At 55.4% G+C, this 56,603-nt stretch carries 52 protein-coding genes and 2 pseudogenes (1 of these 54 only partly in view); 29 read left to right on the forward strand and 25 right to left on the reverse strand.

Annotated features, from left to right (window positions below; all coding sequences use genetic code 11):
• The 3 genes in view from dinG to ybiB are tightly spaced (at most 2 nt apart) and all read left to right on the forward strand, a layout consistent with a single transcriptional unit that may run on beyond the window.
• Positions 1-479 carry the final stretch of an ATP-dependent DNA helicase DinG gene (dinG, locus tag AC6I8W_RS06805; RefSeq protein WP_497837497.1) on the forward strand. The gene continues 1,672 nt to the left of window position 1, outside the view, so 479 of the gene's 2,151 nt are visible here — the last part of the coding sequence; its start codon lies beyond the left edge, outside the window; its stop codon occupies positions 477-479.
• A gap of 2 nt (positions 480-481) precedes the next feature.
• Positions 482-1,135 (forward strand): FMN-binding negative transcriptional regulator, encoded by a 654-nt coding sequence (locus AC6I8W_RS06810; protein WP_497837498.1) that lies wholly within the window; start codon positions 482-484, stop codon positions 1,133-1,135.
• Positions 1,122-2,090, forward strand: coding sequence for a DNA-binding protein YbiB (gene ybiB, locus AC6I8W_RS06815; RefSeq protein WP_497837499.1), 969 nt, complete (start codon positions 1,122-1,124; stop codon positions 2,088-2,090). Before AC6I8W_RS06810 ends, ybiB begins: the two co-directional genes overlap by 14 nt.
• A gap of 3 nt (positions 2,091-2,093) precedes the next feature.
• Here the strand turns inward: ybiB and AC6I8W_RS06820 are convergent, their stop codons facing one another.
• The 3 genes from AC6I8W_RS06820 to hutH all read right to left on the reverse strand — a co-directional run bounded on the left by AC6I8W_RS06820 (position 2,094) and on the right by hutH (position 6,748).
• Positions 2,094-3,251 carry a M20 aminoacylase family protein gene (locus AC6I8W_RS06820; protein WP_497837500.1) on the reverse strand — a complete coding sequence of 386 codons (1,158 nt, stop codon included), beginning with the start codon at positions 3,249-3,251 and terminating at the stop codon, positions 2,094-2,096.
• Between the two features lie 243 nt (positions 3,252-3,494).
• Positions 3,495-5,180 carry a urocanate hydratase gene (gene hutU / locus AC6I8W_RS06825; protein WP_497838122.1) on the reverse strand — a complete coding sequence of 562 codons (1,686 nt, stop codon included), beginning with the start codon at positions 5,178-5,180 and terminating at the stop codon, positions 3,495-3,497.
• A gap of 11 nt (positions 5,181-5,191) precedes the next feature.
• A complete protein-coding gene (gene hutH / locus AC6I8W_RS06830) occupies positions 5,192-6,748 on the reverse strand; it encodes a histidine ammonia-lyase (RefSeq protein WP_497837501.1) in 1,557 nt (518 codons plus the stop codon).
• 317 nt (positions 6,749-7,065) lie between these two features.
• Here hutH and hutC point away from each other — a divergent pair, with 317 nt between their 5' ends.
• Positions 7,066-7,821, forward strand: coding sequence for a histidine utilization transcriptional repressor HutC (gene hutC / locus AC6I8W_RS06835; protein ID WP_013508421.1), 756 nt, complete (start codon positions 7,066-7,068; stop codon positions 7,819-7,821).
• On the opposite strand, the gene AC6I8W_RS06840 is transcribed toward hutC, so the two are convergent.
• Positions 7,805-8,347, reverse strand: a complete 543-nt coding sequence (locus AC6I8W_RS06840) for a HutD/Ves family protein (RefSeq protein WP_497837502.1) — start codon at positions 8,345-8,347, stop codon at positions 7,805-7,807. The two genes, hutC and AC6I8W_RS06840, sit on opposite strands and share 17 nt — an antisense overlap.
• The gene (locus tag AC6I8W_RS06845; protein WP_497837503.1) at positions 8,344-9,699 is read right to left on the reverse strand and encodes a formimidoylglutamate deiminase; all 1,356 of its coding nucleotides are present in this window, start codon (positions 9,697-9,699) and stop codon (positions 8,344-8,346) included. The genes AC6I8W_RS06840 and AC6I8W_RS06845 overlap by 4 nt, the downstream gene beginning before the upstream one ends.
• 88 nt (positions 9,700-9,787) lie before the next feature.
• On the opposite strand from AC6I8W_RS06845, the gene hutI reads away from it, so the two are divergent.
• Both hutI and hutG read left to right on the forward strand, forming a co-directional pair.
• Positions 9,788-11,005, forward strand: a complete 1,218-nt coding sequence (hutI, locus tag AC6I8W_RS06850; protein WP_497837504.1) for an imidazolonepropionase — start codon at positions 9,788-9,790, stop codon at positions 11,003-11,005.
• Complete coding sequence (hutG, locus tag AC6I8W_RS06855) at positions 11,002-11,790, forward strand: N-formylglutamate deformylase (protein WP_497837505.1); 789 nt, start codon at positions 11,002-11,004, stop codon at positions 11,788-11,790. The genes hutI and hutG overlap by 4 nt, the downstream gene beginning before the upstream one ends.
• A 146-nt stretch (positions 11,791-11,936) precedes the next feature.
• Here the strand turns inward: hutG and AC6I8W_RS06860 are convergent, their stop codons facing one another.
• The gene (locus AC6I8W_RS06860) at positions 11,937-12,569 is read right to left on the reverse strand and encodes a flavin reductase family protein (RefSeq protein ID WP_497837506.1); all 633 of its coding nucleotides are present in this window, start codon (positions 12,567-12,569) and stop codon (positions 11,937-11,939) included.
• A 180-nt stretch (positions 12,570-12,749) separates the two neighbouring features.
• Between AC6I8W_RS06860 and rlmF the strand changes: the two genes are divergently transcribed.
• Positions 12,750-13,676 (forward strand): 23S rRNA (adenine(1618)-N(6))-methyltransferase RlmF, encoded by a 927-nt coding sequence (rlmF, locus tag AC6I8W_RS06865; protein WP_497837508.1) that lies wholly within the window; start codon positions 12,750-12,752, stop codon positions 13,674-13,676.
• 2 nt (positions 13,677-13,678) lie between these two features.
• Here the strand turns inward: rlmF and ybiO are convergent, their stop codons facing one another.
• From ybiO to rhtA, 6 genes are all read right to left on the reverse strand, one after another.
• A complete protein-coding gene (ybiO, locus tag AC6I8W_RS06870) occupies positions 13,679-15,952 on the reverse strand; it encodes a mechanosensitive channel protein (protein WP_497837509.1) in 2,274 nt (757 codons plus the stop codon).
• Positions 15,953-16,107: 155 nt separating this feature from the next.
• Complete coding sequence (glnQ, locus tag AC6I8W_RS06875; protein ID WP_497837510.1) at positions 16,108-16,830, reverse strand: glutamine ABC transporter ATP-binding protein GlnQ; 723 nt, start codon at positions 16,828-16,830, stop codon at positions 16,108-16,110.
• On the reverse strand, positions 16,827-17,486 hold the full coding sequence (gene glnP, locus AC6I8W_RS06880) for a glutamine ABC transporter permease GlnP (RefSeq protein ID WP_013508435.1): 660 nt from the start codon (positions 17,484-17,486) through the stop codon (positions 16,827-16,829). Before glnP ends, glnQ begins: the two co-directional genes overlap by 4 nt.
• A gap of 84 nt (positions 17,487-17,570) precedes the next feature.
• On the reverse strand, positions 17,571-18,317 hold the full coding sequence (glnH, locus tag AC6I8W_RS06885) for a glutamine ABC transporter substrate-binding protein GlnH (protein ID WP_497838123.1): 747 nt from the start codon (positions 18,315-18,317) through the stop codon (positions 17,571-17,573).
• Between the two features lie 322 nt (positions 18,318-18,639).
• Positions 18,640-19,143 (reverse strand): DNA starvation/stationary phase protection protein Dps, encoded by a 504-nt coding sequence (dps, locus tag AC6I8W_RS06890; RefSeq protein ID WP_497838124.1) that lies wholly within the window; start codon positions 19,141-19,143, stop codon positions 18,640-18,642.
• 446 nt (positions 19,144-19,589) lie between these two features.
• Positions 19,590-20,498: a threonine/homoserine exporter RhtA gene (gene rhtA / locus AC6I8W_RS06895; RefSeq protein ID WP_497837511.1), complete on the reverse strand. Its 909-nt coding sequence runs from the start codon at positions 20,496-20,498 to the stop codon at positions 19,590-19,592.
• Between the two features lie 380 nt (positions 20,499-20,878).
• Between rhtA and ompX the strand changes: the two genes are divergently transcribed.
• Positions 20,879-21,388 (forward strand): outer membrane protein OmpX, encoded by a 510-nt coding sequence (ompX, locus tag AC6I8W_RS06900; RefSeq protein WP_480369815.1) that lies wholly within the window; start codon positions 20,879-20,881, stop codon positions 21,386-21,388.
• Positions 21,389-21,523: 135 nt separating this feature from the next.
• Here ompX and AC6I8W_RS06905 read toward each other — a convergent pair whose 3' ends face one another.
• Positions 21,524-21,718 (reverse strand): hypothetical protein, encoded by a 195-nt coding sequence (locus AC6I8W_RS06905; protein ID WP_497837512.1) that lies wholly within the window; start codon positions 21,716-21,718, stop codon positions 21,524-21,526.
• Between the two features lie 265 nt (positions 21,719-21,983).
• Between AC6I8W_RS06905 and mntR the strand changes: the two genes are divergently transcribed.
• The 7 genes from mntR (at position 21,984) to AC6I8W_RS06940 (ending at position 30,732) form a co-directional block, all read left to right on the forward strand.
• Positions 21,984-22,442, forward strand: a complete 459-nt coding sequence (gene mntR, locus AC6I8W_RS06910) for a manganese-binding transcriptional regulator MntR (protein ID WP_480369817.1) — start codon at positions 21,984-21,986, stop codon at positions 22,440-22,442.
• 21 nt (positions 22,443-22,463) lie between these two features.
• Entirely contained in the window at positions 22,464-23,573 is a 1,110-nt protein-coding gene (locus tag AC6I8W_RS06915) for an SLC13 family permease (RefSeq protein ID WP_497837513.1), read from the forward strand.
• A gap of 185 nt (positions 23,574-23,758) precedes the next feature.
• On the forward strand, positions 23,759-24,898 hold the full coding sequence (locus AC6I8W_RS06920) for an HlyD family secretion protein (protein ID WP_497837514.1): 1,140 nt from the start codon (positions 23,759-23,761) through the stop codon (positions 24,896-24,898).
• Positions 24,895-26,463, forward strand: a complete 1,569-nt coding sequence (locus AC6I8W_RS06925; RefSeq protein ID WP_497837515.1) for a DHA2 family efflux MFS transporter permease subunit — start codon at positions 24,895-24,897, stop codon at positions 26,461-26,463. The genes AC6I8W_RS06920 and AC6I8W_RS06925 overlap by 4 nt, the downstream gene beginning before the upstream one ends.
• A gap of 1 nt (position 26,464) precedes the next feature.
• Positions 26,465-27,988: an efflux transporter outer membrane subunit gene (locus AC6I8W_RS06930; protein WP_497837516.1), complete on the forward strand. Its 1,524-nt coding sequence runs from the start codon at positions 26,465-26,467 to the stop codon at positions 27,986-27,988.
• Positions 27,989-28,565: 577 nt separating this feature from the next.
• A complete protein-coding gene (locus AC6I8W_RS06935) occupies positions 28,566-28,967 on the forward strand; it encodes an H-NS family histone-like protein (RefSeq protein ID WP_480369831.1) in 402 nt (133 codons plus the stop codon).
• A 172-nt stretch (positions 28,968-29,139) separates the two neighbouring features.
• Positions 29,140-30,732 (forward strand): ABC-F family ATPase, encoded by a 1,593-nt coding sequence (locus AC6I8W_RS06940; RefSeq protein ID WP_497837517.1) that lies wholly within the window; start codon positions 29,140-29,142, stop codon positions 30,730-30,732.
• Positions 30,733-30,853: 121 nt separating this feature from the next.
• Here the strand turns inward: AC6I8W_RS06940 and moeB are convergent, their stop codons facing one another.
• Together moeB and moeA are read right to left on the reverse strand one after the other, a co-directional pair.
• The gene (gene moeB, locus AC6I8W_RS06945; RefSeq protein WP_497837518.1) at positions 30,854-31,609 is read right to left on the reverse strand and encodes a molybdopterin-synthase adenylyltransferase MoeB; all 756 of its coding nucleotides are present in this window, start codon (positions 31,607-31,609) and stop codon (positions 30,854-30,856) included.
• Positions 31,610-32,845 carry a molybdopterin molybdotransferase MoeA gene (moeA, locus tag AC6I8W_RS06950; protein WP_497837519.1) on the reverse strand — a complete coding sequence of 412 codons (1,236 nt, stop codon included), beginning with the start codon at positions 32,843-32,845 and terminating at the stop codon, positions 31,610-31,612.
• 227 nt (positions 32,846-33,072) lie between these two features.
• Here moeA and AC6I8W_RS06955 point away from each other — a divergent pair, with 227 nt between their 5' ends.
• From AC6I8W_RS06955 to gsiD, 5 genes are all read left to right on the forward strand, one after another.
• The gene (locus AC6I8W_RS06955; protein WP_497837520.1) at positions 33,073-34,038 is read left to right on the forward strand and encodes an isoaspartyl peptidase/L-asparaginase family protein; all 966 of its coding nucleotides are present in this window, start codon (positions 33,073-33,075) and stop codon (positions 34,036-34,038) included.
• Positions 34,039-34,047: 9 nt separating this feature from the next.
• Entirely contained in the window at positions 34,048-35,904 is a 1,857-nt protein-coding gene (gene gsiA, locus AC6I8W_RS06960; RefSeq protein ID WP_497837521.1) for a glutathione ABC transporter ATP-binding protein GsiA, read from the forward strand.
• 68 nt (positions 35,905-35,972) lie between these two features.
• On the forward strand, positions 35,973-37,508 hold the full coding sequence (gene gsiB / locus AC6I8W_RS06965; RefSeq protein ID WP_497837522.1) for a glutathione ABC transporter substrate-binding protein GsiB: 1,536 nt from the start codon (positions 35,973-35,975) through the stop codon (positions 37,506-37,508).
• A 49-nt stretch (positions 37,509-37,557) separates the two neighbouring features.
• A complete protein-coding gene (gsiC, locus tag AC6I8W_RS06970; protein WP_497837523.1) occupies positions 37,558-38,478 on the forward strand; it encodes a glutathione ABC transporter permease GsiC in 921 nt (306 codons plus the stop codon).
• 9 nt (positions 38,479-38,487) lie between these two features.
• On the forward strand, positions 38,488-39,393 hold the full coding sequence (gsiD, locus tag AC6I8W_RS06975) for a glutathione ABC transporter permease GsiD (protein WP_497837524.1): 906 nt from the start codon (positions 38,488-38,490) through the stop codon (positions 39,391-39,393).
• Positions 39,394-39,503: 110 nt separating this feature from the next.
• Here the strand turns inward: gsiD and AC6I8W_RS06980 are convergent, their stop codons facing one another.
• Entirely contained in the window at positions 39,504-41,165 is a 1,662-nt protein-coding gene (locus AC6I8W_RS06980) for a methyl-accepting chemotaxis protein (protein ID WP_497837525.1), read from the reverse strand.
• A 129-nt stretch (positions 41,166-41,294) separates the two neighbouring features.
• Entirely contained in the window at positions 41,295-42,620 is a 1,326-nt protein-coding gene (rimO, locus tag AC6I8W_RS06985) for a 30S ribosomal protein S12 methylthiotransferase RimO (RefSeq protein WP_497837526.1), read from the reverse strand.
• A 239-nt stretch (positions 42,621-42,859) separates the two neighbouring features.
• On the opposite strand from rimO, the gene AC6I8W_RS06990 reads away from it, so the two are divergent.
• The 3 genes from AC6I8W_RS06990 to AC6I8W_RS07000 all read left to right on the forward strand — a co-directional run bounded on the left by AC6I8W_RS06990 (position 42,860) and on the right by AC6I8W_RS07000 (position 45,521).
• Positions 42,860-43,495 (forward strand): carbonic anhydrase, encoded by a 636-nt coding sequence (locus AC6I8W_RS06990; protein WP_480369864.1) that lies wholly within the window; start codon positions 42,860-42,862, stop codon positions 43,493-43,495.
• A gap of 128 nt (positions 43,496-43,623) precedes the next feature.
• Positions 43,624-44,280, forward strand: coding sequence for a DUF3313 domain-containing protein (locus AC6I8W_RS06995; protein WP_497837527.1), 657 nt, complete (start codon positions 43,624-43,626; stop codon positions 44,278-44,280).
• A gap of 104 nt (positions 44,281-44,384) precedes the next feature.
• A complete protein-coding gene (locus AC6I8W_RS07000) occupies positions 44,385-45,521 on the forward strand; it encodes a PQQ-dependent sugar dehydrogenase (RefSeq protein WP_497837528.1) in 1,137 nt (378 codons plus the stop codon).
• Here the strand turns inward: AC6I8W_RS07000 and AC6I8W_RS07005 are convergent, their stop codons facing one another.
• Positions 45,522-46,178 carry an HAD family hydrolase gene (locus tag AC6I8W_RS07005; RefSeq protein ID WP_497838125.1) on the reverse strand — a complete coding sequence of 219 codons (657 nt, stop codon included), beginning with the start codon at positions 46,176-46,178 and terminating at the stop codon, positions 45,522-45,524.
• 338 nt (positions 46,179-46,516) lie between these two features.
• On the opposite strand from AC6I8W_RS07005, the gene AC6I8W_RS07010 reads away from it, so the two are divergent.
• Positions 46,517-47,662 carry a serine hydrolase gene (locus AC6I8W_RS07010; protein WP_497838126.1) on the forward strand — a complete coding sequence of 382 codons (1,146 nt, stop codon included), beginning with the start codon at positions 46,517-46,519 and terminating at the stop codon, positions 47,660-47,662.
• Positions 47,663-47,685: 23 nt separating this feature from the next.
• Here AC6I8W_RS07010 and AC6I8W_RS07015 read toward each other — a convergent pair whose 3' ends face one another.
• The 4 genes from AC6I8W_RS07015 to AC6I8W_RS07030 all read right to left on the reverse strand — a co-directional run bounded on the left by AC6I8W_RS07015 (position 47,686) and on the right by AC6I8W_RS07030 (position 52,248).
• A complete protein-coding gene (locus AC6I8W_RS07015) occupies positions 47,686-48,687 on the reverse strand; it encodes an IS110 family RNA-guided transposase (protein WP_497835483.1) in 1,002 nt (333 codons plus the stop codon).
• Between the two features lie 323 nt (positions 48,688-49,010).
• Positions 49,011-49,616 (reverse strand): undecaprenyl-diphosphate phosphatase, encoded by a 606-nt coding sequence (gene ybjG, locus AC6I8W_RS07020; RefSeq protein ID WP_497837530.1) that lies wholly within the window; start codon positions 49,614-49,616, stop codon positions 49,011-49,013.
• Complete coding sequence (locus AC6I8W_RS07025; protein WP_497837531.1) at positions 49,616-50,359, reverse strand: phosphatase PAP2 family protein; 744 nt, start codon at positions 50,357-50,359, stop codon at positions 49,616-49,618. The genes ybjG and AC6I8W_RS07025 overlap by 1 nt, the downstream gene beginning before the upstream one ends.
• Before the next feature lie 200 nt (positions 50,360-50,559).
• Positions 50,560-52,248 carry an aspartate:alanine antiporter gene (locus AC6I8W_RS07030; protein WP_480369880.1) on the reverse strand — a complete coding sequence of 563 codons (1,689 nt, stop codon included), beginning with the start codon at positions 52,246-52,248 and terminating at the stop codon, positions 50,560-50,562.
• Between the two features lie 254 nt (positions 52,249-52,502).
• Here AC6I8W_RS07030 and ybjM point away from each other — a divergent pair, with 254 nt between their 5' ends.
• Positions 52,503-52,868, forward strand: coding sequence for an inner membrane protein YbjM (gene ybjM, locus AC6I8W_RS07035; RefSeq protein ID WP_497837533.1), 366 nt, complete (start codon positions 52,503-52,505; stop codon positions 52,866-52,868).
• Between the two features lie 60 nt (positions 52,869-52,928).
• Here ybjM and AC6I8W_RS07040 read toward each other — a convergent pair whose 3' ends face one another.
• The 3 genes and pseudogenes from AC6I8W_RS07040 to AC6I8W_RS07050 form a co-directional block, all read right to left on the reverse strand.
• Positions 52,929-53,192, reverse strand: a complete 264-nt coding sequence (locus tag AC6I8W_RS07040; RefSeq protein ID WP_013508468.1) for a GrxA family glutaredoxin — start codon at positions 53,190-53,192, stop codon at positions 52,929-52,931.
• A 128-nt stretch (positions 53,193-53,320) separates the two neighbouring features.
• Positions 53,321-53,590: pseudogene (locus AC6I8W_RS07045) on the reverse strand (helix-turn-helix domain-containing protein); the annotation flags it as partial.
• Positions 53,590-53,667: pseudogene (locus AC6I8W_RS07050) on the reverse strand (MBL fold metallo-hydrolase); the annotation flags it as partial. The pseudogenes AC6I8W_RS07045 and AC6I8W_RS07050, both read right to left, overlap by 1 nt.
• A 175-nt stretch (positions 53,668-53,842) precedes the next feature.
• On the opposite strand from AC6I8W_RS07050, the gene AC6I8W_RS07055 reads away from it, so the two are divergent.
• The 4 genes from AC6I8W_RS07055 to AC6I8W_RS07070 all read left to right on the forward strand — a co-directional run bounded on the left by AC6I8W_RS07055 (position 53,843) and on the right by AC6I8W_RS07070 (position 56,316).
• On the forward strand, positions 53,843-54,094 hold the full coding sequence (locus tag AC6I8W_RS07055) for a DUF1418 family protein (protein WP_497837534.1): 252 nt from the start codon (positions 53,843-53,845) through the stop codon (positions 54,092-54,094).
• A gap of 12 nt (positions 54,095-54,106) precedes the next feature.
• Complete coding sequence (gene nfsA, locus AC6I8W_RS07060; protein ID WP_497837535.1) at positions 54,107-54,829, forward strand: oxygen-insensitive NADPH nitroreductase; 723 nt, start codon at positions 54,107-54,109, stop codon at positions 54,827-54,829.
• A gap of 17 nt (positions 54,830-54,846) precedes the next feature.
• Positions 54,847-55,749 carry a 30S ribosomal protein S6--L-glutamate ligase gene (rimK, locus tag AC6I8W_RS07065; RefSeq protein WP_497837536.1) on the forward strand — a complete coding sequence of 301 codons (903 nt, stop codon included), beginning with the start codon at positions 54,847-54,849 and terminating at the stop codon, positions 55,747-55,749.
• An 87-nt stretch (positions 55,750-55,836) separates the two neighbouring features.
• Positions 55,837-56,316, forward strand: coding sequence for a YbjN domain-containing protein (locus AC6I8W_RS07070; protein WP_013508474.1), 480 nt, complete (start codon positions 55,837-55,839; stop codon positions 56,314-56,316).
• The last annotated feature ends 287 nt before the right edge of the window (positions 56,317-56,603 follow it).

Below are 56,603 nucleotides of genomic sequence, written 5' to 3' on the forward strand. Positions count from 1 at the left end.
TGCGCCTGTCGATGCTGGTGCAGGGAGACCAGCCACGTTATCGGCTGGTGGAGCTGCATCGTCAACGGGTGGAGCAGGGGAAAACCAGCATTCTGGTCGGCCTGCAATCCTTTGCCGAGGGGCTGGATCTGAAAGGCGATCTATTGACGCAGGTGCATATTCATAAAATCGCTTTTCCCCCGGTGGACAGTCCGGTAATTTTGACTGAAGGGGAGTGGCTGAAGAGCCTCAGACGCTACCCGTTTGAAGTACAAAGTTTACCCAGCGCCTCATTTACCCTGATCCAGCAGGTAGGCCGCCTGATTCGCAGTCATCAATGCTTCGGTGAAATCGTCATTTACGATCGACGCTTAATCAGCAAGCCCTATGGCAGCCGTCTGCTGGCTGCATTGCCGGTGTTCCCGATTGAACAGCCGCCAATGCCTGAGGCGACATCCGAGGCAGCGCCACGCAGAAGGCGCGCAAGCAGAAGGAGTTGAGCATGTTGTACACGCCACGGGCGTTTAACCAGCCAGATGCCGAAGCGCAGCGTCAACTGGTACTACGCCATCCGCTGGGTTTGTTGCTATCTAACGGAACTGATGGTCCGCTGGCGACGCCGTTGCCGTTTTTATTACAGGTCGACGCGCAGGGCGAGTGGGTGTTACAGGGACATTTATCGCGTGCTAACCCGCATCTGAAAGCGCTGGAAGATGGCGCAACAGTACTGGTGGTGTTCCAGGGCGAACAGGGCTATATCACCCCAGCCTGGTATGAAGAAAAGGCACGCAGCGGCAAAGCGGTACCGACCTGGAACTACCTGACGCTGCACTGCCGTGGTTCGCTTATCCGCCATGACAATGCGGATTGGCTACGGGCGCAGGTATCGGCGTTGACCGGGCAGCAGGAGCAGGGCATGCCACAGCCGTGGGCGGTGAGCGATGCGCCCGCAGCGTACCTCGACAGCATGATCAAAGCGATTGTCGGGGTGGAAATTCGCGTGACCCAACGTGAAGGTAAGTGGAAACTCAATCAAAACCGCAGCCTGACGGATCGCCAGCAGGTGGCAGACGGTTTAGCACAACAAAACAACACCCCTTTGGCCACCGAGATGCGGCGTAACCTGGCAGCGGAAACCCCTGATGGAACTGAATAAAATTATTAAAGAAATCGGGCGCGGGAAAAATCACGCGCGCGATATCGATTTTGACACCGCCGTGGCGCTGTACAGCGCGATACTGGCGGGAGAGGTGCCGGATCTCGAGCTGGGTGGTGTGCTGATTGCGCTACGTATCAAGGGGGAAGGCGAGGCAGAGATGCGCGGCTTTTATCAGGCGATGCAGCAACAGATGATGCGCCTGCATGCGCCTGCTGGTCGTCCGATGCCGATCGTCATTCCCAGCTATAACGGCGCACGCCGCCAGGGCAACCTGACACCGTTGCTGGCGTTGCTGCTGGTCAAACTCGGCTTTCCGGTGTTGATGCATGGCATCAGTGATGACCCGACGCGCGTCACCAGTGAAGCGGTGCTGGCGGCGCTGGATATCAACCCGGTGACCAGCGTACAACAGGCGCAGGCACAGTTGGATAACGGCGAGCTGGCGTTTATCACTATCGATCATCTGTGCCCGCCGATGGCGAAACAGCTGTCGCTACGCTGGCGCATGGGGGTGCGGAATAGCGCACATACGCTGGCGAAACTGGCGACGCCGTTTGCTGAGCGGGCGGCGCTGCGGATTGCCAGCGTATCCCACCCGGAATATGTGCCGCGTGTCGGCAAATTCTTTCAGGATATCGATGCGCCCGGATTGCTGCTGAACGGCACTGAAGGGGAGGTCTACGCTAACCCGCAACGCTGCCCGGCAATCAGCTACATTCAGGGTGCCAATGCGGAGGCGGAAGAGTGGGTTGCGCGTCAACCGGAGTGGGAGGTTGAACTGCCAGTGTCTAAAAGCGCGCTGGATACCGCAAGCTGGATCCGAGCAGTGCTGGCAGGGGAACGTGTGGTGCCACAGGCGTTGCGTTTGCAGCTGGCCTGCTGCCTGGTCGCCAGCGGTGAAAGCGCCAGCCTGGCTGATGCGGAACAGCGTCTTAACCAGGCGGGAATTTGAGAATCAGGCTTTTTTCAGCGTACTCTCCACCAACTGCTGCCAGAAGGTGATGCCGATGGGCAGCAGTTCATCATTGAAGTCGTAGCTGGCGTTGTGCAGTGGTGCCGACGGTGTGGCACCATCGGCACCCAGCCAGAAGTAGGCACCCGGACAGGCTTCCAGCATACAGGCGAAATCCTCAGACGCCATCGACGGATTCACCTGCCAGTGTACCAGTTGCTCGCCAAGTAAGTTTACCGCTGCCTGACGCACCTGTTCAGCCGGTTGTGGATGGTTGGCGGTGACCGGATAGCCCGGATACCAGTGAATCTCACCGCTGACGCCAAACGGGCGCGGCAGCGTGCTGACAAAATCCTCGATCAGGCCCCGTACCTTGTTACGCACGTCGGTTTGCAAGCAGCGCACCGTGCCGCGTAACACGATTTGTTCAGGGATGACGTTAATCGCCTCACCGCCATGAATTTGCGTTACGCTCACCACCGCCGATGCCAGCGGCGACAGACGGCGTGATGGAATGGTTTGCAGCGCCATAATCAGCTCAGCCGCCACCACCATCGGGTCAGCACCGCTTTCTGGCATCGCCGCATGGCAACTCTTGCCGTGCAGGGTGATTTCAAACGAATCAAGCGAGGCCATCATCGCCCCGGCATTCACCGCCAGCGATCCAACCGGCAGGCCGGGCCAGTTATGCATGGCGTAGACCGCATCCATCGGGAAGCGCTGGAACAGACCTTCTTCCACCATCTTGCGTGCGCCGCCCAGGTTCTCCTCGGCGGGCTGGAAGATAAAATGCACCGTGCCGCTGAACTGGCGCGTCGCCGCCAGATGACAGGCAGTCGCCAGCAGTACCGCCGTGTGACCATCATGACCACAGGCGTGCATCACGCCCTGGCGGGTCGATTTCCACTGTGGATCGCCTTTTTCCGTGATCGGCAGCGCATCCATATCCGCACGCAGGCCAATCACCGGTCCCGGGCCATTTTCCAGCGTGCCAATCACCCCGGTGCCCGCCAGCCCACGAAATACCTGCAAACCGGCATCGTTCAACACCTGCGCCACCAGTTCGCTGGTACGTTGTTCCTGGTAACCCAGTTCAGGATGTTGATGGAGCTGGCGACGCCAACGCAGGGCGTTTTCCAGCAGAGTGGCAGGCAGGGTCATAGGGCAGGATTCTCCATTATCAGCAGTACGTCCATGAGTAGGTACTGCAAAAAATTATCTTCTCACTGTAGTGGCAAGCGCGGGGCGGCGTCTATCGCGAAACGGGATAATTTGGCTATAGGCTATAGCCAAATGGAATAAAAAGTGACGTGAAAAGATAAAAGAACGCATGTAATCGTTGCGGCGCGATTTATCGCGCAAAGACAGGCAAAAAAATGGCGGGCCTGACGCCCGCCCTATAGGTTATTTCAGCATCGGCAGGTTCAGCCCATGCTCCTTCGCACAAGCCTGCGCCTGCTCGTATCCCGCATCCGCATGACGCATCACGCCGGTGGCCGGATCGTTCCACAACACACGTGCCAGGCGCACATCAGCTTCGGCACTGCCGTCGCAGACAATCACCACGCCAGCATGTTGCGAGAAGCCCATGCCCACGCCGCCGCCATGATGCAGGCTGACCCAGGTCGCACCGCCTGCGGTGTTCAGCAGGGCGTTGAGCAGCGGCCAGTCGGATACCGCATCCGAGCCATCTTTCATCGCTTCGGTTTCACGGTTCGGTGAGGCGACCGAGCCGCAGTCAAGGTGGTCACGACCAATCACAATCGGTGCTTTCAGCTCGCCATTGCGCACCATCTCGTTGAATGCCAGCGCCGCTTTATGACGCTCACCCAGCCCCAGCCAGCAGATACGAGCCGGTAAGCCCTGGAACGCGATACGCTCCTGCGCCATATCCAGCCAGCGATGCAGGGTCTTATGTTCCGGGAACAGTTCTTTCAGTTTGGCGTCGGTTTTATAGATATCTTCCGGATCTCCCGACAGCGCTACCCAACGGAACGGGCCTTTGCCTTCACAGAACAGCGGACGGATGTAGGCCGGTACAAAGCCCGGAAAATCAAAGGCGTTTTCCACCCCTTCATCCAGCGCCACCTGACGAATATTATTGCCGTAATCGACGGTCGGCACGCCCATATGACAGAAGTCGAGCATCGCCTGGACATGAGTCGCCATTGAGGCACGCGCCGCTTTTTCTACCACTTTCGGGTTGCTGGCACGCTCGGCCTGCCAGCGATCCACATCCCAGCCAATTGGCAAGTAACCGTTCACCGGATCGTGCGCGGAGGTCTGGTCGGTAACGATATCCGGTTTCATGCCGCCTGCTTTGGCACGTTTCACCAGTTCCGGCAGGATTTCCGCCGCATTGCCCAGCAGGCCAACCGAAATGGCTTTCTTCGCTTTGGTGGCGTCGTCGATCAGCTGCAACGCTTCGTCGAGGGTATAGGCTTTGTGGTCGACATAACGGGTGCGCAGACGGAAATCGATACGGGATTCCTGGCACTCGATCGCCAGCACGCAGGCACCGGCCAGTACGCCAGCCAGTGGTTGTGCGCCGCCCATGCCACCCAGACCGGCGGTCAGGATCCAGCGCCCGCTCAGATCGTTGTCGTAATGCTGGCGACCGGCTTCAACGAAGGTCTCGTAGGTTCCCTGCACGATGCCCTGGGCACCAATGTAGATCCAGGATCCGGCGGTCATCTGGCCGTACATCATCAGGCCAGCTTTATCCAGCTCGTGAAAATGATCCCAGGTCGCCCAGTGTGGCACCAGGTTGGAGTTGGCCAGCAGTACACGCGGCGCGTCGGCATGGGTACGGAATACGCCGACCGGTTTGCCCGACTGGATCAGCAAGGTCTCTTCCGGCTGCAATGCGCGCAATGAACGCAGAATCTGCTCGAAGCATTCCCAGTTACGCGCTGCTTTACCGATGCCGCCGTACACCACCAGATCTTCCGGGCGTTCGGCCACGTCGGGATCGAGGTTGTTCTGGATCATGCGGTAAGCCGCTTCAATCAGCCAGTTGGCGCAGTGCAGTTCACTCCCCTGCGGGGCACGGATTTCACGGGCAACTGCCTGGGTCAGAGTTTCGCTCATCATCAGTTCCTTTATTCAACATTGGTGGTGCGCATGCTCGGCAGCAGCGCAGAAAGTGCTTCCGGCCAGGCATTGCTGCTGGCCCACAGGCGCATGGTGTCAATATCCGGCGCCAGTAAACGGTCCTGATCGAGGAAGGCGACTTGTGCGCGGATGCGGCTCATCTCCTGCTCGATAGTATTGGAACTTTGCAGTGGGCGATGGAAATCAATGCCCTGCGCGGCAGCCATCGCTTCAATCCCTACTACGGCGGCGGTGTTGAAACACATGCTGCCGAGACGGCGCGCAGCATAGGTTGCCATCGAAACATGGTCTTCCTGGTTGGCGGAGGTCGGCAGGCTGTCGACGCTGCCTGGATGGGCCAGCGATTTGTTTTCCGACGCCAGTGCAGCTGCGGTCACCTGGGCAATCATAAAGCCCGAGTTCACGCCGCCATCATGCACCAGGAACGGTGGCAGACCGGATAAACCGGTATCCAGCAGCAGCGCCAGGCGACGTTCGGAAATCGCACCCACTTCGGCTACCGCCAGCGCGATAATATCGGCGGCAAATGCCACCGGTTCGGCGTGGAAGTTACCGCCGGAAATCACATCGCCGCTGTCGCTGAATACCAGCGGGTTATCTGAAGCGGCGTTGGCTTCAATCTGCAACACGCGCGCAGCGTGGCTCAGGTTATCCAGGCAAGCCCCCATCACCTGCGGAACGCAGCGGATTGAGTAGGGGTCTTGTACGCGGCCACAGTTGGCGTGTGAACTGAGAATTTCACTGCCTTCGAGCAGCGCGCTGACCGCAGCGGCGACACTGATTTGTCCCTGCTGCCCACGCGCCTGGTGGATACGTGCATCGAAAGGTTTAATCGAGCCTTTGATGGCTTCCAGCGACAGCGCACCGGCCATCAGTCCGGCGGCGAACAGGTTTTCCCCTTCAAACAGGCCACGTAACGCCAGCGCGGTGGAGACCTGGGTGCCGTTCAGCAGTGCCAGACCCTCCTTCGGGCCGAGCACAAATGGGGTCAGGCCGACGCGCGCCAGACCTTCGGTTGCCGGAATCAGTGCACCATCAACCCTGACCTGGCCTTCACCCAGCAGCATCAGCGACAGATGCGCCAGCGGAGCGAGGTCGCCGGAGGCGCCGACGGAACCTTTTTCCGGGATGCATGGCATCACACCGGCATTAAATAACGCCAGCAGCGCTTCGATCAGAGCGATGCGTACGCCGGAGTGGCCACGCGCCAGGCTGATGATCTTGGTGGCAACCACCAGACGGGTGACATTGTCAGGCAGCAGTTCGCCCAGGCCGACACTGTGTGACAGCACCAGATTACGTTGCAGCTCGGCAAGCCGACTCGCCGGGATTTGCGTCTGCGCCAGTTTGCCGAAGCCAGTGTTGATGCCGTACACCACGTTGCCTGAGGCGACGATGGCATCCACCGTGGCACTGGCGCGATCGATCGCGCCACGCGCTTCATCGGCCAGCGTTAATGCGACGCCACCCTGGTAAATCGCGCGCAGTGTGGCGAGGTCCACTTCACCGGGAACGAGGCGAATATTCTGAACCGAACCTGACATAGTCTACTCCTGTCTATACAAGTAAAGCGGCAATCACTGACAATGTTGGCTTGTGGAAGTTTTGTCGGCGATGCCATGAATAATGCGAGTGAAGCATAAGTGTCTATTCTTGTCTATACAAGTAGCAAGCGCTGTGCCAGATTGATCACATTCTGTGAACAGCGCGGTGATGCGGATGGATATCCAGGGCGCATGGCGCTTTGCACTGTAATAAGGCAAACGCTGCACAAGCAATGGGCCGGCTGCACTGTGGGATGTATATACATTTACCGCCTGAGACAGTAAACTCTGGGCATTATCAGGAAAAGGAACAGGATATGGTTGAGCAAACGGCAATAGCACAATTGGCCGCGGCCATGGGTGATGAGCCTGCGCCGATTTACCAGCGCGTTAAACAGGCAATCATCAGCCAGATCCGTGAAGGTCACTGGAAGGCCAATCAACGTGTACCCTCGGAAAGCGAGCTGGTTAATGAGCTGGGCGTCAGTCGCATGACCATCAACCGTGCGCTGCGCGAATTGACCAGCGAAGGTTTTCTGGTGCGTATGCAAGGCGTGGGCACCTTTGTCGCTGAGATGAAGGGTTACACCGCGATGCTGGAAGTGCACAACATCGCCGATGAAATCGCCCAGCGCGGTCATCGCCACAGCTGCAAAATTTTGTCGCTCGGGCAGATGAAGGCCGACCCCGAGCAGGCAGCAGTTCTCGGTTTATCCACCGGGCAGACCTTGTACCACTCACTGATTGTGCATTACGAAAACGATATGCCGGTGCAGTTGGAAGATCGTCTGGTGAATCCGCTGGTGGCACCGGATTATCTCAGCCAGGATTACCACCAGTTGACACCCTACACCTATTTGATGCGCGTCGCGCCGTTAACCGCAGGCGAACATATCGTTGAGGCGGTGTTGCCGGATTTGCGCCAGCGTAAGCATCTGGCGCTGGACGAGCACGAACCCTGTTTGCTGATCCGCCGTCAGACCTGGAGCGACACCAAAATCGTCACCTACGCGCGCCTGCTTTACCCTGGCTCGCGCTACAAGCTATTGGGCCGCTTCAGAGGACACGGCTGAGTGCGGTAAACAGCAGGCTGGCATCGGCAGAATGCGGTGCCAGCTGCGTCTCGTCGTCCAGCCACCACATCCCCTGATTGACCTCCAGCAACTCGCCTGCAGTGGTTTGCCAGACACCGGACAGCACCCAGGCGACGCCGTGTATGGCCTGCACCGCTTGCTGTTGCACCGTCACCTGTGCCTGCCAACTGTCACGCCGCGTCATGATATTGAAATCCTGACAGGCGCTCGCGCCGATACGGGCATCGATCGCCCATTCGCCCGGAAACGCCCATGGTTGATGTGGCTGAAGTTGTTGTTCGCCCTGCGCGCTGGTCAGTAACACGCTGTCACCGTGCAGCAGGGTGATCACCCGGTCGATGCCGGGGAAGGGGGAAAAGGGGCCGTCAGCGGCGATAGTAGCGATACTGGCGCGCCAGGCAAAATCCGCCGTGCCGGGCGGATAGCTGATGATCTCACGGGTCTCACCACCGCCGTTGCGCCAGCGGCTGACCGGTAAGGTGTCATAGGCGAAACGGGTTTTCATCGCAACGCCCTCATGGCTGCAGCAAAGCGTGCCGCACAGGCTTCTTCTGCCGGGTGCTGGCCTTGTTCAATCACCGCCTTGCCAGCAACAAACACATCGCGAATCTGCTCGCGTTGCCCGGCAAACAGCCAGCGGTTGAGCAGTGAGGCACTCTCCACGCTACTTAGCCAGGCATCTGCTTTCAGTACCAGCCAGTCGGCGCGCTTACCAACCGCCAGCTCACCGCTATTGATGCCACAGGCTTGCGCGCCACCCTGTGCCGCCTGTTGCCACAGCAGGTCGCCCACTGAAGCCTGGTCGGGAGTGGTGATGCGATTACGACGGCGATCGCGCAGCCGTTGGCCGTACTCCAGCCAGCGCAACTCCTCCAGCGTGCTGAGCGACACATGGCTGTCGGAGCCAATGCCCCAGCGTCCACCACGTGCAATGTACTCCACCGCCGGGAAGATACCGTCACCGAGGTTGGCTTCAGTGGTCGGACACAAACCGGCCACCGCGCCGCTGGCTGCCAGACGGGCGATTTCGTCATCATCGAGATGGGTGGCGTGGATCAGGCACCAACGTTGATCGACCGCAAAGCGATTCAGCAACCACGCCACCGGACGCTCGCCACTCCATGCCAGGCTGTCGTTCACTTCTTTCTCCTGCTCGGCCACATGGATATGCACCGGCAGATGATTCGGGCTGGCAGCCAGCACGTCACGCATCTGTGCTTCGTTCACGGCGCGCAGCGAGTGGAAGCACAGGCCATGATTAAACAGCGGTTTGTCGGCGACCCAAGATGCCAGCCGCTGCTGCTGTTGCAGATAGCTTTCGGTCTGTTGGATAAAACGGCGCTGACCATCGCTGGCCGGTTGTGAACCAAAACCGCTGTAGCTGTAGAGTACCGGCAGCAGCGTCTGGCCGATCCCGGCGGTTTCTGCGGCGGCCATCAGTTGTTGCAGCATGTCGTCATGTGGATAGGCTTTCCCGGCACCATCGTGATGCAGATAGTGGAACTCTGCCACCTGGCTGTAGCCGCCTTTCAGCATCTCGATATACAGCAGCGCGGCGATATCGCCCACCTGCTCGGGCGAAAGTCGCTGCACCATGCGATACATCAGATCACGCCAGGTCCAGAAACTGTCCTGTGGATCGCCGGCCACTTCCGCCAGCCCAGCCATGGCGCGTTGAAACGCATGCGAATGCAGATTGGCAATCGCCGGGATCACCGCTCCTGCCAGGCGTGTGGCATCATCGGGTTCGCTGTTGGGGGTGAGATCGGTAATCACTCCGGCGGAATTAACAGAAATCAGCACCTGCTCATGCCAGCCATCGGCCAGCAATGCCCGGGGGGCAAAAAAAGTCGTCATGGTTGATCCTACACGGCGGTTAGTTGTATATACATATACATACTTTGATGAGCAGTGTAAATCGCCAAAGGCGAAGGGGACACGGGGGATGGCAGAAGCGAAGCAGATCGACAGCCTGTGGCTGGGCGCGGATATTGTGACCATGCGCGAGGGCCGCTACAACCTGATTGCCGACGGTGCGCTGGCGGTGGATCAGGGCAAATTGGTGTGGGTAGGGCCGCGCAGGGAGCTACCGGCGTTTAACGCGCGACAGCAGCACCACTTCGACGGTGGCATTATCACGCCGGGTCTGGTGGATTGCCACACCCATCTGGTATTTGGCGGCGACCGCAGTGCGGAATTTGAGCAACGCCTGAACGGTGCCAGCTATGCTGAGATTGCCGCACAGGGCGGTGGCATCCTTTCCACGGTACGTGCGACCCGCGCTGCGACTCAGGAAGAACTGGTGGCTTCGGCACGCTGGCGTCTGGATCGCCTGCTGGCGGAAGGGGTGACAACGGTTGAGATCAAGTCCGGTTACGGGCTGGATGAAGCCAGCGAGCTAACGATGCTGCGCGCCATTCGCGAGCTGGCGCAAACCGTTCCCGCCGATGTGCTGGCGACTTGTCTGGCTGCGCACAGCTTCCCGCCCGAGTTCAAAGACAATCCGCAAGGGTGGGTGGATATTATTTGTGAGCGATTGCTGCCTCAGGTCAAGGCGGCAGGGCTGGCGGATGCGGTTGACGCGTTCTGCGAACATCTGGCGTTCTCGCCGCAACAGGTCAGCGCGGTGTTTGATAAAGCCAAAGCATTGGGGATGCCGGTGAAACTGCATGCTGAGCAGCTCTCCTCGCTGGGCGGTGCGGCTTTGGCCGCGAGTTACGGCGCACTGTCGGCAGACCACCTCGAATATGCCACCGAAAGCGATGTACAGGCGATGGCGCAGCATGGCACCGTTGCGGTGCTGCTGCCGGGCGCATTTTACCTGCTGCGTGAAACGCAGCGGCCACCGGTAGCGCTGTTCCGGCAGCACGGCGTGCCGATGGCGCTGGCCAGCGATGCCAATCCGGGGACATCACCGGCGCTGTCACTGCGCCTGATGTTGAATATGGGTTGCACGTTGTTCGGCATGACGCCGGAAGAGGCGCTGGCCGGTGTGACCCTGTGGGGCGCACAGGCGCTGGGTTTACAGCAGACGCATGGTTCGCTGGAGTCAGGCAAAGTGGCGAATTTCGTGCACTGGCCGCTGGCCCGTCCGGCGGAACTGGTTTACTGGTTGGGCGGCGAATTGCCGTGCCAGGTTATCTATCGTGGAGAAGCGCAATGACACCGTTTCATTTTACCGAAGGGAAGCTGCCGCTGCTGGTCAGCATTCCGCACGCCGGAACGCAACTGACGCCAGAAGTCGATGCCGGATTAAGTGATGCCGCCCGTGGTTTGCCGGATACCGACTGGCACATCCCGCTGCTGTACGATTTTGTGCGCGATCTCGGTGCCAGCGTGCTGATTGGGCACTACTCACGTTTTGTCATCGATCTTAACCGTCCACCGGACAATCAGCCGTTGTACACCACCGCCACCACCGGTTTGTACCCGGAGACGCTGTTTGATGGCACGCCGACCTTTGCGCCGGACAAAACGCCGACGGCAGAGCAGCGCAAGGGCTATCTGGATACGATCTGGCAACCTTACCATCAGCAGATTCAGCAGGAGCTGGCGCGTCTGAAAGCGCAACACGGCTACGCGCTGTTGTTTGATGCGCACTCCATCGCCTCGGTGATCCCACGTCTGTTTGAGGGCCGTCTGCCGGATTTGAATATCGGCACCAATCAAGGCACCAGTTGTTCACCGGCGGTGACGGCAGCGATTCAGGCGGTGTGCGCCGCACAAACCGAGTACAGCTGGGTGGTGAATGGGCGCTTCAAAGGCGGCTATATCACCCGAGCTTACGGGCAGCCAGAGCAGGGCGTGCAGGCGGTACAGCTGGAGTTGGCGCAGATAAATTATATGGATGAAACCCCGCCGTTTACCTGGCAGCAGGCACGTGCCGCGCAGCTGCAGAAGGTGTTGAAGCCCTTGTTACAGGCGTTTTTGCAGCAGGGTAAACCGTAAAACCCGCACGATAAATCGTGCCGCTACACATGTTTGCATGTTACCGTAGCGGCGCGATTTATCGCGCAATATGTTGCTGCTTCGCTGTGCGCAGAGAACCTTCAGCTGGTACAACCGGCGGTGCAGGTCCTCAAAGCCTGGCGGGTTTAAGGGCGACGCGCATCCGGTCGCACCAAATCAAAGCGCAACGCTTCACTGATGCCATAGTAGGCCGAAGGGCCACCGGCACGCAGGATCGGTTGCGCTTTCGTGGTTTGGTAGATGCCGTTTTCCAGCAGTTGCTCATCAATATGAATCGCCACCACTTCACCCAGCACCAGCCAACTGTCCAGTTCCGTACCTTGCACATCCTGCAAGCGGATGCATTGCGTCAGCCGACACTCAAAGTTGACCGGACTTTCTGCCACCATGCTGACGTTGACATGCGAGGCGGGGATCGGGGTCAAACCCGCCAGCGCAAACTCATCCTGTTCCGGCGGTACTGAGGCGGAGCTTTCGTTCATCGCTTCGGCCAGCGGACGCGTCGCCAGGTTCCAGACAAATTCTTTGCTTTCGCTGATATTGCGCACGCTGTCTTTCCAGGCGCTGCTGGCAAAACCAATGATCGGCGGATGGTAGTTGAAGCAGTTAAAAAAACTGTAAGGTGCAAGGTTGCGCACCCCTTTGGCACTTTGCGAGCTGATCCAGCCAATGGGACGTGGGCCGATGATGGCGTTGAGGGGATCGTGCGGTAAACCGTGACCGGCACGCGGTTGGTAAGAATAGCGCTGGCGCGTCATAACATCTCCTGGCATGGGGTAAACCGCGCAATAAATAACGGTACGAATGCGTAGCGGCGCGATTTATCGCGCAATAAATTGCGCCGCTACAGAATGTAACAGCGTAACGCAAAACGGGCAGGAATTTTCTTTTTTGTCCGGCACAGGGTATCTTACGCCGCGTTATCGATCGGAGAACCTATGAACAAGCCAGCCGCCCCCTCGCCTTTTCATCCGCGTAACCGCCATCAGGGCCGTTATGATTTTGCTGCGTTGACTGCTGCACATCCGCCGCTGGCGGACAAGGTACGCCCGAACGGTTACGGCGAGCTGTCGGTAGATTTTGCCGATCCTCAGGCGGTGATGCTGCTCAATCAGGCGCTACTGAAGTTGTTTTATAACCTCAACTGGCAACTGCCGGAAGGTTATCTGACACCGCCCGTGCCGGGCCGTGCCGATTATATCCATGCGCTGGCCGATTTACTGGCGACCGACAACGGCGGGGTGATTCCGCGCGATGTGGATGTGATGGATATTGGTTGCGGGGCCAACTGCATCTACCCGTTAATTGGTCATGCCGAATACGGCTGGCGCTTTACCGGCACCGATATCACAGCGGAAGCGGTCACTGCCGCTAACCAGATTGTTGCCAGCAATCCGGGATTGCAGCGTGGCATTCGCTTACGCCGTCAGAAGCAACCCGAGGCGATTTTCGCCGGAGTGGTGCACAAAAATGAACGCTATCAGGCGGTGCTGTGTAATCCCCCGTTCCATGCCTCGGCAGAGGCGGCGGCGGCGGGCAGCCAGCGTAAAGTGCGTAACCTCGGGCTGAAGAGAAACACGCCGCTCAACTTTGGTGGTCAGCATAACGAGTTGTGGTGCGACGGCGGCGAACGTAAGTTCGTCGGCCAAATGATCGCGGAAAGCGTCGCCTTTGCCGACCGGATTGTGTGGTTCACCTCGCTGGTGTCGCGCAAGGAGAATCTGCCTGCGCTGCGTGACCAACTGCGCGATCTTGATGCGTACGAGGTACGCATTGTTGAAATGGCGCAGGGTCAGAAGCAGAGCCGCTTTATCGCGTGGACGTTCCTGCCGGAAGCCGGACGCGCCCAGCGGCTGAAACGCTAAATTCACGGCCCCGGCGGCAGCGCCGGCAAACTGGCGGCGGAGGCTATGTCGCTGCCGGTTTGCATTACCTCTACCGTTTGATGCGGCGCTTTGATGCCCGCTGCGTCAAAATGTTTTTTCACCTTGTCATCCAGCGCAAATCTGACCGACCATTGCTTCAGCGGTTGGGTGGTGAAGGATACGCGCACGGTGAAGGATTGATTGGTCAGCCCGACCAACCCGGCAAAGCTCGGCTCACCGATCACCATGCCGCGAATATCCGGATTTTCCAGTAGTTCTTTCACCGCCGCCTGCAAGGTAGCATTCACTTTCTCCGTGTCTTCGTTGCGGTCAACATCATAGTTGGCGACGAACGAACCGATGCCGCGCACGAAGTTGGCGAAGGTGGTGATCGACGACCAGGGAATGATATTTAACGCCCCGGTATCCTGACGCACCCCAACGGATCGAATCGACATCCGTTCGACTGTGCCAGTGATGGTGCCGATGGTCACCAAATCGCCGGTATTCATGCCGTTCTCAAACTGGATAAAGATACCGGTGATGATATCTTTCACCAGGGTTTGCGAACCAAACGACACCGCCAGCCCTAGCGCGCCTGCGCCTGCCAGCAGCGGAGCAATATTCACCCCGACTTCAGACAGCAAAATCATAATGGTGATGGTACTGATCACCACCGCCAGGGCGTTGCGAAACAGCGTCAGCAGCGTGCGGGTACGGGCGCTTGGCATCGGACGGCCATGCGAATCCGAGGCCAGACGACTCTCAATCAGGCTGGCAAGCAGAGTCCAGCCAATCGCCGACAGCAGCACAATCATCACGATACGAATCAGCACATCGACCATCTTCTGCCCGGCACCCAACGTCAGCCAGTGCCAGAGATCAAACAGGTTCCATGCATTCAGCAGCAGCAACAGGGTGGCAAGCACGGTGATCACCCGCGCCAGTTTGAGGATCGCTTTCACCCAATCGTTGACGCGTTTTTGTAACTCCGGGTAGTTACGTCGCAAATCAGGGGAGAGCGTGAGCGTTTTGCCAATCCAGCGGGTCAACATGCCGGAAATCAGCGCCGCGATACAAATAATCGCCAGGCTACGCACCGTGGCAGACATCATAAATTTCAGGCTGTCGCCGGGATTAAAAATGGAGAGCAGGAATAGCGCGATAAAGTAGGCACTTGCTAACCAGTGCCACACCATGCCAAAGGCACGGATAAACAGGGCAAAGAAACTCAGGCTGCGGTCGGCAAGACGCGATAACTCCTCATGGATATTGCGCCTGTTACGGAAAATCAACCACATCGCCCACACCGTCATGATCCCCATCACCAGCACGTTAACCAGCGCTGCAATCTGCATATTGACCTGATTAGAGACGATGGGCACCACCACCAATAAACCATAACCAATGATGCCGCTGAGCCAGCTCAGGCGGGTATTCCAGTAGCTGGCGCGCGCATCAGACAAATGAAAGAAACGCAGGGTAGGGAAGCGCGGACAGAAAATCAGGCGCAGTACCGCTTTGAAAAACTCAATCAATGCGAAGGCGTTAAGGAACAGCCCCTGTTGATAAGCAATGGTGCGGTTGTCGCCGTGGTAGTTGTCGCTGATGATCTGGCCGATAAATAGCGTGAATGCCAGCAGCAGTAAATCGATGATAAAGGCCAGCACGATGGTGGCGGGCAGATGCAGCCATTTGCTGCGCTCAAGGTTGTGATTGCGCCCCCAGCGGCCCATGCGTTGCCACACCGGTGACATCAGGCGACGCGTCAGCCAGTAGCAAGCAAACACGGCGGCAGCAAGACCAACAAAGTGCTTCAGGGCATTCAGAAACGTTTGTTGGTTGAAGGCCTTGTGCGGTGCGTTAACGATGCTTTCGTGCAAGCGAAGAAACTGTGATGCCACTTCACCGCCGTATTCACGAGTGACGCTGGTAACGCTTTCCAGCACCGTGGGATCGTCACTCTCCGCCTGCGGCGGGGCCAACACGGGGGCCTGAGTGGTAGACGTGCTGTTGGCGGCCTGGCGCAGTTGATCGATCAGCTCCTGACGTGAGTCGTTGTTTGCCAGAATGTTAGCCAGTGCAGCATAGGCGGCTTTTTTCTCCTCCAGCGTCGGGGCGGTGTTGTCACTGGTCGCGGGAGAAGAAGATTGCTGTGCGGCAACCGCCGCCTGGGGCAGGGTGACCGCCTGAGTGGTCGGGATTAGCAACAGACAGATAATCAGACTGAGGCTCCAACAGATGGCACGACGCCATTGTGGGCTGGCAAACAGCATGGCTTTCTCCTTGAGCTACGCGCAGCGGCACAAGGGAGAAGTATAGACAGTAGGGGCGGGTGAAGAGTCTGAAAGGGGATGTCGTAGCGGCGCGATTTATCGCGCACCGTTAAAACCCGCGCGATAAATCGCGCCGCTACGACAAAACTACCCGCTTAAGATACGTGCTGCAAAAACTCGCGCAGACGATCGCTCGGCGGGTTGGTGATCAACTCGTCCGGGTTGCCATCTTCAGCGATGGTGCCTTTGTCGATAAAGATCAGGCGCGAGGCGACTTTCTGTGCGAAGCCCACTTCGTGCGTAACGATAACCATCGTCATGCCTTCTTCGGCCAAATCCTGCATCACTTTCAGTACTTCGTGGCGCAGTTCCGGGTCGAGCGCGGAGGTTGGCTTATCGAACAGCATCATTTTCGGCTTCACCGCCAGCGCACGTGCAATGGCGACACGTTGTTGCTGACCACCGGAAAGCTCAGACGGGAAGTGATGCGCACGCTCGGCGAGACCGACTTTACCCAGCAGTTCACGCGCCAGCTTATGGGCATCTTCCTTTTTCGCACCACGCACGCGGATCGGACCAAAGGCCACGTTATCCAGCGCGCTCATCTGTGGAAACAGGTGGAATTGCTGAAACACCATCCCGGCTTCCTGACGGATCAGGCGCTCGTCAACTTTCGGGTCATTCACCTTCATACCGTCGACAATCAGATCGCCGGTGGTGATCTCTTCAAGCTTGTTAATGCAACGCAGTAGCGTCGATTTACCGGAACCGGACGGGCCGATAATCACCACCACTTCACCCTGATTAATCTTCAGGTTGATGTCGTGCAGCACCTGAGTCTGGCCGAAGTTTTTAGAGACGTTTTTAAATTCAATCACAGGATTTTCACCCTTTTCTCAATACGGCGCAGCACAAAGCTCAACACCAGCGTAATAACCAGATAGATGATGGCAACGGCGCTCCAGATCTCCAGTGCGCGGAAGTTACCGGCGATGATCTCCTGGCCCTGACGGGTCAGTTCCGCCACACCAATCACGATAAACAGTGAGGTGTCCTTGATGCTGACAATCCACTGGTTACCCAGCGGCGGCAGCATACGACGCAGCGCCAGTGGCATGATCACGTAACGCAACGTTTCGCGGCGCGAGAGACCCAGTGCCAGGCCCGCTTCGCGGAAGCCTTTGTTGATCGACAGCACGGCACCACGGGTGATTTCTGCGATGTAGGCACCCGAGTTGATCATAATGGTGACTACCGCAGCGGTGAACGGATCGATACGCAGATCCGGGAAGGCCATCGGCAGGGCGAAATAAATAAACATCACCTGCACCACAATCGGCGTGCCGCGAATTAATTCAATGAAAACCAGTGCGATGTTGTTAGCGATCCAACCGCCGTAAGCGCGGGCGAAACCGGCCACCAGGCCGATAATCAAACCGCCGACCAGGCCGAGGACCGAAATAATCAGAGTCATTTTGGCGCCTTCCAGCAAAATCGGCAGGGCAGGCCAAATGACGCTCCAGTCAAACTCCATGGTGGAACTCCAGAATTTGTTGCGATGGAAAAAGCAGGGCTGAATCAGCCCTGCTGCAAAGATAAAAATAGAACAAGATGCGAATTATTTAGGTTCGCTGCCGAACCATTTTTTATAGATGCTGTTGTAAGTGCCGTTGTCACGCAGGGTTTTCAGCGCGCCGTTCACTTTTTCACGCAGGTCGTCGCTACCTTTCGGGAAAGCGATGCCGTACTGCTGGGCGGAGATTGACTCGCCAACCGCTTTGAAGCGACCTTTGCCCGCAGTGTGGATGAAGTACAGGATGTTCGGGGTATCGTGCAGTACTGCGTCAGCACGGTTGGTGCCTAACTCCATGTAGGCGTTGTCGATGTTCGGGAACTGACGCAGATCTTTCGATTTGATGTGCGCTTTGGCGTAATCAACCGAACCGGTGCCGCTTTTCACTGCCACCACTTTGCCGTTCAGATCATCGATGCTTTTGATGTCGTTTTCGTTGTTACGCACCATCACCAGCAGACCGCTTTTGTAGTAGCCGTCAGAGAAATCGATGGCTTTTTTGCGCTCATCGGTAATGGTGATACCGGCCAGTGCCACATCGACGTTACGGGTTTGCAGTGCCGGGATGATGCCGCTGAAATCCATCGGCTTCAGGGTGTAATCCAGTTTCAGTTCTTTCGCGATAGCGGCCCACAGATCGATATCAAAACCGACGTATTGGTCACCCTGCTTAAATTCGAACGGAACGAAAGCGGTGTCAGTAGCGACAACCAATTTTTTATCTGCTGCGGTGGATGAAAGAGAGAAGGCCAGCGCCAGGGCTGCCACGGAGACTTTAATCAGTGACTTCATCATTTTTCCTTATTACCTTCCAGACCTGTTGGCCTGATTTGCGGCTGTTCATATGAAAAAACTATGCCAACTTTTCATTTGTCGCGAAATCAGCAGGTTGCATAACGTTGCTGACACGATTTTGCTTACAGAGGACGATGTGCACCATATTGAGGCACCAATTTGGTGCATCACGCCTTTGTGGTGCAGGGCACAGTTTGCCCCAGAGCGCAGGCCAGGAAAAGCAGGGATGAAGAAATTGTTAACGGTGTCAAAAAAAGCACCAGGATGTTACGCGGGCATAAAAAAGGCGGGAAAACCCGCCTGATTAAGAATTTACTGATTATTCGATATTAGATTCGATAAACCACAAGAACTTATCAAGATCGCGTGATGCGGCGGTGAAAATATCCGCGCTATCTTCGTCGCTCACCTCGCTGATGGCTTTGCGCACATCGTTTGCCACGATGGCATAACGATCGGCCAGCGCTTTCAGATGATCCTGCACGCTGTGGATATTTAGCGGGTAGCTTTTCAGCGGAGTTTTATCATTGACGACTTGGGTCGTGCCCAGCGCAATGCCGCCCAGCTGTACCACACGTTCAGCAATGGTGTCCTGATGATCGGCAATCGCGGTACGGAAGCCGTCCAGCATTTCGTGCACCGCAATAAAGTTCGCGCCGCGCATGTTCCAGTGCGCCTGTTTGGTGATCAGCGACAGGTCAATGAACTCCACGACCAGACGGTTGAGCACCTCAATGGTGGCTTTCTTCTCGCTATCAGCCACGTCGTTACGGGTGTAAATCAGATCGGAAGATTTTGTTTTAACCAGTTTTGCGGTACTCATCATTAAATTCCTCTTGTTGATGGGTTGTCCTAATCAAGCACGGGATTAAGTATAGCAGCACATCCCTGGCTTGCAGGATTGGTTCAGTCAATATCAGGAATAGGTAAACACAAATTGATCATACGTTGCCGATTAAAAACGGCTGATAATGAGTTTCTTTGAAAATTCAAATTTATCAATAAGATAAAATATAAATGTTAATTATATTTCTTTAATGTTGCAAAATAATAACGAAATGGAATGAGTAATAAATAAAAACTGATAATGAGAATGGTTTATATATTCAGCCAGTCATATGGTCAGCCGAATATATTGATATACCCGTCATACTTCAAGCTGCAGGTACGTTGGCTGTGCTAGCCCTCACCCTGGTCACTTACCTGAGTAAGCTCCCGGGGATTCGCGCACTTGCCGCCTTCCTGCAACTCGAATTATTTAGGGCATAATCATTGTGGGGGAATTAAATCCACTTCGTTAATTTGCGGGCTTTTCGGTTTCATCGTCAGGGTGGAACCGGCAGAGGCGATAATGATCGCCAGCAGGGCAACCCATTGTTTTAACGTCAGCAATTCACCGAGGAACAACATACCGGACAGCGCCGCCATAGCTGGCTCCAGGCTCATCAGCGTGCCAAAAATACGTGCGGGCAGGCGTGTCAACGCCATCATCTCAAGAGAATAGGGAATGGCGCTGGAGAGCAGGGCAATGACCAGCGCCAGCGGCAAAATTTCCCAATGCCAGATACCACTATGAGCAAAGGTCAGGCCAAGTGGAACAAAAATGATCGACGCAACCAGCGAACCCATCGCCACTGTCGCCGGACCGTGCTCCGCACCTGCGCGCTGTCCTGCCAGAATGTAAATCGCCCAGCAGGCACCAGCACCGACTGCCAGCAACGCACCCAGCGGATCAATGTGACTAATTCCTTCGCCAATCGGCAGCAAAAACCATAAACCGATCACCGCCAGCAACACCCAGAGGAAATCCAGCGGGCGGCGAGAACCGAGCAGTGCCAGCGTCAGTGGTCCGGTGAATTCAAGGCCGACCGCGACACCCAACGGCACCGTACGGATGGAGAGATAGAACAGATAATTCATGCAACCCAGCGCCAGGCCGTACATCAGTAGCGGTAGACGTTGTTCGCGGCTAAAACGCAGACGCCAGGGTTTAAAGATGGCGCAAAGGATGATAGTCCCCAATCCGAGACGCAAAGCGGTAATACCTGGCGCACCGACGGTGGGGAACAATGATTTTGCCAACGATGCGCCGCCTTGTAGCGACAGCATGGCAATCAGCAGCACGGCGATAGGGAAAACCACCGGCGTCAGTTTTTTGGCAGTCAGAGGTGCAGACATGCTGGAATCAATCCCTGTTGTTATTAACATCAAAGTAACAGCCAGCAGTGTAAAGGAATTACGCGCAAATAAGGAGGCGCACTTTTGGCAAAAAAAAAGCGTAACGGCAGCTGAAAAAACAGTCAGGATCAGGTCCGTTTCCGTAAAGAAATGTCAGTCAGGATTAAGAATTTACTTAAAGGTGTAAATGATGGGCAGAATATTCATTGCAAAAAGATGACGGTTTTTATAAGAAAAATGAATGACATAGGAAACCCCATTAACTTTCTGTTACACCAAACAATCTGTTAGACAACAAATTAACGGCAGAGTTTCCCGCTATTTTTTGTTATATTTTTAGCCGTTGTCAGGAGAGAAGTTTTATCACATTTGAGGTGGTTATGAAAAAAATTGCATGTCTTTCAGCACTGGCTTGTGTACTGGCAGTTGCAACAGGTTCTGCCATGGCGCAGAGCACCGTTACCGGTGGTTACGCTCAGAGCGATTATCAGGGTGTTGCCAACAAAGCTAACGGCTTCAACCTGAAATACCGTTACGAAGATGGTACTAACCCGCTGGGTTGGATCGGTTCTTTCACCTATACCGAGAAAGACCGCACTGACGCTGGCGTGTACAACAAAGGCCAGTACTACGGCTTCACCGGTGGTCCGGCTTACCGTCTGAACGACTGGGCAAGCATCTACGGTGTTGTGGGTCTGGGCTACGGTAAATACCAGTCTAACGGTGCTGACCGTCAGAAATCTGACACCAGCGACGTAGGTTTCTCTTACGGTGCAGGTCTGCAGTTCAACCCGATTCAGAACGTTGCACTGGACGTGGGCTACGAGCAGAGCCGCATCCGCAGCGTCGACGTAGGCACCTGGATTGCTGGCGTAGGCTACAGCTTCTAAGTTTTTGCTTAGACCAGAGTTGCAAACGAAACGGCCCCGATGGGGCCGTTTTTTTATGCCTGACATATTTTCTGCAGACGCACGAAAGCAGCGCGATTTATCGCGCCGCAACAAAATAAAAGTCAGAGGGTGCGCTTAACCGCGCCAGATCAGATTCGGGCAGGGGCGTTCGGTGAGTTTTTTGCCGGTCAGCTTTTCGATCAACATCAGACGCAGCGCAAACGGTGAGCGGCTAAACAGGCACAGCAGCGACTTCAGCTCGAAAGCTGGCGCGCTTTTTTCCGCCTGGAAGCATTTGCCACAGTCGAGGCAGCTTTTCATGGTGGTCATGTACACCTCCCGATTATTGACGACGTAACAGTAAGCACAGTCCTGCGATAAACAACAGGAAAAGGAGCAACAGCAAATAGGGTTCATGCATGATTTGCCTCCTTTGTGAGCATTGCTGCTTACATTATCAGCGAATATAGCACCGGCTATACCCTTTAGCCAAGGCTATTTAGGAAAATTTTGTGCTTATTTGTGCCTGGTTTACAATGAGCGCAGCTAATCCGTACCGCAGTTCTGGTATGGCAAATAATAAAGAGGAAGCTGAATGAGTCGTCGTGCCAAGAGCGCCATCACCCCGCCGCAGGGACCGCTTAAAGATATCGAGGAGCATGTCGAAGGATTTCGCCAGGTGCGCGAAGCGCATCGTCGTGAGTTAATTGATGACTACGTTGAGTTAATCTCTGATTTAATTCGTGAATTTGGCGAAGCGCGCCAGGTGGATATGGCCGCGCGTCTCGGTGTCTCGCAGCCGACCGTAGCAAAAATGCTGAAGCGTCTCGGCAGTACCGGGCTGGTTGAACAGGTGCCGTATCGCGGTGTTTTCCTGACGCGGGAGGGTGAGAAACTGGCGGAGGAGAGCCGTGCGCGTCATCACATTGTAGAAACTTTTCTGCTGGCGCTGGGCATCAGCCCCGAAACAGCGCGTCGTGATTCGGAAGGTATTGAACATCACGTCAGTGATGAAACCCTCGCCGTGTTCAGGAAGTTTTACGAGAGTCGCTAACTTTTAAGGCCTCCCGCCATCATGCCCATCGTGCTTCGTTCTTTCATGCGTGATCGCCTTTTGCATTTGTTGTTGCTGTTGGGTGTGGTATTGCTGCCGTTTGCGGATTTTCGCTGGCAGCAGCTTCCTGGCGCGGTTGACTGGCACACCATCATGACGCTCACCGGCCTGTTGATGTTGACCAAAGGGCTGGAAAACAGCGGCTATTTTGATGTGCTGGGCGCGCGGCTAATCCAGCGTTTCCAACATGAACGGGCGTTGGCACTGTTTATGGTGTGTGCCGCTGCGTTGCTTTCTACCTTTCTCACCAATGACGTTGCGCTGTTCATTCTGGTGCCGCTCACCCTGACGTTGCGTAAATTTTCCCGTTTGCCGATTTCGCGCCTGATCATCTTTGAAGCGCTGGCGGTCAACGCCGGGTCAATGCTAACGCCTGTGGGCAACCCGCAAAATATCCTGTTGTGGAGTCACGGGTCGCTGAGTGTATCCGCCTTTATTTTGCAAATGCTGCCGATTGCGGCTTGGTTGATGTTGACACTTATGGTGCTGACCTGGTGGAGTTTTTCGCCGCGTACCATCCAGAAACATGAAGCCAGCCAGGAACACCAATGGCAAAAACCGCTGTTTATCCTCAGTGTGGTGCTGTACCTGGTGTTTGTGGTGGCGCTGGAGCTGAAGCTAACGGGGTGGGCGCTGCTGCTGGTCGCAGGCTGTTTTTTACTGCTGGCTCGTCAGGTACTGATCAGCATTGACTGGAGTCTGCTGCTGGTATTTGTGGCAATGTTTATCGATGTCTTTTTGCTGATGCATCTGCCACTGCTCCAGCCACATTTTACCGCCATTGGGCAGTTAGGTGAGGGCGGATTGTATCTGCTGGCGATTGGCCTGTCGCAAATCATCAGCAATGTGCCTTCAACCATCCTGTTGTTGCAAAAAGTGCCACCCTCTGATGTCCTGGCCTGGGCAGTCAATATTGGCGGATTTGGCTTGTTGCCGGGATCGCTGGCAAACCTGATTGCGTTACGGATGGCGCAGGATCGCCGTGTCTGGTGGCGCTTCCATCTCTTTTCCCTGCCGATGCTGGCGTGGTCAATGCTGAGTGGCTGGCTGCTGTTGCAGTGGCTGCGCTAAACCAGCGAATTCTCTCCGAACAGGGCGGTGAGTCACCGCATTTTCAGTATCTTATCGCGCATTTTCGCTGAAAATGCGTGCTTTCCCGGTTTTGTAAAGAAATACTGGAATTTGTCAATTTGTTATCTAAGGTTAACTTGACTGCTTACGCCCGGGGATCGGGGCCAGGATTAAGATGACAATTTATGAGTGATAACAAAAATCAGCCGCCTGCACAGGCGGCGCAAAACCCGCACCAGCCAGAAGTATCGAACGGCAATTCATCCGAATACAACGAGCCGGAACGTAAACGTCCCGGTAAAAAGCCGTTGGTGATCCTCGTGATTGTCGCCGTGATCATGCTGCTGGTGATTTTCTGGTTCTGGTTTAGCAATCGCAACATTGAAACCACCGATGATGCCTTTACCGAAGGCAACGCGGTAACCATTGCGCCCAAAGCCGCTGGTTATGTGGTGAAGCTGTTCGTACGCGATAACCAACGGGTGAACAAAGGCGATCTGTTGGTCGAGATTGATCCACGCGATAACGTGGCGCAGCGCGACCAGGCGAAAGCCCAGCTTGGACTGGCACAGGCTCAACTTCATCAGGCGCAGGCCCAGCTGGCGTTATCCCGCGTGCAATATCCGGCGCAGCGTGACCAGGCGTTAGCCGATCAAGCCAAGGCGCAGGCGAATTTACTCAATGCTCAGGCTGATTACCGTCGGCAACGTGCGGTCGATCCTCGTGCCACCTCGCAGCGCAATATTGACAGCGCGACGGTGCAATTACGTTCTGCCGAAGCGCAGTTGCTGAGTGCGAAGGCGCAGGTGGAAGTGGCGTCTCAGGTGCAATTGCAGTTGCGTGCTCAGGAAACCAATGTCGAAGCACGCCAGCAGCAGGTTGAGCAGGCGCAGGCGCAGTTGAATACCGCCGAGCTGAATCTTTCTTACACACAGGTGCGCGCGCCGTACGACGGCTTCGTCACGAAACGTAATGTGCACATCGGTTCGCTGGTGCAGGCGGGAACGGCGCTATTCTCGCTGGTTTCGCCCGATATCTGGATTACCGCCAACTTTAAAGAATCGCAGCTGGAGCGGATGAATCCAGGCGACAAGGTTGAAATCAGTGTCGATGCCTGGCCGAGCCTTAAGCTTGAAGGGCATGTCGACAGCATTCAAATGGGCAGCGGCTCGCGCTTCTCCACCTTCCCGGCAGAGAACGCCACCGGTAACTATGTGAAAATCGTGCAGCGTGTGCCGGTGAAAATTGTCATCGATAAAGGCCTTGATGCCAGTCATCCGTTGCCGCTGGGACTGTCGGTTGAACCGAAGGTGACCGTAGAATGAGTGCGAGCCAGAGCTGGAAGCCCGCCAGCAACCCCTGGCTGGTGGCGATCACGGTGACGCTGGCGGTGTTTATGGAGATCCTTGACACCACCATCGTTAACGTCGCGTTGCCGCATATCGCCGGGTCACTCTCCTCAAGTTATGACGAATCCACCTGGGTGCTGACTTCATACCTGGTGGCGAACGGCATCGTCCTGCCCATCTCGGCCTTTTTTACCCGCTTGTTTGGTCGTAAACAGTTTTTCCTGATCTGTATCGTGATGTTCACCGTCTGTTCATTCCTGTGCGGTATTGCGACAGAGTTGTGGCAAATCATTCTGTTCCGCGTCATGCAGGGCTTTTTTGGTGGCGGTCTGCAACCGACGCAGCAATCGGTGCTGCTCGACTATTTCAAGCCGGAAGATCGTGGTAAGGCATTCGGCCTCTCGTCGATTGCGATCATCGTGGCACCGGTGATTGGCCCCACGCTGGGCGGTTGGATCACCGACAACTACAGCTGGCGCTGGGTGTTCTTTATCAATATCCCGGTTGGCATCCTGACGGTGCTGGCGATTTACCAGTTGCTGGAAGATCCACCGTGGGAAAGTAAGTGGGAAAAAGGCCGCCTGAAGATTGATTACATCGGTATCGGGTTGATCACCCTCGGGCTGGGATGTTTACAGGTCATGCTGGATCGCGGCGAAGATGCTGACTGGTTCGCCTCGCATTTTATTCGCCTGTTCGCCGGGCTGGCGGTGGTGGGGATTGTTGGCGCGGTTTACTGGTTGCTATACGTGCGTAAGCCGGTGGTGGATCTTACGGTGATGAAAGACCGAAACTTCTGGGTGGCCGGTCTGTTGATGGCGGGGATGGCGATGATTCTGTATGGCAGTTCGGTGGTGTTACCCCAGCTGGCTCAGCAGGATTTGGGGTATACCGCCACCTGGTCAGGCCTGGTGCTGTCACCCGGTGCGGTGCTGATTGTGTTGACCATTCCGCTGGTGCTCAAGTTGATGCCTATCGTTCAGACCCGTTACATTATTGCCTTTGGCTTCACTTGCCTGGCGCTGGCGTTCTGCTATTCCACTCGGCTGACGCCCAACGTCGATTTCACCACCCTGGTATTGATGCGCAGTGCCCAGTCGATTGGACTCGGTTTCCTGTTCGTCCCTCTGACCACCATTGCGTTTATCACCGTACCGCAGCGCTTAAACGCCGATGCAGCCGCATTGTTTACCATGTTCCGTAATGTGGCGGGATCGATCGGTATCTCGCTGTCGACGGCGGCGATCACCGAACGTATGCAGACGCAATCGGCCAATATGGTGCACAACATGACGCCGCTCAACGAGCCGTTTAACCTCACGTTGCAGCACTGGGCGCAGGCGATCCGTGATTACACCACGGCGGTGGGCGATCCGTTGCAACTTGCCAGTGGGCAGCTTTATCAGGAGATGATTGCCCAGTCACGCATCCTTGCGTATATCGATGTCTTTATGGGACTGAGTATTGTGGCAGTGCTATTGATTCCTTTTTGTTGGTTGCTTTCGCCGATCAAGAGCGAAGGCAGTGCAGGAGCACATTAAAATGAACAAGTCAGTGCGCTTTGCACCGTTGCTCAATGGGCTGGCGCTGCTGCTGGCCGGGTGTGCGGTCGGCCCCGATTATCAGCCACCTCATGCGCAAACGCCTGCCAGCTACCGTGAGTTACCCTCCCAGGAAGCGTCAAAACCGTTGTCAGCCGCGACCAACCCGCTGTGGTGGAAAAGTTTTAACGATCCTTTGCTCGATAGCCTGATCACCCGCGCAATTGCCGATAACCTGACGTTGCAACAGTCGGTGTTGCGCATTGCCGGGGCGCGTGAGCAACTGGCGCAGGCGGGTGGTGGCCTGTTTCCGACTCTGAGTGGCTCGGCCAAAGTCACTCGCCAGCAGCTCGGGTTGAAAGGTTTACTGGAGTCGAACGGGGTGTACGACCAGGTCGACGGCGATGTCGCGGATCAGCTCAATGGCCTGACGCATTCGGTGAATTTGTATCAGGGGAGCTTCGATGCCAGCTGGGAGCTGGATCTGTGGGGGAAAGTGCGGCGTCAGATGGAGATGGCCAATGCACAACAGCAGGCGGCGATCGAGCAACGCAACGACGCACTGGTGTCGTTGCAGGCCGAAGTGGCGCGAGCGTATCTGCAACTGCGCGGTGCGCAGGCGGTGCTGCAAACTTTGCAGGAACAGATTGCGATTGCACAGCAAACTTCAGAACTGACGCAGAGCCAGCAACGCAATGGCATGGCACCGCTCACCGATGTCGAGAACGCCCGCGCACAGCTGTCATCGCTCAACGCCCAGCTACCGCAGTATCAGGCGCAGGAACGTCAGGCGATGAACGGCCTGGCGGTGCTGCTGGGGAAAACCCCTGGTGCGCTGGATAGTGAACTCGCGAGCGTCAAACCGCTGCCCGCACTGCCAAAACTGGTGTCGGTAGGCATTCCGTCCACCCTGGCGCGCCGTCGTCCGGACATTCGTCAGGCTGAAGCCACGTTGCACGCGCAAACCGCCAATATCGGCGTGTCGGTGGCGGAGCTGTTCCCCAGCTTGTCACTGACCGGGCAGCTTGGCGTACGCAACACCGAGGCCAGTTATCTGGACAACTGGAGCAGCCATTTCTACAGCATAGGTCCCTCGCTCTCGATCCCGATCTTCCAGGGAGGGCAACTGGTATCCAGCGTGAAACTGGCGCGCGCGCAGCAGGCCAATGCCGCGCTGGAGTATCGTCAGACGGTGCTCACGGCGTTACAAGATGTGGAAAACGCGCTGGTAAGCTATCGCGCAGATCAACAGCAGGTCATGGCGCTGGATGAAACCACCGGGGCGCTGCAACACGCTTTTGATCTTGCCACTGACAGTTATCGTCAGGGGATATCCACCTTCCTTGACGTATTGGATGCACAACGCCAGCTGGCGCAGGCGCAGGCGCAATCCACCCAGGTACGGATGCAAACGGCGTTGGATCTGGTGGCGTTGTATAAGGCACTGGGCGGCGGCTGGGAACCGTATCAAACCGTCAACCTGCCTGACTATGCGGTATTTGGTCCGGCAACAGAGATTAAATAATCCTGCCATGGCCGCAGACAGCTTAGCTGCGGCCAATCATGTTTATTTCTGCGTATTGTTTATTGTTGCCATTCACGCATTATCGAAAATCCCAGACCGTTGACGGGAAAAGATTGAACATTATTTGCCCGGTTGACACTCGGACGAACAACAACAATCGCCACAGGCGAAAAGCTTGAAGAAAAACACCTGAACAACCGGATGGAAATGTGACACAGGCCAGTGAAATACCGGCTTTTTTATGTCTGTCTGACGTAAAAATGTGACTTTGCTCGGTTATGCTTTAAATAAAAATCCTATGGCTAAAAACATGTTTTCGTCAGCCCATTAATCTTTTTTTACCTTTGTGTTCACTTCTGCGCCAGAAAGAATATCTTCTGAAAAACGATGCAGGTTTCCTCCGAGGGTACAAGTTGTCAGGGTTAATAAAGCGATCTGCCTGGTTTAATCAAGCACGCAATCAATATCACTACCCCTTAGGAATTATCCGCGATGTAAAATTAATTTATTTTTTTATTTGAATTGGGTAATCTTGCCACTACAGTTTATTTAACCCCCCTTAAGCAAGGACATTGTGATGAGTGACGTATTTAAAGTTCTGAACAACATTCGCACATTACGTGCACAGGCTCGTGAGCTGCCGATGGTTGATCTGGAAGAAATTCTGGAAAAATTAACCGTGGTAGTGACTGAGCGTCGTGAAGAAGTACAAGCTGAAGAAGCACAGAATCGCGAAAAAGAAGAGAAGCTGTCTAAATACCGCGAAATGTTGCTGGCTGACGGCATTGATCCGAACGAATTACTGGGTGCTCTGGAAACCGGTAAAAAACGCGCCAAGCGTGCGCCGCGTCCGGCAAAATATTCTTACACTGATGAAAACGGCGAAGAGAAGTCATGGACCGGTCAGGGCCGTACGCCAGCTGCGATTAAAAAGGCACTGGATGCGGGCAAAAGCCTCGACAGCTTCCTGATCAAATAATCTGCACAATCCTTGTAAGCGGGAGCCGGAGGTGACATCACCTTCGGCTTTTTTATTGGGGGGATAAACAACAGGTTGTTGCGCCTGACCAGCGCAATGGTGGCGTCCCGGTGCCTGCTTCTGGCATAATGCCCGCTGTTTTTTCCTCCACTGCGTAACAAAGGTCAATGCCGTGTTAGTTTCCAGCAATATCACCATGCAGTTCGGCAGTAAGCCGCTGTTTGAGAATATCTCCGTTAAATTTGGCGGCGGTAATCGTTACGGTTTAATCGGTGCAAACGGCAGCGGTAAATCGACCTTCATGAAAATACTGGGCGGCGACCTGGTGCCATCAGCGGGAAATGTTTCCCTCGACCCGAACGAACGTATCGGTAAGTTGCGCCAGGACCAGTTTGCGTTTGAGCAATATAGCGTGCTCGATACCGTGATTATGGGGCACCATGAATTATGGGCCGTCAAACAGGAACGTGACCGGATATATGCCTTACCGGAAATGAGCGAAGAGGAGGGCTATAAAGTTGCTGACCTCGAAGTGCAATACGGTGAAATGGATGGTTACAGCTCTGAATCTCGCGCAGGGGAATTATTACTGGGTGTGGGCATCCCGGTGGAGCAACATTACGGGCCGATGAGCGAAATTGCGCCCGGTTGGAAATTGCGTGTGTTGCTGGCGCAGGCTTTATTTGCCAATCCGGATATTCTGTTACTCGATGAACCCACCAACAACCTGGATATTGACACCATTCGTTGGCTGGAGCAGGTACTGAACGAACGTAACAGTACCATGATCATCATTTCGCATGACCGTCATTTCCTTAATATGGTGTGCACGCATATGGCGGATCTTGATTACGGCGAACTGCGCGTTTATCCGGGTAACTATGACGAATATATGACCGCGGCCACCCAGGCGCGTGAGCGTTTATTAGCGGATAATGCGAAAAAGAAAGCGCAAATTGCCGACCTGCAATCTTTTGTCAGTCGTTTTAGCGCTAACGCCTCCAAATCACGTCAGGCGACTTCGCGCGCAAAACAGATTGATAAAATCAAACTGGATGAAGTGAAAGCCTCCAGCCGTCAGAACCCGTATATCCGTTTTGACCAGGATAAGAAATTGTTCCGCAATGCGCTGGAAGTTGAAGCCATTACCAAAGGTTTTGATAACGGCCCGTTGTTTAAAAATCTGAACCTGCTGCTGGAAGTCGGCGAAAAAATGGCGGTGCTGGGTGCCAACGGTATTGGTAAAACCACCTTGCTGAAAACGTTGGTGGGTGAACTGACACCGGAAAACGGCACGGTGAAATGGTCCGAGAATGCGCGTATTGGTTATTACGCGCAGGATCACGCCACTGATTTTGCCGATGACCTGACGGTGTTTGACTGGATGAGTCAGTGGAAACAGGATGGCGACGACGAGCAGGCGGTGCGTAGCATTCTGGGACGTCTGCTGTTCAGCCAGGACGATATCAAGAAGCCAGCCAAAGTTCTGTCAGGTGGTGAGAAGGGGCGTATGCTGTTCGGTAAACTGATGATGCAGAAACCGAATATTCTGATCATGGATGAACCGACTAACCACCTTGATATGGAATCGATCGAATCGCTGAACATGGCGCTGGAGATGTACGAAGGTACGCTGATTTTCGTCTCGCATGACCGTGAGTTCGTTAGCTCACTGGCAACACGCGTGCTGGAAATCAAAGGCGATCGCGTGGTGGACTTCACCGGCAACTACGAAGATTATCTGCGTAGCCAGGGAATTGTGTAAAAATAGTCTGGCGGCGCGATTTATCGCGCGCCCTTGACCTTTGCTGACTACCGCACCACGCCGTGCTTTGCGCGATAAATCGCGCCGCTACGGGATGGTGCGGTTTTTTGTTCTGGTGCGGTTATTTGCCCCCGCACACTTCACAATGCGCATCCTGCGCCACCTTCATGTTACGGAACTCCGCACTTAACGCATCGTACATCAGCAGTCGTGAGCTGGCGGGTGTACCAAACGCCGTCAACACCTTGATGGTTTCCATCGCCTGCAACGCCCCCATGACCCCGACCAACGGTGCCATCACCCCTGCTTCAACACAGCTCAGTGCCTGCTCGCCAAACAGGCGACTGATGCAACGATAGCAGGGCGTACCAGGCTGCCAGGTAAACACGCTGAGTTGACCTTCCATGCGGATGGTGGCGGCAGAAATCAGTGGCACCTTGTGCTGCCAGCACAACCGGTTGATCTGTTCACGCGTGATGACGTTATCTGTACAGTCCAGTACCGCTTCATGACGGGCAATCAACGCGCCAAGTGCGGCATCATCAAGCTGCGCATTGAGCGTCTCTAACTGGCAATGGGGATTGATTGCGGTCAGTTGTTGTGCGGCGGAATCCACTTTTGGCATGCCGATGCTGTTGTCACGATGCAGGATTTGCCGTTGCAGGTTACTCAGCGCAACGGTATCGAAATCCAGCAGGGTAAGATGCCCCACGCCCGCAGCGGCCAGGTAAGGTGCGGCGGCACAGCCCAGACCGCCCAGGCCGATAATTAACACTCGGGATGCTTTAAGCTGCTCCTGCCCGTCAAAATCGAAGCCCCGCAGCACGATTTGCCGGTTGTAGCGCAGCATCTCTTCATCGCTCAACTCCGCGTGCATTTATCCCTCCAGCAGGCTGTTGAACGGTTCGACTTCCACCCATTCACCTGCCTCTACGTTACCGCGCTCACGCTCCAGCACGATAAAACAGTTGGCTAGCGCGAAAGAACTGAATACGTGTGAGCCTTGCGCACCGGTGCTGCAAACCTCCAACATGCCATCTGCGCCACGGCTGAAGATGCCACGCTGAAAATCGAGGCGTCCCGGGGACTTTTTCAGCCGCTGGGTGGCTCTGGCGCGCAAGCGTGCGGGTATCAACGGAGCTTGCTGGCCGGTGAGGGTGCCGAGCAGCGGCTGAACCAGTTGATAGAAGGTCACCGCCGCTGAGACCGGATTGCCTGGCAGGCCACAGAACCAGCTGTTGGCGAGTCGGCCAAAAGCAAAAGGTTTGCCGGGTTTAATTGCCAACTTCCAAAAGGTAATCACGCCCAATTCCTCCAGCATGGCTTTGGTGAAGTCGGCTTCACCTACCGATACGCCACCGGTACTGATCACCACATCGGCCTGGCGATCCGCTTCGCTAAATGCCTGGCGTAACGCCACCGGATCGTCACCAATCACACCCAGATCGATCACTTCGCAACCGAGGCGGTTCAGCATCAATGCCACGGTGAAGCGGTTGGTGTCGTAAATCTGTCCTGCCGCCAGGGGTTGTCCCACCGCCTGCAATTCATCGCCGGTGGAGAAAATCGCCACCCGCAATTTACGCAGCACGCTGACCTGGGCAATGCCCAGTGAGGCCAGTAATGGCAGCTCTGCCGCGCCGAGACGTACACCGGCGTCCAGCACTTGCTTACCTGCCTGAATATCTTCGCCGCTGCGACGGATATGTTGTCCGGCTTTGACCGGTGCGGTGATCACAATCCCACCGTCACGCTGTTCGGTCTCTTCCTGCATCACCACCGCTTCACAGCCCGCAGGGACGGGTGCACCGGTCATAATGCGGATGACGCTGCCTGTCGGCCATTCGCCATTGAAAGGCGCACCGGCAAAGGCTTTACCCGCGACGGGTAATACCTGGCCTGGTGCGAGATCGGCCAGGCGTACTGCATAGCCGTCCATCGCAGCATTATCGAACGGGGGAACGTCCAGCGGCGATAACACCGGTTGGGCGGTGATGCGCCCGGCGGCTTCGAATAACGATACCTGCAACGAATCTGTAATTGGGGTGAGTTGCGCCAGCATTTTTTGCTGGGCGTCCTCGAGGGAGATTAAGCCCGCAGTAAAGGGTTCCATGTCCATATCAGCCTGGTTATGTCAGATGTCGACTATTATGGTGGTATTTCCGCGCCGAGTCACATCGGACAAAAAGGTATAAACCACAACAAAAGGTTATGACCCGGCAGCACAGTTTCTGCTTTACAAGGCGGGAAGGCCTTTCTATATTCGAAAGTTGCCAAAAAATAATGAAAACCATTCTAAATCAGTGTTTTTGGTTCTGATTCCTTGACAGGGTAACGGGTATGACTAAAGCAGTTATCGCCATTCACGGCGGCGCAGGTGCCATCACCCGCGCGGCGATGAGCGCCGAGAAAGAACAATATTATCGTCAGCAACTGACGGCGATTGTCGCCGCCGGTCAGCAAATTCTGGCCGACGGCGGCAGCGCGATGGACGCGGTCACCGAAGCGGTGCGGCTGCTGGAAGAGTGTCCTCTGTTTAACGCCGGTAAAGGGGCGGTGTTTACCCATCAGGGCACGCATGAATTGGATGCCAGCATTATGGACGGTCGTACGCTGGAGGTGGGGGCGGTTGCCGGGGTTAACCATATTCGCAACCCGGTGCTGGCGGCGCGTGCGGTGTTGGAGGTCAGCCCGCATGTGTTGTTTATCGGTGCCGGTGCTGAAGCCTTTGCTACCCAACAGGGGCTGGAGATGGTCGAGGCAGACTTTTTCTCGACTCCTGAGCGTTGGGAGCAGTTGCAACGGGCGCTCGGTAGCGATCAGGCGGTGCTGGATCATGATGGTGCCGCGCAGAGTCACAGTGATGATCCGTTGGACCCCGATCGGAAATTTGGTACGGTCGGTGCGGTGGCGCTGGATATGCACGGCAATCTGGCGGCAGCCACCTCAACCGGCGGTATGACCAACAAACAGGCGGGACGCGTGGGCGATTCACCGTTGGTTGGGGCCGGGTGCTATGCCAGCAATGACACGGTGGCGGTTTCCTGTACCGGGACGGGTGAGGTGTTTATCCGCACCCTGGCGGCTTACGACGTGGCGGCGCAAATGCGCTATGCCGGACGCACGCTACAACAGGCCAGTGCCAATGTGATTCACGATAAAGTCCAGGAACTGGACGGCAGCGGTGGGCTGATTGCGGTTGACCGTGAGGGCAATGTGGCGCTGCCGTTTAACAGTGAAGGTATGTACCGCGGATTCGCTTATGTAGACGGTGACGTTGAGGTAGCCATTTACCGCGATAGCTAAGGAGCAGGCATGACGGATCGGCAGCTGCAATTAACGCCAGACCAGGTTTTGGCGGTACGGGACCTGAACGTGCGCTTTCAACATGAAGGGCGCATTACGGAAGCGGTGCGTCAGTTATCACTTGATCTGCATCGCGGTGAGACGCTGGCGCTGGTCGGGGAGTCCGGTTCCGGTAAATCGGTCACTTCGCTGGCGTTGATGCGGCTGATTCAGCAGGCGGGTGGGGAGGTCAGTGGTGAAGTCATCCTGCGGCGGCGCAACGGTGAGCTGTTGGATGTGATGCATGCGCCTGCCAGCCAGATGCGCCGCGTACGCGGTGCGGATATGGCGATGATTTTTCAGGAGCCGATGACATCACTGAATCCGGTGTTCACCGTTGGGGAACAGATCGCCGAATCGATCCGTCTGCATCAGGGGAAAAGCCATCAGCAGGCGTTGACCGAAGCGCGCCATATGTTGGATCTGGTGCGCATCCCCGAGGCACAAAACGTATTGTCGCGCTATCCGCATCAACTCTCTGGTGGGATGCGCCAGCGCGTGATGATTGCCATGGCGCTCTCCTGCAAACCGGCGCTGCTGATTGCCGATGAACCCACCACGGCGCTGGATGTGACAATCCAGGCGCAAATCCTGCAATTGATCCGCGTGCTGCAAAAAGAGATGCAAATGGGGGTGATCTTTATCACCCACGATATGGGCGTGGTGGCGGAAATGGCCGACCGGGTACAGGTGATGTATCGCGGTGATGTGGTAGAACGTGCGCCGGTACAGCAACTGTTTAACCAGCCGCAGCAACCTTACACCCGGGCGCTACTCTCTGCCGTGCCGAAACTGGGGGCGATGAACGGACAATCACTTCCGGCTAAATTTCCGTTAATCCATCGCGATGGCCGCGAAGAAGCTCAGACGGCACAGGATACCGTGCGTCTTGACCGCCCTCCGGTTTTACAGGTGCGAGATTTGGTGGCGCGCTTTGATATTCGCGGTGGCTTACTCAATCGGGTAAAACGTCGTGTGCATGCGGTGGAGAAGGTCAGTTTCGATCTTTATGCCGGTGAAACGCTCGCCCTGGTGGGGGAGTCCGGCTGTGGTAAATCGACCACTGGCCGTTCTTTGCTGCGTTTAGTTGCCAGTCAGGGTGGCACCATCACCTTTGACGGCCAGCGCATTGATGCGCTGGAAGGACGGGCGCTGGCGAGGTTGCGCCGTGATATCCAGTTTATTTTTCAGGATCCCTACGCCTCGCTGGATCCGCGTCTGACGGTGGGTTTCTCCATCATGGAACCGCTGCTGGTACATCAGGCGATGAGCCGACGTCAGGCCGAGCAGCGTGTGGCATGGTTGCTGGAGCGCGTCGGCTTGTTGCCGGAGCATGCGCAACGGTATCCGCACGAATTTTCCGGTGGTCAGCGCCAACGCATCTGCATCGCTCGCGCCCTGGCGCTGAACCCCAAAGTGGTGATTGCTGATGAGGCAGTCTCGGCATTGGATGTATCGATTCAGGCGCAAATCATCAATCTGATGCTCGATTTACAGCGTGAATTTGGCATCGCGTTTCTGTTTATTTCACACGATATGGCGGTGGTGGAACGCATCAGCCATCGTGTGGCGGTGATGTATCTCGGACAGATAGTGGAGATGGGGCCGCGCCAGGCGGTGTTTGAACAGCCGCGCCATCCCTATACCAAAAAACTGATGGCGGCGGTGCCGGTGGCCGATCCGGCGCACCGACGTCGCGAACGGGCGTTGCTGGTAGATGAAATCCCCAGCCCGATCCGTCCGTTGGGCGATGAGCCGGAAGTCGCGCCATTAATTGAGGTGGTACCGGGGCATTTTGTTGCCCGCCATGCCATCAGCGGCACCTGAACAGCAGCAACTCATCCGCGTCACCGGCTGGTGTGCGCAAAGACAGGGACTACAGGAGAACGATAACGATGCACCATATTATGCGTAAAGGGGTTATCACTGCCGGGTTGTTAAGTTCGGCGCTGGCGCTACCAGCCTGGGCGGCGAAAGATGCGGTTATTGCCGTAGCCTCAACATTTACCACCCTCGATCCTTACGATGCCAACGACACACTGTCGCAGGCGGTGGCGAAATCTTTCTATCAAGGATTGTTTGGCTTCGATAAAGATATGAAGCTGACCAACGTGCTGGCAGAAAGCTATCAAACCAGCAGCGATGGCCTGATCTACACCATCAAACTGCGTCCCGATGTAAAGTTTCAGGATGGCACCGACTTCAACGCCGAGGCAGTGAAGGCTAACCTTGATCGCGCCAGCAACCCGGATAATCACCTCAAGCGTTATAACCTGTTCAAATATGTCGCCAGTACTGAGGTGGTGGATCCTCTGACGGTTAAAATCACCCTGAAGCAGCCGTTCTCGGCCTTTATCAATAACCTTGCCCATCCGGCGGCGGTGATGATTTCCCCGACGGCACTGAAAAAATATGGCAAGGATATTGGCTTCCATCCGGTGGGCACCGGGCCGTTCGAATTTGTCACCTGGAACCAGACTGACTTCGTGAAAGTGAAGAAGTGGGATGGCTACTGGAAAAAAGGCTATCCGAAGCTCGATAGCATCACCTGGCGTCCGGTGGTGGATAACAACACCCGTGCGGCGATGTTGCAGACCGGCGAAGCTACCTTTGCCTTCCCGGTGCCGTTTGAACAGGCCAAATTGCTGGAGAAAAACAGCAAGCTCGATGTCGTCACCACGCCGTCGATCATGCAGCGCTATATCAGCCTCAACGTGACGCAGAAACCGTTCGACAATCCGAAGGTGCGTGAGGCGCTGGAGTATGCCGTCAATCGCCAGGCACTGGCGAAAGTGGCGTTTGCCGGTTATGCCACGCCCGCGACCGGCATTGTGCCGCCCGCCATTGATTTTGCGCAGAAGTATCCTGCCATTGCCTACAATCCGGCCAAAGCGCGTGAGCTGCTGAAAGAAGCGGGTTATCCGAACGGTTTTGAAACCACGCTTTGGTCATCACATAACCACAGCACGGCGCAGAAGGTGTTGCAGTTCACTCAGCAGCAGCTGGCGCAGGTCGGGGTTAAAGTGAAGGTGTTGGCGATGGATGCCGGTCAGCGTGCGGCGGAAGTCGAAAGCAAAGGCCAGAAAGAGAGCGGCGTGCGCATGTTCTATACCGGCTGGTCAGCCTCTACCGGTGAAGCCGACTGGGCGCTGACGCCGCTGTTTGCCACCAGTTCCTGGCCGCCAGCCATCTTCAACACCGCGTTTTACAGCAATCCTCAGGTCGATAAAGATCTGGCCGATGCGCTGAAAACCACCGATCGCGACCAGAAAGCCAAACTGTACAAAGATGCCCAGGATCGCATCTGGAACGACCACCCGTGGATCCCGCTGGTGGTGGAACAGCTGCTGTCTGCCAATAACAAAAACCTGAGCGGTTTTTACGTCATGCCTGATACCTCATTTAATTTTGATGAGGCCGACCTGAAGTAACCCTGAGGGTCAGCCTGAAGGGGCTGGCCCTCACCGTGCAGGACTTCGCATGCTGAATTATTTTCTCAAACGATTACTGGGACTGATTCCCACGCTGCTGATTGTGGCGGTGCTGGTGTTCCTGTTTGTTCATCTGTTGCCGGGCGATCCGGCACGCTTGATTGCCGGGTCCGATGCCGATGCACAGGTGGTGGCCTTGGTGCGTCAAGAGTTGGGTCTCGATCAACCGTTGATCCAGCAGTTCTGGCACTTCATTCTGAATGCGGTGCAGGGGGATTTTGGTCAGTCGATGGTGTCGAAACGTCCGGTTTCCGAGGAGATCGCCACGCGCTTTTTTCCGACGCTATGGCTGACGTTAAGCAGCATGGTCTGGGCGGTGCTGTTTGGCATGGCGATTGGCATCGTCTCTGCGGTGTGGCGTAATCGCTGGCCGGACCGGCTCGGTATGACGTTGGCGGTATCGGGGATCTCTTTTCCGGCATTTGCCCTCGGCATGCTGCTGATGCAAATTTTTTCCGTGGATTTAGGCTGGTTGCCGACCGTGGGTGCCGACAGCTGGCAGCATTACATTTTGCCCTCCATCACCCTCGGCGCAGCGGTCGCGGCAGTGATGGCGCGCTTTACCCGTGCTTCGTTCGTGGAGGTGATGCAGGAGGATTATATGCGCACCGCGCGCGCCAAAGGGGTGCGGGAAACGCTGGTGGTAACAAAACATGGGCTGCGCAATGCCATGATTCCGGTGGTCACCATGATGGGGCTGCAATTTGGTTTTTTGCTCGGCGGTTCGATCGTGGTGGAAGTGGTATTCAACTGGCCCGGTCTGGGCCGCCTGCTGGTGGATTCGGTGGAGATGCGTGATTACCCGGTGATTCAGGCCGAGGTGCTGCTGTTTTCGCTGGAGTTCATTCTGATTAACCTGATTGTCGATATGTTGTACGCGGCAATCAACCCGGCTATTCGCTACAGGTAAGGAGTCGCAATGAAAAACTGGCGACGCGAAGCGGCACTGAAAATCATGCCGACGATGACGGAAAACCGGGTGCGCACACCGTGGCGCGAGTTCTGGCGACGTTTTCGTCGTCAGCACGTAGCGATGCTGGCTGGCGTGTTTGTGTTGCTATTGATCGTGGTGGCGTTTATTGCCCCGTGGATTGCGCCCTTTGATGCTGAAAACTATTTCGATTATGACCGGCTAAATGAAGGGCCATCGCTGATGCATTGGTTCGGCGTGGATTCCCTTGGGCGTGATATTTTTAGCCGTGTGCTGGTCGGCACCCGTATTTCCTTAATTGCCGGTTTCTTTTCCGTGGCGATCGGGACGGTGATCGGCACCTTGCTGGGATTGCTGGCAGGCTATTACGAAGGTTGGTGGGATCGCATCACCATGCGCATCTGTGACGTGCTGTTTGCGTTTCCGGGCATTCTGCTGGCGATTGCCGTGGTGGCGATTATGGGCAGCGGGATGAGTAACGTGATTGTCGCAGTGGCGATATTCAGTATCCCGGCGTTTGCGCGTCTGGTGCGTGGTAACACCCTGGTGCTCAAACATCAGACTTACATCGAATCGGCGCGCAGCATTGGCGCTTCGGACTGGACCATCATCATGCGCCATATCCTGCCGGGTACGGTCTCATCGATTGTGGTCTACTTCACCATGCGTATCGGCACCTCCATTATCACCGCCGCCAGCCTGTCGTTTCTGGGCCTCGGTGCGCAGCCGCCCACGCCAGAGTGGGGCGCGATGCTTAATGAAGCACGCGCCGATATGGTGATTGCACCTCATGTGGCGATTTTCCCCAGCCTCGCTATTTTCCTGACGGTGCTGGCGTTTAATCTGCTGGGCGATGGGCTGCGCGACGCGCTGGATCCGAAATTGAAAACCTGAGCCAGATCTACACACAACCGCGCGATAAATCGCGCCGCAACGGTTGCGTGCGGCCTGTAGCGGCGCGATTTATCGCGCAATGTTTTGGGATTTATCGCGCCGCTTTTACGTCAAAACGTTTCCCAATTGTCATTGCCGGAGGCCGCTGGGGCCTTCAGCGCACGCGGAGCCACCGCAGGCGCTGACGGACGCACCAGCGCGGCCACAGCCTGACGCGTGCCAGTGTTAAAACGCGCTACCGCCGCGGATAAACGGCTGGCCTGCTGCTCCAGCGATACCGATGCATTCGCTGACTCCTGCACCAGGGTGGCGTTTTGCTGGGTCACACGATCCATCTCGTTGACCGCCTGACCGATTTGGTCGATACCGCGACTCTGTTCATCCGATGCGGAAGCAATCTCACCCATGATATCGGTGACGCGGGTGACGGCGCTGACGATCTCCTGCATGGTATCCCCGGCGCTGCCAACCTGTTGTGAACCCAGATTGACGCGCTGAACTGAGTTCTCAATCAACAACTTGATCTCTTTCGCTGCCTGGGCGCTGCGTTGGGCGAGATTGCGGACTTCACCCGCTACCACGGCAAAGCCGCGTCCCTGTTCCCCGGCACGTGCCGCTTCGACTGCCGCGTTCAGTGCGAGGATATTGGTCTGGAAAGCGATACCGTCGATCACGCTGGTGATATCCGCAATCTTTTTCGAGCTGTCGGCGATATCGTGCATGGTTTTCACGACGCCAGCTACCACGTTGCCACCCTTATCTGCCGTATCGGACGCGGTTTTAGCCAACTGCGTGGCCTGGCGCGCGTTATCGGCGTTTTGTTTCACCGTGGCGGTGAGCTGCTCCATACTGGCAGCGGTTTCCTCCAGTGAGGCGGCCTGTTGTTCGGTACGCGACGAGAGATCGTTATTACCGGTGGCGATTTCGCTGACGCTGCTAAAGATCGCATCGGCGCTGTCACGGACGTTATTGACGGTGCTGAGCAATGCCTGTTGCATATGATTCAGGCTGGCGGCCAGGGCCGCCATTTCACTGCGGCCTTCCACGTGCAGGCTGCCGGACAGATCGCCTTCAGCAAAGCGTTCCATCTGTTTTTGCAGTTGCTTCATCGGTATCAGTAGAATACGGCGTACCAACACCCATACCGCGGCCAGCATCAGCAGAACCACCACGGCCATCACGACAACCATCGCCAGCACGCGTTGCCAGGCGCTGTCATTCTCGGCACTGCCTTGCGCCAACAACTCGACGTTCTGCGCACGCCACTGCTTGTAAGCGTCTTCCAGATCGTCCTGCGCTTGCTGTGCATCAAGATTACCGTAGGAAGGGTAATCATTGGCTTTCAGAAAGGCGGCAGATTGTTGCAGTAAATCCGCCATTGCGCTGAACCTGGATTCGACCAGGGCCGCAGCAGCGTCACTCTGGCCTTTGATGCGCGGCAGACTTTTATACTGGGCAAAGTGCTGCTGCGCTTCATTCAATGATACGCCCGCCGCAGTGAGCAATTTATCAATGGCGGTCAGTGAGGCATCATCGGTCTGCTTTTTCAGGATACGGATGGCGACACGGTTAATGGTGACGCGGGTTTTCACCAGCGTTTGCCAGCCATCGGCCAGTTCGCGCTGTTGGTGGGATAATTGATCGCTGGTGGTGAAATTACGCTGACCTGCGATTAGCGAAGTCAAAAACAGCGAGCCGGAAACGACTTGCATGGCTGTAAAAACCACCAAAATCACGATAATGGCGGTCACGACTTTCATTCTTTTAAGCATCCTGAACTCTCTGGGCAAAAGGGGCGTGTACAGAGGTTATCGGTGTAAAAGAAAGGCGCTTTACTGTCGGGAGAAAATAATTTCGGCGGAAAATGATATCCCCCATGACTGGCATGGGGGAGGCAGGGATTAAACGCGGGTGCCCCAGAGATCGTACTCGTCGGCGTGATCGACTTTGACGCGTACTACGTCACCCACTTTCACCTGACGTTCACCGTTCAGGTAGACCGCACCATCGATTTCCGGTGCATCGGCCATGCTGCGACCGACAGCACCTTCCTCGTCCACTTCATCGATGATCACCAGAATTTCGCGACCAATTTTCTCTTGTAGACGTTCGGCCGAAATTTGCTGTTGCAGCTGCATAAAGCGCTCGAAACGTTCCTGCTTCACCTCGTCCGGCACGGGATCCGGCAGTTGGTTGGCGGTTGCGCCTTCCACCGGGCTGTACTGGAAGCAGCCGACACGATCCAGACGCGCTTCTTTCAGGAAGTCGAGCAGCATCTGGAAATCTTCCTCGGTTTCACCGGGGAAGCCGACGATAAAAGTGGAACGCAGCGTCAGCTCCGGGCAAATTTCGCGCCAGCGCTTAATGCGCTCCAGCGTGCGTTCAACCGCGCCCGGACGTTTCATCAGCTTCAGAATACGCGGGCTGGCGTGTTGCAGCGGAATGTCCAGATACGGCAGGATTTTGCCTTCAGCCATCAGCGGAATGACATCATCCACATGCGGGTAAGGGTAGACGTAGTGCAGACGTACCCATACGCCGAGTTTAGCCAGCTGTTCACACAGGCTGACCATGCTGGTTTTCACCGGTGAACCGTTCCAGAATCCGGTACGGTGCTTCACGTCGACGCCATAGGCGGAGGTGTCCTGAGAAATGACCAGCAGCTCTTTAACGCCGGCTTCGACCAGACGTTTGGCCTCATCCAACACCGCGCCAATCGGGCGGCTATCCAGGTCGCCACGCATCGATGGAATGATGCAGAAGGTGCAGCGATGGTTGCAGCCTTCAGAGATCTTCAGATAGGCATAGTGGCGCGGCGTCAGCTTCACGCCTTGCTGCGGCACCAGGCTGAGGAACGGGTTATGCTCTGGTTTCGGCACGTAGTGATGCACATGTGATAGTACCTGCTCGTAGCTGTGCGGGCCGGTGATTTCCAGCACTTTCGGATGCACCTCGCGGATCTGGTCCACTTTGGCACCGAGGCAGCCGGTGACGATCACTTTGCCGTTCTCGTTCAGGGCTTCACCAATCGCTTCCAGGGATTCCTGCACGGCACTGTCGATAAATCCACAGGTGTTAACAATGACGATCTCTGCATCATCGTAACGTGGCACCACGTCATAACCTTCGGTACGCAGTTCCGTCAGGATACGCTCCGAGTCAACGAGGTTTTTTGGGCAGCCGAGTGAGACGAAGCCCACGCGTGGAGGATTGGTGACATGGCTCATAAGAATAAAAATTCATCATAATTAGTGTGGATAGGGGGGCGATTGTACAGGGGTCTGCGGGGAAATTGTATAGTCTGTTTGCAAGCCGCAAATGTGGTCAGGGTTGTCTTCACCGGGTGATTTTGCTTAAATGCCCGGTTGGTGCCTGTAAGCTATTATCGATACAAGAAAAAATATGCAGCGCTGACGGTGACATTGCTCACTGCCAGGGCAGAAGTGGATAATGTGAGAGCAGAAAAATGAAAGAGATCATCAAAGGTTTTCTGAGTTTTCAACAGAATGTGTTTCCTGAAAGGAAGGATCTTTTCAAAAGCCTGGCGTCCAACCAAAATCCCAAAGCCCTGTTCATCTCTTGCTCAGACAGCCGTCTGGTGCCGGAACTGGTGACGCAGCAGGAGCCGGGTCAGCTGTTTGTTATCCGTAATGCGGGCAATATTGTGCCGTCATTCGGACCGGAGCCGGGTGGCGTTTCCGCGACCATCGAATATGCGGTGGTGGCGTTGGGCGTGAGCGAGATCATCATTTGTGGCCACTCGAACTGTGGTGCTATGAAAGCCATCGCGGAATGTTCCTGCATGGACACCATGCCAGCAGTCGAACACTGGCTGCGTTATGCCGATGCCGCGCGTGCGGTGGTGGAAAATAAGAAGTACGCCACCCCGGAAATCAAGCTGAACGAGATGGTGAAAGAGAACGTCATTGCCCAGCTCCACAATATCAAAACACATCCTTCCGTGGCGGTTGCGCTGCGTAAAGGGACAGTGCGCCTGCATGGGTGGGTTTATGATATTGAGAGTGGTCAAATCCTGGCGCTGACCAAAGGTGGTGATACCTTCATTTCGCTGTCGGAAAATCCGGATACCTGCTTCGAATAATCCCCCTGGCCGCCTGTGTTACACCGATAACCCAGGCGGTTGTCATTCACATTTCTTCAATTTTCCTTACGCCTCGTTACTGCCCAAACTATGCTTGAAAAGCTATTTCCTCTCATAAGGGCTACCGTATGCGATCACATCTTGTTGTTCCCTTGGTGACGCTGGCTTTTTTGGCGGCGGGCTGCACCTCTCATGTTGCTGATACTCAACAATATTCAGGCTTTCTTGGCGATTATAGCCAGCTAAAAATGGCGGAGTCGGCGAGCGGTAAACCGACACTGCGCTGGATATCGCCGGATTACCATGGCGCGAAATATCCGAACGTCGTTTATACCCCCATCGTTTATTACCCGGCTGCACATCCCACAACGCGTATCAGCCAGCAGACGCTGGATCAAATACGACAATATGCCGACCAGCAGCTGAAAGCAGGGATAGCAAGGCATAAGAACCTCGTGACGCAGAAAGGCCCCAATACCATGTTAGTCAGGGCGGCTATCACCGCTGTAGCGGGTGAAAATGAGGGCGTACAGTTCTATGAAGTCATACCGGTTGGCGCAGTGATTGCCGGAACCATGGCGGCGACCGGGCATCGTACACAGAACAGTGCCTTGTACCTTGAGGTGGAAGCAACCGATGCGCAAACCGGCAAGCCGCTGATCAAAGTGGTGCGCAAAGCCTTTGGCCGCACGCTGCCAAACAGTGAAACGCCGATTACCCTCAATGACATCCGCCCAGGCATTGACGAGATGGTGCGTGACGCAGTCTCCTTCAGCGCCCCGTGAAACCTTCCTGCCCGGTACGCCGGGCTTAATGTTTTGTAAATCCTGCACATCTTTTTTTACTGGCTGACTACCCTTAACGGCAGACTGTTAAAAAGGAGAAACCCATGCGATTGATGCGTGCCGCGCTGCTGTTCGGCTGTGTTCTGAGTGGTTCCCTGCCAGCCCTGGCGGCGGAGGTGCAGGTGCAGGTTTTGCAGGACAAACTGGACCATCCCTGGTCGGTGGCGTTTCTACCCGACAATCATACCCTGTTAATCACCGAACGTTCCGGCCAACTGCGAAGTTGGCAACCAGGAAAAGGATTGTCCGCGCCGATCGATGGCGTCCCTAAAGTGTGGGCGCAACGACAGGGCGGTTTGCTGGATGTGGTGCTGGCCCCGGATTTTGCGCAAAGTCGCCGGGTGTGGCTCAGTTATACCACCGCGGATGCGACGGGCCGTGCGGGAGGTGTGGTCGGCTATGGTCGCTTGAGCGACGATAATCGCCAGTTGAGTGACTTCCGGGTGGTGTTGGAACAAACACCGAAGCTCTCCAGCGGGGCGAATATCGGGACACGGCTGGCATTCGACCGGGCAGGTTTTTTATGGATTGCCTTCGGCGACAATTTTGCCAGAAGCAGCGCGCAGGAGCTGGATAAACTCTCGGGCAAAATCGTACGTCTGACCGCTGACGGTAAGATTCCGGCGGATAACCCCTTTGTTGATCATCCGGGTGCGCGCGGCGAAATTTGGTCGTATGGCATGCGTAACCCGCAGGGACTGGCGTTGAACCCGTGGACGCAGCAGATGTGGGAAAGCGAGCATGGCCCGCGAGGGGGCGATGAGGTCAATATCCCGGAAAAGGGCAAAAACTATGGCTGGCCACTGGCGACCTGGGGCATTGATTACAGCGGGCAGAAAGTGCCGGAATCAAAGGGTGGCGAGGTCGCGGGTACGGAGCAGCCGGTTTTTTACTGGAAGGTTTCACCGGCTATCAGCGGCATGGCGTTTTACAACAGCGCGCGTTTCCCCCAGTGGAAAAATTCGCTGTTTATTGGCGCGTTAAAGGAAAAAAGCCTGATTCGCCTGATGGTCAATGGCGAAAAAGTGGTGGAGGAGCAGCGTCTGTTAACGGATCGCGGTGAGCGGATTCGCGATGTGCGTCAGGGACCAGATGGCTTCCTGTACGTGCTGACTGACGAGAGCAACGGAAAATTGCTGAAAGTGGGGCTGGCGGCGAACGCCAGCGCGCCACGCGGGTAGTTAGCGCACCCAATTACACACTTCCCAGCCACGCTGCTGCGCTTCCTGATGCAGCAGCGTATCCGGGTTGATGACATAGGCATGATCGGCATGGACCAGCAGCGGCAAGTCGTTCATCGAGTCGCTGTAGGCCCAGGTGCGATCAAAACGACTTTCCTGCTGCAAGGCTTTCCAGTCACTCAGACGCGTCACTTTGCCTTCTTTGTAGGTCATGGTGCCGTAGGTCAGGCCACTGTAGCGGTCATCGACAATCTCCACACCAATCGCCAGCGCACCATGTACGCCAAGGCGCTCGGCAATGGGTACGGCCAGATGTTCGCCGCTGGCAGTGATAATCATCACGGTGTCGCCACGCTGCTGATGCCAGTTGATGCGTTCGCGTGCGGCGGGAAACACGCGCGGCAGGATATCGCGGTGGATAAAACGTCGCACCCAGCCCGATACCGTCATGGTTGCCATTCCGGCCAGCGGGGCGAGGGTGGTGTTCATATATTCTTCAATTGAGAGCGTACCGGCGTGGTATTGGGTCATTAGCGACTGTTCGGCGCTAATCAGTTCGGCGGGGGCAAAACCCTGTGAAACCAACCAGCGCAGCCACAGGCTGGTGCTGTCTTCACAAATCAGGGTTTCGTCGAGATCGAACACGGCTAAGTCCATCATGATTCTCCTCAGGCTGACTGAGATCAGGTTAGCGGAAATTTGTGACTGGCTTAACTGATCTGCGAAAAATCGGAATTTCTCGCAATTTTTCACAAATGGCGACAGAACAAAGGTGGCAGCGCAACGGCGTTGGTGCCAGGGTTACTGTAATAATTTCTATAAAACTTTACCGACAGACGGTTTTTTTCTGCAGCACAAAGCGGTAGTTTTTTAGGCAACGTGCGTCTTGCAGGATTGAGCCACGATTTACCAAGGACAATTATCTGGTCATAAACATGAAAAAATTAATTCACGCTTCTGTCTGGCGGCCTTTTGCTGCCACCTCCCTTTTATTAATGCTTCTCCCGGTTTCTGCCCTGGCTGAAGAGGCGCCAGCCGCTCCACAGATTGACGCCAAAGCCTGGGTTTTAATGGATTACAACAGCGGTAAGGTGCTGGCTGAATCGAATGCCGATCAGCGCCTTGATCCTGCCAGCTTGACCAAAATGATGACCAGCTATGTGGTGGGTCAGGCGCTGAAGGCGGGTAAAATTCATGAAGACGACATGGTGACGATTGGTCAGGATGCCTGGGCAACCGGTAACCCGAAACTAAAAGGGTCGTCACTGATGTTCCTCAAGCCCGGCGATCGTATCCCGGTCTCTGAACTGAATAAAGGCATTGTGATTCAGTCGGGTAATGATGCCTGTATTGCGATGGCGGATTATGTGGCGGGCAGTCAGGATTCCTTTATCGGCCTGATGAACAACTACGCGAAAGCTTTTGGTCTGCAAAATACCCACTTTATGACCGTCCACGGGCTGGATGCCGATGGGCAGTACAGTACCGCCCGCGATATGGCGATCATCGGTCAACGACTGATCAGTGATGTGCCGGAAGAGTACGCGTTAAATAAAGAGAAAGAGTTCACCTTTAACAACATCAAGCAGATGAACCGTAACCGTCTGCTGTGGAGCAGTAACCTGAAAGTGGACGGCATCAAAACCGGTCACACCTCGGGAGCGGGAAATAACCTGGTGTCATCCGCCACGGACGGAGATATGCGTCTGATTTCTGTGGTGCTGGGTGCGGAGACCGATGCACTGCGCTTCTGTGAGAGTGAAAAGTTGCTCACCTGGGGCTTCCGTTTCTTTGATACCGTCACACCAATCAAAGCGGATAAACCTTTTGCGCAGCAGCGTGTATGGTTTGGTGACCGCAAAGAAGTGAACCTCGGTGTAGAGAAAGATGCTTCCGTGACCATTCCAAAAGGTCAGATGAATAATCTGAAAGCCAGTTACACCCTGACCTCACCGCAGCTGGAAGCGCCACTGAAGAAGAACCAGGTCGTCGGTACTATCGATTTTCAGCTGGATGGTAAAACCGTGGAACAACGTCCGCTGGTGGTGATGGAAGAGGTACAGGAAGGTGGATTTGTTAGCCGTATCTGGGATTTCATCGTAATGAAATTCGATAGCGTATTTGGTAAATGGTTTAACTAACCCACATATACGTAGATACTCTGTTAAGCATCAACACTTTCCCGATGCTTGGTACTAAAAAGTCTCGCTGAATCAAAATCCTGACCGTGCTTTATACAGCTCCATAAGCCGGTCAGGTATTTCCGCATTACTGCGCATATCGCCTGGATTTTCTTCTTACCTCTTTTTATCAGCCCCTGATAAAACATCGCGGCGCGGGGTTCATGCTGCGCAGCACTCAGCGCGGCCATATACAGCGCCCTACGCAGATGACCGTTGCCCGCTTTACCCAGACGTCCCGGACGGTTCACGCTGCTGCCCGACTGGCTCTGCCTCACATGCAGGCCCGCATGACGGCTTACCTGATTTGCCTTCATATCCCGGGGCAGCAGGCTCAGCTCGCCCAGTACAGTAATGGCCGTTGTCTCTCCGACGCCTTTGGCTGAACACAGGCACATGAACGCCGCTTTCAGGGCGCTATTTTTCGCGATGATTTTCAGCGCCAGCGCGTGCAGCTTCTCTACCTTACGGCTGTAATATTCCACGTCTTCTTCTTCCAGCTCCAGCAGGACATCGGCAGTTCCGGCGCGGGTTTCCAGCGCATGAAGACGGTTTTTTGAACGTGTCCGGGACTGAACGGCTCGCGTCATCATGCGGGCGATATCGCGCAACGCCATGCAGTCATCATCCGGAGCCTGCCAGAGTGCAGGCCTCATGCTTTCTCCATATTCAGCCAGCAGTACCGCATCACGGGCGTCAGTTTTGGCAGCGTTCAGGCGCATGGCGGCATAGTGGTGATAACTGGCGGGATTAATGACGCAGACGGGCAGCCCGGCACGGACAAGAGCCACCGCAAGGTCAAAATGGTAGACACCGGTTGCTTCCATAACGATGCGTTCGGGGGACAGCGATATCAGCTTTTTCGCAAAAGCCTGATAGTCCTCAGGTGTCTGATTAAGCTCAGAAACCAGCGTTGTTTTACCGTTAACGCGTACGGCAAAGGTAAAGGTTCTGGCAGAAATATCGATCCCGGCAAAACAGGTCATGTGGCCTCCGGAAGGCAAAATAGCGTAAACTGTTAACCGGTTCCCGACCTCGTCATCTGAGATTGTTCAGCCTGCCTTGTAATGCGAAGTCAGTCTCGCGAGAGAAAGCTTCCTGGTACTCTTCGGCCTGAACAAGGAGGCGGGAGCCACTCTACGTACGAAGTCACTGTAAAAGCTGCTTCCAGCGGCGCACGGCTTCCCGGTTATCAGAACTGATTTCAGGGAAATCATAATCTGACCCTCCAAACATACAAGCGGCGCGATTTATCGCGCGGGTTTCTTTCCCCGACAAAACGCGCGATAAATCGCGCCGCTACGTGTGCTTACCCGCGAATCCATCCCTTACGAATCGGTAGCGCGAACAGCGCGTGGTAGATCTGATGTGTCAGCGCCAACATCCGCGAGCCATACAGCTGCCATGCGAGGTGCGAAGCCAGGCAGCCGAGCATGCCCACCAGAAAACCACCCAGCATATCCAACGGCCAGTGCACGCCCAGATAGACACGTGACCAGGCGATGGCGATGCCGGTGATTAGCAAAATTATCCCCGACCACAAACGGTGCCAGCAAACGAACGCCAGCGCGAAAGTGAAAATGGTGGTGCCATGATCGCTGGGGTAAGAGTCATCGGCGGCATGTGACAGAAACTGATGACCCAGCCCGATCACGAAGGGGCGCGGATGCGGCAGCAACTGGCTGATGCACCATGAGATGCTCAGCGCATAAATCAGTGCCATGCCGGTTTTTAATACCAGCGTGCGCTGTGAAGCCACCTGTTCGCGCGGTCCCCATAGCCACAGCGCCACAATCAGCAGCGGTACAATGGCGATTAAGTCACGTGCGATAAAGGTCGCCAGACTCAGCAGCCACTCTGGTGAATCCGGTGTGGCGTTAATCCATAAAAACAGCGTGCGGTTAATCTCTTCCATTACGCTTTTCTGTTCCTCGTCTTGTCTACCCAAAAAGAAACGCCAGCAAAAATCAGCATCTGGGTCAGCCATACCCACCATCCCGCCCACAGGTTATGGGAGAAGAAGTGCGCACCACGCATCACCTGGCCGTAGCCCATCAGCAACCCGAGGGCGATACCCACCATTAATGCCAGCAGGGCGCGGCGTGGTTTCTCAGGCCACCACAGAAAAAACAGTCCCATTACCGCAAAACCGCTCGACGCATGGCCGCCGGGGAAGCACTGACCGGGACCGCTGTTCGCCGGGACCGCGCTCAGCAAAGTAAAGTTCGCGGCTTTGCCACCAAACATTGCTAAATCCCACGGACAGGAGTGCGCGCTGTGCGCCTTCAGAATGCCGATCACCAACGGACCCAATCCCAGCAGCAACGCCACCAATACCCGTCTGCCATCACGTTGCTGAATGCCTCGTAACAGCATCAGCACGCCGCCAGCAATAATCGCATCCTTCAACAGACGATGGTTGATCAGGTCCAGCCAGCGGTTGTGTTGCCACGGGAAACGCTGCGTTAGCGGATCAAACCAAAACTGGCTGATGGCGATATCGAGACTTTCATGGCGCGACCACAGCAGGAAGACCGATGCTAAAAATGCCAGCAAAATAAAGTTGATAGCGTAAAAGCGGCGCGACAGCGGGTAAATAGCCGGGTTCTGAATCCTGATGCGGGTTGTTGAATTGTTTAGTTTTGATGACAGCGACATGAATGTTTGCGGGTAGTGAAACCAGGGGTACAGGGTCGCAACTTGCGCTTAAGAGAACCTTAAGCACCGCGCGACAGACATAAAAAAACCCGTCAGTCAGTGACTGGCGGGCTCCTCAACTTGGGGATTTCAAAGAAAAGCAGTGGCAATAATTCAGACTGCACCCCGGAAAAAAAGTTCTGGACTCAGTCAAAAAATTTTTATAAGGGCAAAATCGGCCAAATGATGACGATCAAGGTGCCCGCCAGCGTCAACAGCACGTTGGCAATCGCATAGGTTCCGGCATAACCCAGCGCCGGAATATTGCTACGCGCGGTATCGCTGATAATCTCCATCGCCGGGGCGCAGGTGCGTGCCCCCATAATCGCCCCGAACAGCAACGCGCGGTTCATCCGCAGCACATAAGCACCGAACAGATAACAAATCACCACCGGGACGAGGCTAACCAGCAGACCGCTCAGCAGCATCAATGCGCCTTCACTGCCCAGGCCATGTTGCAGACCGCTACCCGCGCTCAGGCCAACGCCCGCCATAAACACCATCAGGCCAAACTCTTTGACCATCGTCAGCGCGCCCTGCGGAATATAGCCAAAGGTAGGATGGTTGGCGCGCAGGAAGCCCAGCATAATCCCGGCGAACAACAGCCCAGCCGCATTACCGATACCAAAGCTGAAGTTGCTGAACTGGAAGGTGATCATGCCTATCATCAGACCGATGATAAAGAAGGCACAGAAGGCCAGCAGATCGGTCATCTGGCTGTGGATGGCGATAAAGCCGATACGATCCGCGAGGCTTTTTACGCGCCTGGCTTCGCCGCTGACCTGCAACACATCGCCTTTGTTCAGCATAATGCTGTCATCAATCGGCATCTCAATCTGGCTGCGGATTACGCGGTTGAGGAAGCAGCCATGATCGGTCAGCTTCAGGTGATTGAGACGTTTATTCACCGCGTTATGGTTCTTCACCACGATCTCTTCGGTGACGATACGCATATCGAGCAGATCGCGATCGAACACCTCTTTACCGTTGCGGAAACTGGCATCGAGGCGGGCGTGGGCATCGGGATAGCCCACCAATGAAATCTCGTCGCCGAGTTGCAACTGGGCATCACCATCCGGGCTGGCGAGAATGCCGTTGCGGCGCAGACGCTCGATATAGCAGCCGGTCTGACGATGAATGCCCAGCTCACGCAGGTTTTTACCCCCACTCCATTCCACTAACTCTGGCCCCACGCGGTAAGCACGGATCACTGGCAGGAAAACTTTGCGTTGGCTGTCTGCATCCAGACCACGTTCGCGCGCAATTTGCTGGGCGCAGGTGGGCAGATCCTGATGTTGCAGGCGTGGCAGGTAACGTGCGCCAAATATCAGGCTGACCAGACCGACCAGGTAGGTAATGGCATAGCCGAGGCTGAGATGATCCTGCATCAGGTTGAGTTGCTGATTGTCGCTGATGCTATGCCGCAGTGTATCCCCGGCACCTACCAGCACCGGCGTTGAGGTCATGGCTCCTGCCAGCATACCGGCGGTCAGACCAATATCCCAGCCGAACACTTTGCCCAGCATCAGCGCCAGCAGCAGGGCGCTGACCACCATCACAATGGCGAGGATAAAATAGTTTTTGCCGTCACGGAAAAAAATCGAAAAAAAGTTGGGACCTGCTTCGACACCGACACAAAAAATAAACAGCATAAAACCGAGGCTCAGTGCGGCGGTATTTATGGCGAAATGTTGTTCGCCTAAAATAAGCGATACCACTAATACGCCAATGGAATTTCCGAGCTGGACAGAGCCAAGACGTAATTTACCCAGACAGAGGCCGAGGGCTAAAACCACAAATAATAACAGGACGTCATTTCCGCTTAACAAATCTGCGACGTTAATATTCACGCTTTAACTTCTTATTTACCTGTAACATGTTGATGAAAAGGTCGTTTTTCGCTATCTTGTGGCGACCGCAGGTGCCCGTTTTGCCGAGAGGGCAGGGACTGAATTTTGAAGCGGCGTCATTCTAATCATAATTAACACCCTCAGCTATCGGCAGTTTTCATTCCTTCCGCATGCAGCTGTTTCTTTTTATTTCCACTCGTGTGCCAGGGCAGTTAAAAGTTTCAATATTGTTAACACTGAAGTTGAGGTTGATTATGTCGCAGCGTAATAATCGCTGGCCTGCATCGGTGCTGGGCGTGACGCTATATACGCTGGTGTTTATTTTTGCCCATCATTTTTGGATCTCACCGGGTGAAAGGTCGATAGGTGGTCAGCCAGAGTTGTTGCTGTTTTTGCTGCCGGGCATTGTGGTGGCGCTGCTGCAACCGGACAGTCCGTTAAAAAGTACGCTGTGGGTGGCACTGGCGGGGACACTGCTGGGTACGCTATGGGTGCTGCTGGTGCTGAGTCTCAGTCACAATGGCTGGATGGTCATTTGGGGATTGAGTGCGTTGTTCTGGGCTGGATGCGGTGCGCTGCTGGTGCGTCTGCTACGTATTATGCTGGCGATGCGATCCTGATACATCCGTAGCGGCGCGATTTATCGCGCGGTTTTTTGCCAAAATCCGCGCGATAATGTGTTACACCGCGAAATCCAGATTCTCTTTGGTCCAGGCGGCAAAATCGGTATAGCCACCGATATGCTGCTGGTCGAGGAAAATCTGCGGCACCGTCGTCACTGGTTTACCCGCACGGGCTTCCAGATCGGCTTTGGTAATGCCTTCCACCTGAATGTCGACGTATTGATAGTTAAAATCGTCACGTTCGGTGGTCAGTTTGGCGGCCAGTTCCTGGGCGCGTACGCAGTAAGGGCAGCCGGGACGACCAAAAATCACTGCAAACATTGCTTCTCTCCTTCCGCTGCTGTTTTGTGATGAATATCACATCACAGCGTGAATAATGGGACACATGATGCCCGTTGATGCAGGTGAAAGAAAGAAGGAATTGCCTGTTGTTCTGATGTGCGCGGTCTTCAGATTTGCGTGCCAGGCCCACGGAAAGTACGCCGCCATTCGCTGGGGCTGACGTTGAAGCGTGCCTTAAAGCGCTGGCGAAATGAGATGGGTGACTGATAACCCGCCAGGGTGGCAACGGCCTCAATGCTGTGGTCGGTGGTTTCCAGTAGTTCCTGACTGCGTCGCAGGCGTTCCGCACTCAACCACTCCCCTGGCGTCATGCCGGTGGCACGCGAGAAATGGCGCGTCAGCGTACGTCTGCTCATGCTGACAAGGTGTGCCAGCGAAGCATCGGATCGATCAGGAAGCGCACTCCGGCATATTCCAGCATTAAGGTCGCGTTACGAATCTGGGTCAGTTGCATGGTTTATTCCTCCGGCAATATTGAGACGTCAGTATAGAAATGCGACCTCGCTGGCGGTGAGTAGGCGCAATGCCATCCTTCGATGGAAAAGGGTCAAATTCAGACACAGGATTACCACCAGGCAATTGTGCTATAACAGACGGCTTAACGGATTGAACTGTGGGAGAGCCAACGCATGAGCAACCTGGCCAGATTACCGAAGCCGGTACTGTTGCTGGAAGCCGTCGGCGTGATTGCCGTAATTGGCGCACTGGCGCTGATTAATGACTGGGTCGCTGCGCCTGCGGCGATCGATCAGAAGACGCTGGCGACGGTGTTGTTTTTTGTCGGCATTGTGCTGATGCTGCCCGCGGCCTGGTTGATGATGTGGCGCACCGCCAAAGCGATGGCCCCGCAGTTGTTCAATCAACACGACAAAAAGAAGTAACCGGAGAGGATTATGACGCCGACCATTGATTTACTGTGCAGCCACCGTTCCATTCGCGCTTTTACCGAGCAGGGCATTGATGAGGCGCAGCGCGACGCCATTATTGCAGCGGCACAAGCGGCTTCGACCTCCAGCTTTTTGCAGTGCTCCTCTATTATTCGTATTACCGATCGGCAAAAACGTGAGCAACTGGTTACCCTTACCGGCGGGCAACCCTGGGTGAGTGCGGCGGCCGAGTTTTGGGTATTCTGCGCCGATTTTAATCGTCACCTGCAAATCTGCCCGGAAGCGCAACTGGGACGGGCGGAACAATTATTGCTGGGCTGCGTGGATACCGCGCTGATGGCGCAGAATGCGATGGTAGCGGCGGAGTCGCTCGGTCTCGGTGGTGTTTTCATCGGCGGTATCCGCAACAATATTGCTGAAGTTACCACGCTGCTGGGTTTGCCGAAATTTGTGCTGCCGCTGTTTGGTTTCTGCATCGGCCATCCTGCGGCGGTGCCGGAAATTAAACCGCGCATCCCGCAGACGATGCTGGTGCATGAAAACACCTATCAACCCCTCGATGCGGCGGTGCTGGCGGAGTACGACAGTCGCACCAGCATCTATTATCAACAGCGTGACAGCAATCAACGTGCGGAAACCTGGAGTGAGTTGATTCAACGTCTGATCATGAAAGAAACGCGTCCGTTTATGTTGGATTACCTGCATCAGCAGGGCTGGGCAACCCGTTAAGCACAAGGAACTCTGCGATGAAAATGGCCATTCTCTCCCGTGATGGATCGCTTTATTCGTGTAAACGCCTGCGTGAAGCAGCGGAAGCGCGTGGTCATCAGGTGCAGATTATTGACCCTCTTTCCTGTTATATGAATATCAACCCGGCCTCGCCAGCGGTGCATTATCGTGGTGAACCGCTGGGGCACTTTGATGCGGTGATCCCGCGTATTGGCTCCGCCATTACTTTTTACGGTACGGCGGTGCTGCGCCAGTTTGAGTTATGCGGCAGCTATCCGCTGAATGAATCGGTGGCGATTACCCGCGCGCGTGACAAACTGCGTTCGCTGCAATTGCTGGCGCGTGAAGGGATCGACATGCCGGTCACCGGTTTTGCTTCGTCGCCGGATGATACCGATGACCTGATTACCATGGTAGGTGGCGCGCCGCTGGTGGTGAAGCTGGTGGAAGGGACGCAGGGGATTGGCGTGGTGCTGGCGGAAACGCGTCAGGCCGCCGAGAGTGTGATTGATGCGTTTCGTGGCCTCAACGCCCATATTCTGGTGCAGGAGTTTATCAAAGAAGCGCAGGGGCGGGATATTCGCTGCCTGGTGATTGGTGATGAAGTGGTGGCCGCGATAGAACGCGCCGCAAAAGAGGGCGATTTTCGTTCCAATCTGCATCGCGGCGGTAAGGCTCACCCGGTACGCATCACCGATCAGGAACGCGAAATTGCGGTTAAAGCGGCCAGCACCCTCGGGCTGGAAGTGGCCGGCGTCGACATTTTGCGTGCTAACCGAGGGCCACTGGTGATGGAGGTCAATGCCTCACCAGGCCTTGAGGGGATTGAGTGCACCACCGGGCTGAACATCGCTGCCATGATGATTGACTGGATTGAACAGCACGCGCTGCCCGGCTTCCGTCTTAAAACTGGTGGCTGAGACGCGCTTTTCAGCGTTTTTCGTGGCATCGATTTCATTTTTTCCGTAAGCTAAGGCGCTTATTTCTTCACCCCACGGGACATGACGATGGATTCACTGGTCGTTCCTGACATCGACGTGCTGCGTCGCTGGCTGGATCAACAAAATATCACCTGGTTCGAATGCGATGCCTGCCAGGCTTTGCATCTGCCGCATATGCAGAATTTTGACGGGGTGTTTGATGCAAAAATCGACCTTGTGGATGGCGTGATCCTGTTCTCCGCGTTGGCTGAAGTTAAACCGACCGCGTTGATTCCGCTGGTGGGCGATCTGTCTCAGATCAATGCCAGCTCCCTGACGGTGAAAGCCTTTATTGATATTCAGGACGACAATCTGCCGAAGCTGATTGTCTGCCAGTCGCTCAGTACCACTGCTGGCTTAACTTTTGGTCAGTTCTCGCACTTTATGAAGCAGAGCGAGGAACAAGTTTCCATGGTGATTATGGAAGCCTTCGCCAACAATTTATTGATGATGGGCGAGGAAGAGGAGCGACAACCCAGCTCACTCGGCCGCGCAATGCTGCACTGATTTTTCTGCCTGATTTAACTGCCGCTTTTTGCGGCAGTTTTCATTTTATCCCCACCACTTTTTATTCTGCATTTTGCCCTAAATCGCCAGATATTAGTCGTGCTTTATGCCGCGCATGCCGAACCCCATAGCAGAAACATGCAATACTTATCGCTAAAAGGCGTTTTTTACGCTGGGATCTGGTGCAGGGGAAGCGGGGCGGCTATTCTTGCGGGGCTGCTTGAGACGTGCAACCTCAGCACAGGTATAGGTTTTTACTATTAAACTCCCGCTGAATATTGATTCAT

Source organism: Pantoea sp. X-Soil-TKNS-1211 (assembly GCF_059730495.1).

Excerpts from the sequence above, each read along its gene's own strand:
- hutH (WP_497837501.1), bottom strand. The coding sequence starts at position 6,748 with ATGTCAGGTTCGGTTCAGAATATTCGCCTCGTTCCCGGTGAAGTGGAC.
- gsiD (WP_497837524.1), top strand. The coding sequence starts at position 38,488 with ATGAAAAACTGGCGACGCGAAGCGGCACTGAAAATCATGCCGACGATG.
- AC6I8W_RS06980 (WP_497837525.1), bottom strand. The coding sequence starts at position 41,165 with ATGCTTAAAAGAATGAAAGTCGTGACCGCCATTATCGTGATTTTGGTG.
- dps (WP_497838124.1), bottom strand. The coding sequence starts at position 19,143 with ATGAGTACCGCAAAACTGGTTAAAACAAAATCTTCCGATCTGATTTAC.
- hutG (WP_497837505.1), top strand. The coding sequence starts at position 11,002 with ATGACACCGTTTCATTTTACCGAAGGGAAGCTGCCGCTGCTGGTCAGC.
- ybiB (WP_497837499.1), top strand. The coding sequence starts at position 1,122 with ATGGAACTGAATAAAATTATTAAAGAAATCGGGCGCGGGAAAAATCAC.
- rimO (WP_497837526.1), bottom strand. The coding sequence starts at position 42,620 with ATGAGCCATGTCACCAATCCTCCACGCGTGGGCTTCGTCTCACTCGGC.
- AC6I8W_RS07055 (WP_497837534.1), top strand. The coding sequence starts at position 53,843 with ATGAGCAACCTGGCCAGATTACCGAAGCCGGTACTGTTGCTGGAAGCC.
- glnP (WP_013508435.1), bottom strand. The coding sequence starts at position 17,486 with ATGGAGTTTGACTGGAGCGTCATTTGGCCTGCCCTGCCGATTTTGCTG.
- AC6I8W_RS06810 (WP_497837498.1), top strand. The coding sequence starts at position 482 with ATGTTGTACACGCCACGGGCGTTTAACCAGCCAGATGCCGAAGCGCAG.
- rhtA (WP_497837511.1), bottom strand. The coding sequence starts at position 20,498 with ATGTCTGCACCTCTGACTGCCAAAAAACTGACGCCGGTGGTTTTCCCT.
- gsiB (WP_497837522.1), top strand. The coding sequence starts at position 35,973 with ATGCACCATATTATGCGTAAAGGGGTTATCACTGCCGGGTTGTTAAGT.
- AC6I8W_RS06995 (WP_497837527.1), top strand. The coding sequence starts at position 43,624 with ATGCGATCACATCTTGTTGTTCCCTTGGTGACGCTGGCTTTTTTGGCG.
- rimK (WP_497837536.1), top strand. The coding sequence starts at position 54,847 with ATGAAAATGGCCATTCTCTCCCGTGATGGATCGCTTTATTCGTGTAAA.
- hutU (WP_497838122.1), bottom strand. The coding sequence starts at position 5,180 with ATGAGCGAAACTCTGACCCAGGCAGTTGCCCGTGAAATCCGTGCCCCG.
- AC6I8W_RS06935 (WP_480369831.1), top strand. The coding sequence starts at position 28,566 with ATGAGTGACGTATTTAAAGTTCTGAACAACATTCGCACATTACGTGCA.
- ybjM (WP_497837533.1), top strand. The coding sequence starts at position 52,503 with ATGTCGCAGCGTAATAATCGCTGGCCTGCATCGGTGCTGGGCGTGACG.
- AC6I8W_RS07000 (WP_497837528.1), top strand. The coding sequence starts at position 44,385 with ATGCGATTGATGCGTGCCGCGCTGCTGTTCGGCTGTGTTCTGAGTGGT.
- AC6I8W_RS06820 (WP_497837500.1), bottom strand. The coding sequence starts at position 3,251 with ATGACCCTGCCTGCCACTCTGCTGGAAAACGCCCTGCGTTGGCGTCGC.
- AC6I8W_RS07070 (WP_013508474.1), top strand. The coding sequence starts at position 55,837 with ATGGATTCACTGGTCGTTCCTGACATCGACGTGCTGCGTCGCTGGCTG.
- moeB (WP_497837518.1), bottom strand. The coding sequence starts at position 31,609 with ATGCACGCGGAGTTGAGCGATGAAGAGATGCTGCGCTACAACCGGCAA.
- AC6I8W_RS06990 (WP_480369864.1), top strand. The coding sequence starts at position 42,860 with ATGAAAGAGATCATCAAAGGTTTTCTGAGTTTTCAACAGAATGTGTTT.
- AC6I8W_RS07040 (WP_013508468.1), bottom strand. The coding sequence starts at position 53,192 with ATGTTTGCAGTGATTTTTGGTCGTCCCGGCTGCCCTTACTGCGTACGC.
- glnH (WP_497838123.1), bottom strand. The coding sequence starts at position 18,317 with ATGAAGTCACTGATTAAAGTCTCCGTGGCAGCCCTGGCGCTGGCCTTC.
- nfsA (WP_497837535.1), top strand. The coding sequence starts at position 54,107 with ATGACGCCGACCATTGATTTACTGTGCAGCCACCGTTCCATTCGCGCT.
- ompX (WP_480369815.1), top strand. The coding sequence starts at position 20,879 with ATGAAAAAAATTGCATGTCTTTCAGCACTGGCTTGTGTACTGGCAGTT.
- hutC (WP_013508421.1), top strand. The coding sequence starts at position 7,066 with ATGGTTGAGCAAACGGCAATAGCACAATTGGCCGCGGCCATGGGTGAT.
- hutI (WP_497837504.1), top strand. The coding sequence starts at position 9,788 with ATGGCAGAAGCGAAGCAGATCGACAGCCTGTGGCTGGGCGCGGATATT.
- AC6I8W_RS06920 (WP_497837514.1), top strand. The coding sequence starts at position 23,759 with ATGAGTGATAACAAAAATCAGCCGCCTGCACAGGCGGCGCAAAACCCG.
- AC6I8W_RS06925 (WP_497837515.1), top strand. The coding sequence starts at position 24,895 with ATGAGTGCGAGCCAGAGCTGGAAGCCCGCCAGCAACCCCTGGCTGGTG.
- AC6I8W_RS06905 (WP_497837512.1), bottom strand. The coding sequence starts at position 21,718 with ATGACCACCATGAAAAGCTGCCTCGACTGTGGCAAATGCTTCCAGGCG.
- AC6I8W_RS07005 (WP_497838125.1), bottom strand. The coding sequence starts at position 46,178 with ATGGACTTAGCCGTGTTCGATCTCGACGAAACCCTGATTTGTGAAGAC.
- gsiC (WP_497837523.1), top strand. The coding sequence starts at position 37,558 with ATGCTGAATTATTTTCTCAAACGATTACTGGGACTGATTCCCACGCTG.
- AC6I8W_RS06955 (WP_497837520.1), top strand. The coding sequence starts at position 33,073 with ATGACTAAAGCAGTTATCGCCATTCACGGCGGCGCAGGTGCCATCACC.
- rlmF (WP_497837508.1), top strand. The coding sequence starts at position 12,750 with ATGAACAAGCCAGCCGCCCCCTCGCCTTTTCATCCGCGTAACCGCCAT.
- mntR (WP_480369817.1), top strand. The coding sequence starts at position 21,984 with ATGAGTCGTCGTGCCAAGAGCGCCATCACCCCGCCGCAGGGACCGCTT.
- AC6I8W_RS07010 (WP_497838126.1), top strand. The coding sequence starts at position 46,517 with ATGCTTCTCCCGGTTTCTGCCCTGGCTGAAGAGGCGCCAGCCGCTCCA.
- moeA (WP_497837519.1), bottom strand. The coding sequence starts at position 32,845 with ATGGAACCCTTTACTGCGGGCTTAATCTCCCTCGAGGACGCCCAGCAA.
- AC6I8W_RS06845 (WP_497837503.1), bottom strand. The coding sequence starts at position 9,699 with ATGACGACTTTTTTTGCCCCCCGGGCATTGCTGGCCGATGGCTGGCAT.
- AC6I8W_RS06840 (WP_497837502.1), bottom strand. The coding sequence starts at position 8,347 with ATGAAAACCCGTTTCGCCTATGACACCTTACCGGTCAGCCGCTGGCGC.
- ybiO (WP_497837509.1), bottom strand. The coding sequence starts at position 15,952 with ATGCTGTTTGCCAGCCCACAATGGCGTCGTGCCATCTGTTGGAGCCTC.
- gsiA (WP_497837521.1), top strand. The coding sequence starts at position 34,048 with ATGACGGATCGGCAGCTGCAATTAACGCCAGACCAGGTTTTGGCGGTA.
- AC6I8W_RS07015 (WP_497835483.1), bottom strand. The coding sequence starts at position 48,687 with ATGACCTGTTTTGCCGGGATCGATATTTCTGCCAGAACCTTTACCTTT.
- ybjG (WP_497837530.1), bottom strand. The coding sequence starts at position 49,616 with ATGGAAGAGATTAACCGCACGCTGTTTTTATGGATTAACGCCACACCG.
- AC6I8W_RS06930 (WP_497837516.1), top strand. The coding sequence starts at position 26,465 with ATGAACAAGTCAGTGCGCTTTGCACCGTTGCTCAATGGGCTGGCGCTG.
- AC6I8W_RS06860 (WP_497837506.1), bottom strand. The coding sequence starts at position 12,569 with ATGACGCGCCAGCGCTATTCTTACCAACCGCGTGCCGGTCACGGTTTA.
- AC6I8W_RS07025 (WP_497837531.1), bottom strand. The coding sequence starts at position 50,359 with ATGTCGCTGTCATCAAAACTAAACAATTCAACAACCCGCATCAGGATT.
- AC6I8W_RS06915 (WP_497837513.1), top strand. The coding sequence starts at position 22,464 with ATGCCCATCGTGCTTCGTTCTTTCATGCGTGATCGCCTTTTGCATTTG.